General features: G+C 51.6%; 48 protein-coding genes. 47 read left to right on the top strand and 1 reads right to left on the bottom strand.

Features of this window, described 5'->3' with window-relative positions:
• The first annotated feature begins 19 nt into the window (after positions 1-19).
• The 22 genes from arcC to nagE all read left to right on the top strand — a co-directional run bounded on the left by arcC (position 20) and on the right by nagE (position 23,874).
• Entirely contained in the window at positions 20-955 is a 936-nt protein-coding gene (gene arcC, locus CGC65_RS17060; RefSeq protein WP_002564590.1) for a carbamate kinase, read from the top strand.
• Positions 956-969: 14 nt separating this feature from the next.
• The gene (locus tag CGC65_RS17055; RefSeq protein WP_002564589.1) at positions 970-2,583 is read left to right on the top strand and encodes an L-lactate permease; all 1,614 of its coding nucleotides are present in this window, start codon (positions 970-972) and stop codon (positions 2,581-2,583) included.
• A gap of 35 nt (positions 2,584-2,618) precedes the next feature.
• Positions 2,619-2,816: a hypothetical protein gene (locus tag CGC65_RS17050; RefSeq protein ID WP_002564588.1), complete on the top strand. Its 198-nt coding sequence runs from the start codon at positions 2,619-2,621 to the stop codon at positions 2,814-2,816.
• Between the two features lie 47 nt (positions 2,817-2,863).
• Positions 2,864-4,105, top strand: coding sequence for a M20 family metallo-hydrolase (locus CGC65_RS17045; protein ID WP_002564587.1), 1,242 nt, complete (start codon positions 2,864-2,866; stop codon positions 4,103-4,105).
• Positions 4,106-4,199: 94 nt separating this feature from the next.
• Positions 4,200-5,888 (top strand): PucR family transcriptional regulator, encoded by a 1,689-nt coding sequence (locus tag CGC65_RS17040; RefSeq protein ID WP_002564586.1) that lies wholly within the window; start codon positions 4,200-4,202, stop codon positions 5,886-5,888.
• Between the two features lie 214 nt (positions 5,889-6,102).
• Entirely contained in the window at positions 6,103-7,338 is a 1,236-nt protein-coding gene (locus tag CGC65_RS17035) for a Zn-dependent hydrolase (protein WP_002564585.1), read from the top strand.
• Between the two features lie 42 nt (positions 7,339-7,380).
• The gene (locus CGC65_RS17030; protein WP_002564584.1) at positions 7,381-8,541 is read left to right on the top strand and encodes an NAD(P)/FAD-dependent oxidoreductase; all 1,161 of its coding nucleotides are present in this window, start codon (positions 7,381-7,383) and stop codon (positions 8,539-8,541) included.
• 23 nt (positions 8,542-8,564) lie between these two features.
• Entirely contained in the window at positions 8,565-9,359 is a 795-nt protein-coding gene (locus tag CGC65_RS17025; RefSeq protein WP_002564583.1) for an electron transfer flavoprotein subunit beta/FixA family protein, read from the top strand.
• On the top strand, positions 9,360-10,343 hold the full coding sequence (locus CGC65_RS17020) for an electron transfer flavoprotein subunit alpha/FixB family protein (protein ID WP_002564582.1): 984 nt from the start codon (positions 9,360-9,362) through the stop codon (positions 10,341-10,343).
• Between the two features lie 41 nt (positions 10,344-10,384).
• Complete coding sequence (locus tag CGC65_RS17015; protein ID WP_002564581.1) at positions 10,385-10,906, top strand: nitroreductase family protein; 522 nt, start codon at positions 10,385-10,387, stop codon at positions 10,904-10,906.
• Between the two features lie 174 nt (positions 10,907-11,080).
• Positions 11,081-13,222: a glycogen debranching protein gene (locus tag CGC65_RS17010; protein ID WP_002564580.1), complete on the top strand. Its 2,142-nt coding sequence runs from the start codon at positions 11,081-11,083 to the stop codon at positions 13,220-13,222.
• A 126-nt stretch (positions 13,223-13,348) separates the two neighbouring features.
• Positions 13,349-13,783, top strand: a complete 435-nt coding sequence (locus tag CGC65_RS17005; protein WP_002564579.1) for a hypothetical protein — start codon at positions 13,349-13,351, stop codon at positions 13,781-13,783.
• The gene (locus CGC65_RS17000) at positions 13,780-14,739 is read left to right on the top strand and encodes a hypothetical protein (RefSeq protein ID WP_002564578.1); all 960 of its coding nucleotides are present in this window, start codon (positions 13,780-13,782) and stop codon (positions 14,737-14,739) included. Before CGC65_RS17005 ends, CGC65_RS17000 begins: the two co-directional genes overlap by 4 nt.
• 31 nt (positions 14,740-14,770) lie before the next feature.
• Complete coding sequence (gene cdaA, locus CGC65_RS16995; RefSeq protein WP_002564577.1) at positions 14,771-15,640, top strand: diadenylate cyclase CdaA; 870 nt, start codon at positions 14,771-14,773, stop codon at positions 15,638-15,640.
• Entirely contained in the window at positions 15,621-16,964 is a 1,344-nt protein-coding gene (locus CGC65_RS16990; RefSeq protein ID WP_002564576.1) for a CdaR family protein, read from the top strand. The genes cdaA and CGC65_RS16990 overlap by 20 nt, the downstream gene beginning before the upstream one ends.
• A 23-nt stretch (positions 16,965-16,987) precedes the next feature.
• Entirely contained in the window at positions 16,988-17,251 is a 264-nt protein-coding gene (locus tag CGC65_RS16985) for an HPr family phosphocarrier protein (RefSeq protein ID WP_002564575.1), read from the top strand.
• A 59-nt stretch (positions 17,252-17,310) separates the two neighbouring features.
• On the top strand, positions 17,311-19,032 hold the full coding sequence (gene ptsP, locus CGC65_RS16980; RefSeq protein WP_002564574.1) for a phosphoenolpyruvate--protein phosphotransferase: 1,722 nt from the start codon (positions 17,311-17,313) through the stop codon (positions 19,030-19,032).
• Positions 19,032-20,339: an O-antigen polymerase gene (locus tag CGC65_RS16975; protein WP_002564573.1), complete on the top strand. Its 1,308-nt coding sequence runs from the start codon at positions 19,032-19,034 to the stop codon at positions 20,337-20,339. The genes ptsP and CGC65_RS16975 overlap by 1 nt, the downstream gene beginning before the upstream one ends.
• A gap of 262 nt (positions 20,340-20,601) precedes the next feature.
• On the top strand, positions 20,602-21,432 hold the full coding sequence (licT, locus tag CGC65_RS16970) for a BglG family transcription antiterminator LicT (RefSeq protein ID WP_002564572.1): 831 nt from the start codon (positions 20,602-20,604) through the stop codon (positions 21,430-21,432).
• Positions 21,433-21,478: 46 nt separating this feature from the next.
• Positions 21,479-21,973 carry a PTS sugar transporter subunit IIA gene (locus tag CGC65_RS16965; RefSeq protein ID WP_002564571.1) on the top strand — a complete coding sequence of 165 codons (495 nt, stop codon included), beginning with the start codon at positions 21,479-21,481 and terminating at the stop codon, positions 21,971-21,973.
• Positions 21,974-21,993: 20 nt separating this feature from the next.
• On the top strand, positions 21,994-22,251 hold the full coding sequence (locus tag CGC65_RS16960) for an HPr family phosphocarrier protein (protein WP_002564570.1): 258 nt from the start codon (positions 21,994-21,996) through the stop codon (positions 22,249-22,251).
• A gap of 168 nt (positions 22,252-22,419) precedes the next feature.
• A complete protein-coding gene (nagE, locus tag CGC65_RS16955; protein WP_002564569.1) occupies positions 22,420-23,874 on the top strand; it encodes an N-acetylglucosamine-specific PTS transporter subunit IIBC in 1,455 nt (484 codons plus the stop codon).
• A 49-nt stretch (positions 23,875-23,923) separates the two neighbouring features.
• Here nagE and CGC65_RS31015 read toward each other — a convergent pair whose 3' ends face one another.
• On the bottom strand, positions 23,924-24,100 hold the full coding sequence (locus CGC65_RS31015; RefSeq protein WP_154656944.1) for a hypothetical protein: 177 nt from the start codon (positions 24,098-24,100) through the stop codon (positions 23,924-23,926).
• 174 nt (positions 24,101-24,274) lie between these two features.
• Between CGC65_RS31015 and CGC65_RS16945 the strand changes: the two genes are divergently transcribed.
• The 25 genes from CGC65_RS16945 to CGC65_RS16825 all read left to right on the top strand — a co-directional run bounded on the left by CGC65_RS16945 (position 24,275) and on the right by CGC65_RS16825 (position 57,632).
• Positions 24,275-26,227 carry a sensor domain-containing diguanylate cyclase gene (locus tag CGC65_RS16945; RefSeq protein ID WP_002564568.1) on the top strand — a complete coding sequence of 651 codons (1,953 nt, stop codon included), beginning with the start codon at positions 24,275-24,277 and terminating at the stop codon, positions 26,225-26,227.
• Positions 26,224-27,441: a YARHG domain-containing protein gene (locus CGC65_RS16940; protein WP_002564567.1), complete on the top strand. Its 1,218-nt coding sequence runs from the start codon at positions 26,224-26,226 to the stop codon at positions 27,439-27,441. Before CGC65_RS16945 ends, CGC65_RS16940 begins: the two co-directional genes overlap by 4 nt.
• Positions 27,442-27,691: 250 nt before the next feature.
• A complete protein-coding gene (locus CGC65_RS16935) occupies positions 27,692-27,973 on the top strand; it encodes an autorepressor SdpR family transcription factor (protein ID WP_002564566.1) in 282 nt (93 codons plus the stop codon).
• Positions 27,960-28,616 carry an SdpI family protein gene (locus tag CGC65_RS16930; protein ID WP_002564565.1) on the top strand — a complete coding sequence of 219 codons (657 nt, stop codon included), beginning with the start codon at positions 27,960-27,962 and terminating at the stop codon, positions 28,614-28,616. Before CGC65_RS16935 ends, CGC65_RS16930 begins: the two co-directional genes overlap by 14 nt.
• A gap of 229 nt (positions 28,617-28,845) precedes the next feature.
• Positions 28,846-29,949 (top strand): DUF362 domain-containing protein, encoded by a 1,104-nt coding sequence (locus tag CGC65_RS16925; protein WP_002564564.1) that lies wholly within the window; start codon positions 28,846-28,848, stop codon positions 29,947-29,949.
• Positions 29,950-29,978: 29 nt separating this feature from the next.
• Positions 29,979-31,256, top strand: a complete 1,278-nt coding sequence (locus CGC65_RS16920) for an O-acetylhomoserine aminocarboxypropyltransferase/cysteine synthase family protein (RefSeq protein ID WP_002564563.1) — start codon at positions 29,979-29,981, stop codon at positions 31,254-31,256.
• Between the two features lie 278 nt (positions 31,257-31,534).
• Positions 31,535-32,923: an FAD-dependent oxidoreductase gene (locus CGC65_RS16915; protein ID WP_002564562.1), complete on the top strand. Its 1,389-nt coding sequence runs from the start codon at positions 31,535-31,537 to the stop codon at positions 32,921-32,923.
• Between the two features lie 117 nt (positions 32,924-33,040).
• A complete protein-coding gene (locus tag CGC65_RS16910; RefSeq protein WP_002564561.1) occupies positions 33,041-34,501 on the top strand; it encodes a redoxin family protein in 1,461 nt (486 codons plus the stop codon).
• Between the two features lie 4 nt (positions 34,502-34,505).
• Positions 34,506-36,023: a VanW family protein gene (locus CGC65_RS16905; protein ID WP_002564560.1), complete on the top strand. Its 1,518-nt coding sequence runs from the start codon at positions 34,506-34,508 to the stop codon at positions 36,021-36,023.
• 129 nt (positions 36,024-36,152) lie between these two features.
• Positions 36,153-36,590 carry an RrF2 family transcriptional regulator gene (locus tag CGC65_RS16900; protein ID WP_002564559.1) on the top strand — a complete coding sequence of 146 codons (438 nt, stop codon included), beginning with the start codon at positions 36,153-36,155 and terminating at the stop codon, positions 36,588-36,590.
• A gap of 137 nt (positions 36,591-36,727) precedes the next feature.
• Positions 36,728-38,278: a cardiolipin synthase gene (gene cls, locus CGC65_RS16895; protein WP_002564558.1), complete on the top strand. Its 1,551-nt coding sequence runs from the start codon at positions 36,728-36,730 to the stop codon at positions 38,276-38,278.
• A 171-nt stretch (positions 38,279-38,449) separates the two neighbouring features.
• Positions 38,450-39,616, top strand: coding sequence for an S-layer homology domain-containing protein (locus tag CGC65_RS16890; protein WP_007037542.1), 1,167 nt, complete (start codon positions 38,450-38,452; stop codon positions 39,614-39,616).
• A gap of 14 nt (positions 39,617-39,630) precedes the next feature.
• A complete protein-coding gene (locus tag CGC65_RS16885) occupies positions 39,631-41,421 on the top strand; it encodes an efflux RND transporter periplasmic adaptor subunit (protein ID WP_002564556.1) in 1,791 nt (596 codons plus the stop codon).
• 49 nt (positions 41,422-41,470) lie between these two features.
• Positions 41,471-42,193 carry an ABC transporter ATP-binding protein gene (locus CGC65_RS16880; RefSeq protein ID WP_002564555.1) on the top strand — a complete coding sequence of 241 codons (723 nt, stop codon included), beginning with the start codon at positions 41,471-41,473 and terminating at the stop codon, positions 42,191-42,193.
• Positions 42,177-43,355 carry an ABC transporter permease gene (locus tag CGC65_RS16875; protein ID WP_002564554.1) on the top strand — a complete coding sequence of 393 codons (1,179 nt, stop codon included), beginning with the start codon at positions 42,177-42,179 and terminating at the stop codon, positions 43,353-43,355. Before CGC65_RS16880 ends, CGC65_RS16875 begins: the two co-directional genes overlap by 17 nt.
• Before the next feature lie 126 nt (positions 43,356-43,481).
• Entirely contained in the window at positions 43,482-45,146 is a 1,665-nt protein-coding gene (locus CGC65_RS16870) for a SulP family inorganic anion transporter (protein ID WP_002564553.1), read from the top strand.
• A 109-nt stretch (positions 45,147-45,255) separates the two neighbouring features.
• Positions 45,256-46,251, top strand: a complete 996-nt coding sequence (locus CGC65_RS16865; protein WP_002564552.1) for a dipeptidase — start codon at positions 45,256-45,258, stop codon at positions 46,249-46,251.
• 105 nt (positions 46,252-46,356) lie between these two features.
• A complete protein-coding gene (locus CGC65_RS16860; protein WP_002564551.1) occupies positions 46,357-47,034 on the top strand; it encodes a response regulator transcription factor in 678 nt (225 codons plus the stop codon).
• A gap of 26 nt (positions 47,035-47,060) precedes the next feature.
• Positions 47,061-48,458, top strand: coding sequence for a sensor histidine kinase (locus CGC65_RS16855; protein ID WP_002564550.1), 1,398 nt, complete (start codon positions 47,061-47,063; stop codon positions 48,456-48,458).
• A 157-nt stretch (positions 48,459-48,615) separates the two neighbouring features.
• On the top strand, positions 48,616-49,680 hold the full coding sequence (locus tag CGC65_RS16850) for an ABC transporter substrate-binding protein (RefSeq protein WP_002564549.1): 1,065 nt from the start codon (positions 48,616-48,618) through the stop codon (positions 49,678-49,680).
• A 285-nt stretch (positions 49,681-49,965) separates the two neighbouring features.
• Entirely contained in the window at positions 49,966-50,901 is a 936-nt protein-coding gene (locus CGC65_RS16845) for an ABC transporter permease (RefSeq protein WP_002564548.1), read from the top strand.
• A complete protein-coding gene (locus tag CGC65_RS16840; protein ID WP_002564547.1) occupies positions 50,901-51,698 on the top strand; it encodes an ABC transporter ATP-binding protein in 798 nt (265 codons plus the stop codon). The genes CGC65_RS16845 and CGC65_RS16840 overlap by 1 nt, the downstream gene beginning before the upstream one ends.
• 164 nt (positions 51,699-51,862) lie before the next feature.
• Positions 51,863-53,485, top strand: coding sequence for a C40 family peptidase (locus tag CGC65_RS16835; protein WP_002564546.1), 1,623 nt, complete (start codon positions 51,863-51,865; stop codon positions 53,483-53,485).
• A gap of 154 nt (positions 53,486-53,639) precedes the next feature.
• Positions 53,640-54,416 (top strand): ClpP family protease, encoded by a 777-nt coding sequence (locus CGC65_RS16830; RefSeq protein ID WP_002564545.1) that lies wholly within the window; start codon positions 53,640-53,642, stop codon positions 54,414-54,416.
• 147 nt (positions 54,417-54,563) lie between these two features.
• Positions 54,564-57,632: a DNA translocase FtsK gene (locus tag CGC65_RS16825; protein ID WP_002564544.1), complete on the top strand. Its 3,069-nt coding sequence runs from the start codon at positions 54,564-54,566 to the stop codon at positions 57,630-57,632.
• Positions 57,633-57,671: the final 39 nt, after the last annotated feature.

The following is a 57,671-nucleotide window of genomic DNA, read 5'->3' as shown; positions in this document are numbered from 1 at the left end:
ATGTAAGGGAGATGGGGTTATGGATAAAAAAAGAGTAGTAATTGCCCTGGGCGGTAACGCCCTGGGCAAGGATATCGAAGAGCAGAAGCAGGCAGTGGCAAAGACAGCTGAGGTGATTGTTGACCTGGTGCAGCAGGGCATGGACCTGATTATCACCCACGGCAACGGCCCCCAGGTGGGCATGATCCAGAATGCCATGGACCAGCTGGCCTGCAGCTATGAGAATTACAAGGAAACACCGCTGCCGACCTGTGTGGCCATGAGCCAGGGGTATATCGGCATCGACCTGCAAAATGCCATCAAGTATGAGCTGTATAAGAGGAACATGGATGTAAAGGTATCCACGATCCTGTCCCAGGTGGAGGTGGACCCGGAGGACGAGGCATTTAAGAATCCCACAAAACCCATCGGCAGGTTCCTGACCGAGGAAGAAGCAAGGAAAAACATGGAAAACGGGATTCCCTGCATGGAAGACGCGGGAAGGGGTTACCGCATCGTGGTGGCCTCCCCCATGCCCATGAAAATCCGGGAGCTCAAGACCATTGAGACGCTGGTGGACGCCGGCCATATTGTCATTACCTGCGGCGGAGGCGGTATTCCTGTGGTGAATGACAATGGCAGGCTCTCGGGAGTCAACGCCGTCATTGACAAGGACAATGCCAGCAGCCTGCTGGCAGCGGAGCTGGAGGCGGATTACCTGATTATCCTGACCGCTGTGGAAAAGGTAGCCATCAATTTCGGCAGGGAGAACCAGGAATGGCTCAGTGACCTTACAGTAGATAAGGCCAAGGAGTACATTGCCCAGGAGCAGTTTGCCAAGGGGTCCATGCTTCCGAAAATCGAGGCAGCCATCCGTTTCGCACAGTCTGGGGAAGGCAGGCGTACACTTATCACCTTGCTTGACAAGGCGGCGGAAGGAATCGCCGGCAGCACGGGGACAGTAATACATAAGTAATCGGGAGATAAAATATGAACGTACCAACAAATCTGTTTATGTGGATAATGGCATGTCTGCCAATCATTGTCCTGCTGCTGTTAATGATTAAGTTCCAGTGGGGGGCTACGGAAGCAGCCCCCGTGGGGCTGGCCATTACGATTATTACCGGCATTGTATTCTATAAAGCTGATATCAGGTTGCTGGCAGCGGAAAGTGCAAAAGGAATATGGAGCGCTCTTATTATCCTGCTGATTGTATGGACTGCGATTCTTCTGTACCAGGTGGCGGATGAAGCCCGGGCCTTTCTTGTAATCCGCAACGGGATGAGAAAGCTTTTGCCCAATGAACTTTTGATGGTGCTGGCCCTGGGATGGATACTGGAGAGCTTTCTCCAGGGAATTACAGGATTTGGTGTACCGGTGGCAGTGGGAGCTCCCCTGCTCATGGGCATTGGAGTAGTTCCCGTATTCGCGGTCATCATACCTTTATTAGGGCAGGCATGGGGCAATACCTTCGGTACCCTGGCAGCTGCCTGGGATGCCCTGGCCATGTCCACCGGACTTGTGCCCGGTACGCCTGACTATCTGGCGGCTGCCTTTTGGGCAGGTGTGTTCATCTGGATGTGGAATGTGGTGATTGGTCTGGTGATATGCTGGTTCTACGGAAAAGGAAAGGCTGTGAGGAAGGGACTTCCGGCCCTCCTTATCCTGTCCCTGATTCAGGGAGGGGGAGAACTGCTTCTGACCCGGGTCAATACAACCATAGCCTGCTTCCTTCCGGCCTGTCTCTCCCTGGTGGCCCTGATACTGATAGGCAGAATGAAGATGTACAGACAGGAGTGGAGTGTGGAGGACAGCCGGATTATGGACCGTGGTGCCGCGTCAGGCACATCGGAGGAGACGCCGGACGGCATGACGCTGGTACAGGCATTTGTGCCTTATATCCTGCTGACGGTGGTTACCATGGTGGTGTTAGTGGTGCCTCCGGTAAATCGTTTCCTGAACCAGGTGTCCATTGGATTTTCCTTTCCAGAGACTTCCACGGGGTATGGATTCGTCAACCAGGCTACGGAACTGTTTTCGCCGTTGCGGCCCTTTACCCATGCCAGTATGTTCCTGTTTCTGTCATCCATTGCAGGGCTGGTGTATTTCGGCAGGCACGGATGGATTCGTCCGGGAGGCGTAAAGCGTGTGTTTGTCCGTTCCGTAACCATGTCCATGCCGTCGGGAATCGCTATCATCGGTCTGGTCATTATGTCCAAAATCATGGGCGGAACAGGGCAGACCAGTGTGCTGGCGGACGGAATAGCAAGGGTACTTGGTAAGACTTATGTCATATTGGCGCCTCTGGTGGGAATGGTGGGATCGTTCATGACCGGAAGCAATATGTCATCTAATATACTCTTTGGAGAGTTTCAGGTAACCACAGCCAATCTGCTTCATCTGAACCAGGCGCCAATCCTGGGAGCCCAGACAGCGGGAGGCTCTATCGGAAGCGCCATCAGCCCCAGCAATATCATCCTGGGGACTACCACAGCGGGAATCCTGGGAAGCGAGGGACAGGTGCTAAAGAGAATCATACCCTTCACGACCATTATGACGCTGGCAATCGGTATTATCGTATTTTTATCAGTGGCTGTTTCATAACGCGCAGGCAGTGCCGGGGCAGAGGAGGATGACATATGGAGACAGAGAAATTTTTCAAGACAAAAGGGGGCAGGCTCACAGTGGCCTTTGCAGCCATCCTGGCGGCCTTTGCCCTGATACTGACAGGACTTAAGATGCAGGGAGACGGGGCATGCCTGTTGGGATTTATCCTGCTGGTGGCGGCTATGCTGTACTCGCCGTTTAAGGTATATGTATTAGACAGAAAGAAATAAGAGGAAACCCAAGTTGGTTTCTAAAAAAGAATAGAGAGGGTTTACTAATGGTGATTGAGGAGATTACAGGCAGGATTGCCAGGGATTTGGAGCATTTAAAACAGTTTACGGCAACACCGGGAAACGGCTGCACCAGGCTGCCGTTCACAAAAGAGGCCAGGAAGGCCGTAGAGTATTTAAAGGAGCTGATGACGGAGAGCGGACTTGATGTGAGGGAAGACGCTGCCGGCAATGTGATTGGGGTATTAAAGGGTGAGGACTCCGAATTACCCTGTGTCATGATGGGCTCCCACTATGATTCTGTATATAACGGCGGAGACTATGATGGGATAGCAGGCGTCATCTGCGCCATTGAAGTGGCACGTCTCCTTTTAGAAGAAGGAATCAGGCCTAAGAGAGATTTCGTGGTGGTTGGATTCTGTGACGAAGAGGGAACACGGTTTGGAACCGGCTATTTTGGTTCGGGAGCCATCCTTGGCCACAGGGATGTGGACTATATGAAGAAATTCCGTGACAAAGACGGTATATCCATCTATGAGGCCATGAAGGAATACGGCATGGATCCGGAGCGGATCAAAGAAGCTGTCTGGGAAGACGGAAAAATCGGCTGCTTCCTGGAGGCGCATATCGAGCAGGGACCGGTCCTGGATACGGAAGGCACAGAGCTTGGACTGGTAGACTGTATCGTAGGCATTCAGCGCTACATGGTGACGGTGCACGGAAGGGCCGACCATGCAGGAACCACACCCATGGATATGAGGATGGACCCGGTGGACGCGGCGGCAAAGGTTATCTCAAGAATTGCTGACTGGGCCAGGGAAAAAGCGGACGGAACCGTTGCTACGGTGGGATATGTGAACACCATACCGGGCGGGATGAACATTGTGGCGGATACAGCGGAGTTCACAGTGGATATCCGCTCCAGAAATAACGACAATATAAATGATATTACAAACAGGATCAGAAAGGCTCTTGAACGGGCGGTTGGTGAGTATGGCGGCAGTTTTGACATGGAGAACAAACTGACCATAACTCCTGTGGAGCTTTCAGGGGAAATGCTGGATATCATGGAGAAAGAATGCGGGGAGCGGGGCTACAGCTGCAAGAGGATGTTAAGCGGCGCAGGCCATGATGCCCTGGAAATCGGCCAGGTACTTCCCACAGTCATGCTGTTTGTGCCGAGCAAGGACGGACGGAGCCATTGCCCGGTTGAGTTCACCAAGTACAGCGACCTGGCCAAAGCGGCAGTGGTTATGGAGAAGCTGGCAAAAGAAAAGGTCATGAAATAGCATATAAATAGCAAAAGGACACAGACGTGATATTTTATTATACGTCTGTGTCTGTTTGTGCTATAATTAGGAGGTAGTGTTGGCAGGACAAATGATGGCGGTGAGGAAAAAGATGGGATTAACAGTAAGAGAACTTCTTTTGGCAGAGGAAATGAAGGATATCAAGGTACTTGCAGGCGACAGGGGACTGGACAAGGAAATTAAGGGTGTGACAATCATTGAGGCGCCGGACATCGTAAAGTTTATTGACGGCGGGGAGGTACTTCTGACAGGTCTGTACGCTTTCAGATCCTGTACGGTAGATGAATTCCGCACGTATATTAACGAGCTGAGCAGAAAGAGTGTCAGTGCCCTTGTGTTAAAGCGGGGCAGGAAGGTGGAGAATGCGGACACCAAGATTGAACTGCTGTTCGCGTTTGCCCAGGAACATAACATTCCGGTTCTGGAGGTGCCGTTCGAGGTTTCCTTCCGGGATGTCATGAGTCTGATCATGGAACGGCTTTTTAACGAGGAGGTTACCAGGCTTAAGTATTTTAAGACAACCCACGACAATTTCGCAGCCCTTGCCATAGCTCCTGATTCCACAGGAAAAGGTGTGGATGAGATACTGGATGTGCTCTCCAAGCTGATCCGCAACCCGGTAGCCGTATACAACCAGAACCTGACCTGCCTGGCGGCTACGGACCAGGCGCCAAGGGAGTTCGCCGTCAGCAGGGACGCGGTGCCGTTTGATCCGGGCACTTATTCCAATTACACCTATATGAGGCAGAAGGGAGAGGTCCCCCAGTGCCTGATCCAGGTGAAGATGAGTTTCCGGGAGAAGATATACCTGGTGGTGACAGAGTTAAACCAGCCCTTTGGGACCATGGACTGCATAGCTGCAGAGAGCGCCATTACGGCCCTGCGCTTTGAGTTTTCCAGACAGTACGCGGTTACGGAGCTGGAGAAGAAGTTCCAGAATGATATTATACACAATATTCTCAATGGAAAAATCCATTCCATGGGAGAACTCCAGAAGAATACCAGCCTGCTGGGGGTCGACATCAACGGCAGCTACCGTGTGATTGTATTCGGCATGACAAATGAAAGCATGGCCAGGGGAGACTTTAAGGCAAAGGTAAAAGATATTGATGTCTTAAGCGATTTAATCCGAAGCCGTATATCCAAAGCCAAAATACATAACGATCTCGATAAAATCGTGGTGATACAGGAGGTGGAAAGGGAACAGACCCAGGAGGAATACCGCAAAAGCATCAAAAAGATAGCGGAACAGGTTCAGGCGGACGTGGCCAGATATAACAAGTATCTTAAAATCAAAGCGGGAGCAGGCAGAGTGGTGGACGGCATCATCAATCTTCCGGAGAGCTTTAAAGAAGCCAACGAGGCGTTCATGTTCGTGGATGTGGCGGGAGAGACGCCGGAGGACGGAGGCCCCCAGGTTATGCTGTTTGCGGACCTGGGCATATTTAAGCTGCTGTGCCAGTTAAGCGACCCTTCCATGCTGTTGGAGTATGTGCCGGAAGGGCTTCAGAAGCTTTATAACTATAAGAAACCCCAGAGGGATGATCTGATTACGACCCTGAGGGCGTATCTGGACCGGAATCTGAACCTTTCCAAGACGGCCCAGGATCTTTATGTTCACTATAAGACAGCGGTTTACCGCATTGAAAAAATAGAGAAGCTGACCGGGATTGATTTTGACAATGCCAACGAGGTGCTGGCGGTGCGGATTGGGCTGGTAGTGTATAAGATGATAGAGAATTACAACAAGGATTTTATATAGCAGCAGGGGTTTGTGGCTGTGAGAATTCAGCCTATAATATACCATAGAGAGATAGTTTATCCAGACTAGATAAATTATCTCTCCATTTTTATCAGTTTGCTCCGATGCAATCTGTTAAAATATTATCTATAATGTGCAATATAGATAAGAAGTTCAGGAAAGAAATAAACGGTGTGTGCAAGATTGACAACGAATAGAAGCGAGGAGGGGTTAAATGGATATCAATTTAGACAGGGTTCTCGGACGGCTGGAAGAGCTGTACCAATGCGGAGCCCAGGAAGACGGAACATTCACCCGCATGGCATATTCGCCGGAGGACAGGAAGGGACGGGAGATCTTCATGGACTATTTCCGGAAGCTGGGAATAGAACCTGAGATGGATGCTGCCGGAAACCTGATTGCCAGACTGGAGGGAGAGGATAAAACACTGCCTGCCATCATGACAGGCTCCCATCTGGACACGGTGCCGGACGGCGGAAGGTATGACGGGGCGCTGGGCTGCGTAGCCGGCCTGGAGGTCTGCCAGACACTGATTGAGAGCGGCAGAAAGCTGCGCCATCCGCTGGAGATTGTGGTATTCACGGATGAGGAGGGCTTCCGGTTCGGAAGCGGAATGTTGGGAAGCGGAGCCATGTGCGGACAGGACCTTCATGTCAGCGAGGAGGACCAGGATATGTACGGACAGGCCAGAGGGGATGTGCTTAAGGCCTGCGGATTAAAGGTGGCTGACCTGGGCAATGCCAGACGGTCCAAAGACTCGGTGCACTGTTTCCTGGAACTGCATGTGGAACAGGGGGCGTCCCTTCACAAGAAGCAGATTCCCGTAGGTGTGGTGACATCCATTGCAGGAGTGAGCCGGTTTGAAATCAAGATTACGGGAGAGGCCAACCATGCCGGGAGCACGGTGATGGAGGACAGAAAGGACGCGCTGGTGGCTGCGGCCAGATTCGTGGCCCGGGTTCCGGAAATCGTAGCTGCTTACGGTAATCCGTTTACAGTGGCAACCGTGGGAACCATGAAGGTGGTGCCCAACTCAGTGAATGTGATTCCGGGAGAGGCGTTCTTCCACCTGGAGATACGCGACCAGGATGAGAAAGTGATGGAAACCATAGAACAGAAGCTGAGAGAGTGCCTTGGGGAAATCTGTGAGGCGATGGGGGAAGAATACAGCTTTAACCGGTTCTCCTACCATGAGCCGGCGCCCATGACCGAATGGGTGAAGGATGCCATTGAAGCCTCTGTTAAAGAACTGGATATTCCTTACACGAAAGTCCCAAGCGGGGCCTTCCACGATTCGCTGCTCATGACAACGGTCTTTCCCACAGGCATGATATTTGTGCCAAGCGTGGGGGGAATCAGCCATTCCAGATATGAATTTACAGAGGGACGGGATATCGGACAGGGGTGCAGGGTGCTGCTGGAAACAGTCCTTCGTGTAGATGATATATAAAACTTGTGATAAAAAATAAAAATGTGAAAGGCAGGTAAAGTTATGGAAAAGAAAAGAATTGGTATTATTGGCGGAGGTATTTCCGGAACATGTCTCGGATATCATCTGAGTCTTTATGACAATGCAGAGGTTATTGTGTTTGAGAAGGATACCATCGGCGGAGCTTCCACAGCAAAGTCCGCTGGAACCGTATGTCTCTTTGACGATTCCTTAAGAAACAGATATTGGGACGTAAGGCTGTATGGCTTTGAGTCATATTTAAAGATGGAAGCAGAGGAAAAGGGTTCCGCCGGATTTGATAAAACAGGTACTCTGGTGGTCGCAACAGATGAGAAGGTAGAGGCCACCATTAAGACAGGCATCGCCCTGGCAAAGGCAGCCGGTTATACAGGCGAGTACATAACGGACAAGGACAGAATCAAGGAAATCCTTCCTGACATCTCCACAGACAATATACTGGGCGCAGGCTACACACAGGATGACGGATACTTTGACGGAACCATGATCTCCAACACCTATGCAAAGAAGATGCAGAAAAACGGCGGCGTTATCAAGACCGGTGTAAAGGTGACGGAAGTTCTGAAAGAGGGCAATAAAATAAAAGGCCTTAAGACAGACGACGGACAGGATTATGAATTTGACTATGTTGTGGACTGTACCGGCCCATGGAGCAAATTTACCGGCGAGATGGTAGGCATGGACGTGCCGATCTGGCATACAAAGGCAGAAGCCTTCTTCTTATGCCCTCCAGGCAAGAAATTAGGCTATACCTTCCCTGTGCTTAAATACCCGGCCTTCTACGCCCTGCGCGCAGGAGACAACATCTTTATCTGCAAGTCCCATCTTTCCATGGATTTAAGCAATCCTATGCACGCAGGCCAGTGGGATCCGGACAAACTTCCGGCCACAGGCGGAACCGATGATTACTTCATTGACTTCCTGTTAGATCAGTTAGAGTGCAGGGTACCGGGAATCGTGGACAGCGGACTGGTATCATCCTGGCTTTCATACCGTGCGGAGCCAAAGGATTTCCTTCCGATTCTGGGAGAGACACCGGTGGAGGGCTATATCCTGGCAACCGGTTACGGCGGGAACGGCGTTATCGAGGCACCTGCCGCCAGCAGAGACCTTGCAAAATTCATTATGCGCGGAGAAAAGACACCATTATTGGAAGACTGGGCGTTTGAGCGTCTGTTAAAATAAGAAAGCGGCGGAGAGGAGAAAATATGGATATAGCGGTTCTTATAAAACAGGTTCCTGTTTCCAACGATGTTTCCGTTGACCCAGAAACCCATGCCCTGATCCGTTCCAGTTCAGAAGGCATGATCAATCCTGCGGACCTGAACGCCATAGAGGCCGCCATGGTCTTAAAGGAGCAGACCGGCGGTAAGGTGGCCGTGTTCACCATGGGCCCCACTGACGCGGAGAAAGCATTAAGGGACGCTATGGCCCTGGGCTGTGATGAGAGCTGTCTCATCACAGACCGGTGCCTTGCCGGAGGAGATACCATTGCCACAGCCAAGGTGCTGGCAAGAAGCATTGAGAAATACGGGAAATTCGACCTGATTTTAAGCGGCGCATTGTCTGCTGACGGCGCCACCGGACAGGTGGGAGCCATGGTGGCGGAATACATGGGCATCCCCCATGTGGCTGAAATACAGGGACTCTCATATGATGAGGATGACAAGGACTGTATCACGGCTGTGAAAAAGTACCAGGGTATGGAGTGGAAGATTAAGGCGGCCCTGCCCGCGCTGGTGAGCGTGTGCTTCGGAAGCAATGAACCGCGTCTGGCGACCCTGCGTTCCAAGAGGGCTGCCAAAAACAAGCCCTTGGAGGTATATACCAATGCAGACCTTAAGATGGCGGCGGATGAGATTGGACTTCCGGGATCTCCCACAATGGTGACGGATTCATTTCAGCCTGAGAGTACCAGGAGAGCCCAGATGCTTTCCGGTACTCCGGAGGAACTGGCAGCCAAGCTCAAGGAACTGATTGAGATTGAGAAAGGAAAGGAATAGATGGCGAACGGAATTTGTGTTTTTGCAGAGAATTATAATGGGAACTTAGAACCCGTTGTGGCAGAACTGGTCCGCGCAGCTCATTGTATCAAAGAGACCACCGGAGAAAAGATACAGGCCGCTGTCCTGGCTGAGGACTGCAAGGCTTTGGTGGCCCAGCTGGAACAGCTTGGGTTTGACGAGATATATGCCGTTGAGACAGACAGGAACTGCCTGTTCCAGGACGATGCGGTAAGCCAGGCAATGGCGGAAATGCTGAAGCGCATAGACCCGTCCAGTGTTCTGATTCCGGCTACCCCCACGGGCCGCTCCGTTTTTTCCAGAGTGGCTGCCCGCCTTGGCTGCGGAATGACTGCGGACTGTACGGAATTAGCCGTGGATACCAGGGAGGACGGGACCTTTTTCATCAAGCAGAACAAACCTTCTTTTGGGGAAAACGTATTTGTTACCATCGTGACAAAGGAAGGGGTTTATCCCCAGATGATGACGGTAAGGCCGGGTGTGTACACCCCCTGTGAGGCCCAGGAGGGCAGAAGGGCAGATGTCACATATTACAAAGATATCACCCTTCCTGAATCAGGGATTCAGGTGATGTCAAGCGCCCCTGCAATGAATGATACGGACAGTATCCTTGCGGCAGAGGTGGTGGTAGTGGGCGGACGCGGCGCTGAGAGCGAGGAAAACTTTACACTCTTAAAAGCGTTTGCTGAAAAGCTGGAAGCAGCAATCGGAGGCACCAGGCCTCTGGCAGACACTGGATTTATACCGTTTGAGCATCAGATTGGACAGACCGGGTTTACGATACGGCCAAAGGTATGCATTTCCCTGGGTGTATCCGGCGCCATCCAGCACACGGAGGGCATTAAGGATACCAAGCTCTTTGTGGCAATCAACCAGGATGAAAGCGCGCCGATCTTTAATATCGCGGATTACGGTATGACCTGCGATATGAAGGATGTGCTGGAAGCGTATCTGAAACTGTAAGCCGGCATCATATGGATGCAGCAGCAGAAAGGAAGAAGACCATGGATTTATTAGAGATTATGAGAAGAAGGCGCAGCATCAGGAACTACAGCGGTGAGGAGATTCCGGAGGAAAGTCTTACGAAAGTGCTTCAGGCAGGCCTTTTGTCGGCGTCGGGAAAGGCAAAACGCCCGTGGGAGTTTATCGTGGTGCGCCAGAGAAAGACCTTGGATGATCTCTCCGGATGCAGGGCGGGAGGCGTGAAAATGCTGAAGGAAGCACAGTGCGCTATCGTTGTCATTGGCGACGAAAAGGAGCAGGACGTGTGGATTGAGGACTGTTCCGTTGCCATGGCAAACATGCATCTGATGGCATCCAGCCTGGGGATCGGCAGCTGCTGGGTCCAGGGCAGGCTCAGGAACGCGGATGAGATAACCACGGAGGAATATGTAAGGGAACGCCTGGGATTTCCGGAAAATTATAAGCTGGAAGCCATCCTTACCCTTGGAATGCCGGATGCAGAGGCGCCTGCCCATCAATTGGATGAGCTGCCCATGGAAAAGATAAAGTGGGAAAGATATTAGAAATAGAATAAGATGAGCTGTCAGCGTGTAAACAGACAGAAGGAAGAAGCCGCCGGACCAGTTTGGGTCCGGCGGCTTTTTCCAAGTCTTGTAATATACCCTGGGATGTTGTATATTGTTAATACAGTGCCTGAACCTGAAACAGCCTGACAAGGGCGCATATAGGAGGAATGTATGGAGGATAAGGGAAAGAAAGCTGCCGGCCCCGCAGACGGCATAACATGGGACAAAAAAACAAACTGTATCGACCATCTGGCCCTGCCCGGCACCATTCACCTGGTACCCATGGATTACGTGGGAGGATACGCGGTCAGGCCGGGATTCTATGAGATCAACGGAGCCACCGCCATACCCGGGGGAGTCAATTTTACAGTGTATTCCCATGGAGCCACAGATATTGAGCTTTTGCTGTTTCGGCGGACAGAGGAGGAGCCTTATGCGGTCCTGCCCTTTCCAAAGCATTACCGCATCGGCAATGTGTACTCCATGATTGTGTTCCGGCTGGATATCGGTGAATTTGAGTATGCGTACCGGGTGGACGGTCCATATGAACCGGAAAAAGGGCTTATATTTGATAAGACCAGGTATCTGCTGGACCCCTATGCCAAGGCGGTTACCGGACAGAGCCGGTGGGGGGAACCGCTGCCGGGATGCCAGCACTATAAGGCCAGGGTGGTCAGGGATGACTTTGACTGGGCGGATATGGCCCAGCCCCTGACCCCCATGGAGGATTTAATCATTTATGAACTTCATGTAAGGGGATTTACCATGCACGGATCCTCAGCCGTACTTCATCCGGGAACCTTTGAGGGATTGGTGGAAAAGCTTCCCTATCTGCTGGAGCTGGGCGTGAACGTGGTGGAGCTGATGCCCATATTTGAATTCGACGAGATGCAGGATTACCGGGAGGTGGACGGCCGTAAGCTTTATAATTACTGGGGATACAACACCGTAAGCTTTTTTTCGCCCAACACCAGCTACGCGGCCGGTACAGAGTACAACCGGGAGGGCAATGAACTTAAAAACCTGATACAGGTGTTCAACCAGCACGGGATAGAGGTCTATCTGGATGTGGTATTCAACCATACGGCGGAAGGGAATGAAAACGGACCCTTCTTTTCATTTAAAGGATTTGACAATAATATATATTATCTGCTGACTCCTGAGGGATACTACTACAATTTCAGCGGCTGCGGCAATACATTAAACTGCAATCATCCCATTGTCCAGCAGATGATTCTCAACTGCCTGCGCTATTGGGTTACGGCGTACCGGATTGACGGGTTCCGCTTTGATCTGGCCTCCATCATGGGGCGCAACGAGGACGGCACGCCCATGAGCAAGCCGCCCCTGCTTCAGAGCCTTGCCTTTGACCCCATTCTGGGGGATGTCAAGCTCATAGCCGAGGCATGGGATGCGGACGGTCTTTATCAGGTGGGGACCTTCCCGTCCTGGAACCGCTGGGCAGAGTGGAACGGCAGGTACAGGGACGATATGCGCCGCCATATCAAGGGGGACCAGGGCATGGCGCAGGCGGCTGCCCTGCGAATCGCCGGCTCCAGGGATATATATGCGGACCATGACAGGAAGAACGCATCCGTGAATTTCATTACCTGCCATGACGGTTTTACCCTTTACGATCTGTTTTCCTACAATGTAAAGCACAACGAATCAAACGGATGGAACAACACGGACGGTGCCAATGACAACAACAGCTGGAACTGCGGCACAGAGGGGGAAACAGACGATCCTCAGGTGGAAGCCCTGAGGCGGCGCATGGTGCGAAACGCCTGCGCCCTTCTCATGTGCAGCAGGGGAATCCCTATGTTTCTGGCGGGAGATGAGTTCTGCAACACCCAGTTCGGCAATAATAATGCCTATTGCCAGGACAATGAAATTTCATGGCTGGACTGGGGACGGCTGGGGAAGTATAGGGATATATTTAGTTTCTTCCAATATATGATACGGTTCCGTAAGACCCACCGCCTGGTGCGCGCCAATGTGAGCGGCGGGGCCTGCGGTTTCCCGGATGTGAGCTTTCACGGAGTAAAGCCCTGGTGCAGTTCCTTTGCGGAGTACGAGCGCTATGTGGGAGTCATGTTTGCCGGCCGGGAGGCGGGAAAAGGCCCTCAGACCGTGTACATTGCGTCCAATGCATATTGGGAGGAGCTTGATGTGGAGCTGCCTGTACTACCGGACGGAATGAAATGGGAGCTGGCAGCAGACACCTGGGAGGATACGCCTTGTCCGGGTCCCCTGGGGGCAGACGGATTCAGGATTCGTCCCAGAACCGTGGTGGTGCTGGTGGGAAAATAGGGCGGTTTCTTAAGGCAAATTCCAGTTCCTTACAAAATCATAAAAATTGATTTATAGTGTCGCAAATCTGAAAAAGTTGTGGTATACTAAATTGATATGTTATGAAAAAGCCTAAGAGGTACCTGTATGCTGAACGAAGAAAAGGTCAGATATATGACTGGGCTGGCCATATTTGAAAAGAATGAGGGCAGGAAGATATTTCCCATTAACCGTTATTTTAAAAAGGATTATGTCGGCGGACAGATGTTCCGCTCCTTTTTCGGTTATACCTTCTGCTACCTGCTGATGCTGCTTCTGTGGATCCTCTACAAACTGGACGTGCTGTTGGGCGGCATGAGCATAGAAGAACTGCTTGAGTGCGGCAGGAACTGGGGCATCCTTTATGTGGGGGGACTGGCGTTTTACCTGTTTGTGACCTGGATAGTATATTCCAAAAGGTACGACTACGCGTCCCGTTCCCAGACCATGTATGCCTCCAGACTGAGACACCTGGTCAAGAAGTACGACAACAAAGACAGGACCGACAGGACCAAGGACAACAGAGGAGGAAGGGTTCGATGACAAGTCTTCTGCTATGGAAAGAACATCTGAAACGATTTTACAACCGCTACAGTTACGGAATACAGCCGGTAGTGCGCTTCCTGTTTGCGCTCTGCACCATGGTAAGCCTTAACACGAATATCGGATATATGGCAAAGCTTAAAAGTCCTTTGGTTATTCTTCCGGTCTGTCTGGTCAGCGCATTCCTGCCTTACGGCGCCATCGTGTTCCTGGCGGGCTGCCTGATGATTGCCCATGTATATGCGGTTTCACTGGAGATGGCCCTGATTGCCATTGTGCTCATACTGACCATTGCCATTCTTTATTACGGATTCAAGCCCGGGGACAGTTATCTGATGGTTCTGACACCCCTTGCCTTCCTGTTTAAGATTCCCTATGTGGTTCCTTTGCTGGTTGGACTGGGTGGAAGCCTGGCATCTGTGATTCCCGTCGGATGCGGCGTGTTCCTGTATTACCTGCTCATATATGTGAAGCAGAATGCGGGCATCCTGGCTGCCAGCGACGGCTCCGTGGATATTGTACAGAAATACAGCCAGATTCTTAAATCCGTGCTCTTTAACCAGACCATGATGGTTATGATTGCCACCTGCGCGGTGGGAATCATTGTGGTGTATCTCATACGCAGGCTGTCCATGGATTACGCATGGGTGGTTGCCATTGTGGCAGGTGCCGTGGCGGAGCTTCTGGCCATATTTGTGGGAGATTTCGTGTTTGGGGTATCTGTTCCCGTGGGTCAGATGATTCTGGGACTTGTTTTATCGGCAGCCATAGCGGCTGTGTTCAATTTTTTTGTCCTGTCTGTGGATTATACCCGGACCGAATATGTGCAGTTCGAGGACGATGATTATTATTATTATGTGAAGGCGGTGCCCAAGATGACCGTGAGCACCCCGGATGTGAAGGTACAGAAAATCAGTACCCATAAACGCGGCACAAGGGAGAGAAATTCTTATTAATGAAAAAAAGTGAACGTAAGGAGGTGAGAGTATGGCGGAAATACTGGTAAAAGTGACATCCTGGCTGTCGCTGCTGCCAAGGATATCAGTGGGGAATATTCTGGAAATCGTGATTATTTCCTTTCTGGTCTATGAACTTCTGGTGTGGATTAAGAACACCAGGGCCTGGAACCTGTTAAAAGGACTTCTGGTTATCCTGGTGTTTGTGCTGTTTGCCGCCGTGCTTCATCTGACTACCATATTGTGGATTCTGGAGAATACCACTACCATTGCGGTGACGGCCCTTCTGGTTATATTCCAGCCTGAGCTTCGCAAGGCTCTGGAGCAGCTGGGAAGCCGCAATTACATGTCCTATCTCTTTTCTTTTGACGAGGGCAAGGATAACCAGGGCTTTAACGATAAGACTATCAACGAGCTGGTACGGGCCACTTTTGAGATGGCCAAGGTAAAGACAGGCGCCCTGATGGTGATTGAGCGCGGTTCTTCCCTTAAGGAGATAGAGAGGACGGGAATTGAAATCAACGGACTGGTCACCAGCCAGCTGCTGATTAATATTTTTGAACACAACACACCTCTTCACGACGGGGCAGTGGTTATCAGGGGCAACCGCATTACAGCGGCCACCTGTTATCTGCCGCTGACTGATAACATGAGCATCAGCAAGGACCTGGGCACGCGCCACAGGGCCGCTGTGGGTGTAAGTGAATCCACGGACAGTATTACCATCGTGGTGTCGGAGGAAACCGGAAGGGTATCGGTAGCAGAAGGAGGAGTGCTGTCCAGGATACCAGATGCAGAAAGCCTCAAAAAGGTACTTTCCAATGTGAAAGAGGAGACTGTTTCATTGAACCGATTGAAAATATGGAAGGGAAGGCTGAAGAATGGAAAAAAAGCTGTCTAACAATATTGGGCTTAAAGTACTTTCTGTCTTCCTGGCATTTTTTGTTTGGCTGGCAGTGGTGAATATCAATAACCCGGAGGACTCAGATTCAAAGGAGGTGCCGTTAGATATTGTCAACGAAGGAATCCTGACATCCAACGGCAAGACATATGAGCTGCTGACGGATAAGGATACTGTTACCGTCAGCTACCGTGTAAGGACACTGGATAAGGCAGGCATCAGCGCCTCGGATTTCAGGGCCTATATAGATTTGGCCGATATATATGAACCCACGGGCGCAGTGCCGGTGAAGATAGAGGTTAAGAACAACAGACGTCTTTTGGACACTCCGGTGGCAAAGCCGGGAGTTATCCGCGTCAAGACAGAGGATCTGCAGCGCAAGTCCTTTGAGATTAGGGCCAAGGTCATAGGGGAAGCTGCCGAAGGATACGATAAGGGAACACCTTCTGTTTCACCGAATTATATAAATGTCAGCGGTCCCATGTCCGTGGTGGGGCAGATCAGCGCGGTGGGAATTGTGATCAATGTGGACGGCGCTGACTCCAACCTGTCAGACAGCGCTCCTGTGGTGTGCTTTGACGCCAATGAAAATGAGATACCCACTGACGAGCGCATCACATTCAGCCGCTCCAGTGTGGATTATACCATGCCGATTCTCAAGCGCAAGAGCCTGGTGCTGAACTTTGAGCCGGAGGGCAGGGTGGCGGACGGATACCGGTATACGGGGATAGAGAGCAGCCGTCCTTCTGTGGCTGTCAATGGTCTGAAATCCGATTTGGCCAATATTAATTCCATTACCATCCCAAGCTCTGAGCTGAATATGGACGGAGCCACAGGGGATAAGGAAGTTACCCTGGATATCAGCCAGTATCTGCCGGAGGGAGTGTACCTTTCGGACGAATCATCCAAAGAGGTGAAGGTTGTCATCAAGGTGGAGGCTTTGGAGAGCAGGACATTTGAGCTTAAAACAAGCCAGATTAAGCGGGTGGGATACCACAGCGATTATGAATACCAGTATGACAGGGATTCTGTGAATGTGGTCATAAGAGGCCTGAAGGAAGATCTGGACCAGCTTTCGGCTGCCGCTCTGGGCGCTGAGATGGATGTGGAGGATATGGTTCCGGGAGAGAACAGCGGGGAGATTACGTTCCAGCTGGGCGATGCCTATGAACTGGTGAGCTACGACCGTATCCAGGTGACTGTGACAGAAAAAGGGCCGTCGGCTGACAGTACTGCGGCCAGTACAGATGAGAGCCAGGAAGGGACAGAAAGTGAGACATCAGAAGGTCCTGCCAGTACGTCCAAGGCAGAGCCCGGTCAGTAACAAAAAGCAAGGAGAGAGGCATAATGGTAAGCAAAACAACTGTAATCAAGAATCCATCCGGTCTGCACCTGCGTCCGGCGGGAGTCCTCTGCAAGGAGGCGCTGCGTTATAAATCAAAAATATCCTTCAAGGTGCGCACCACCACGGCCAATGCCAAAAGTGTATTAAGCGTCCTTGGGGCTTGCGTGAAATCTGGAGACGAGATTGAATTCGTCTGTGAGGGGCCAGATGAGGAGGAAGCACTGGAAGCCATGGTTGGTATCGTGGAGGCCGGGTTAGGCGAGTAGATTGACGGCAACCAAAGGTTGTGAGTATAAATGAATTTTTAATAAGGAGGTACAAGAGGATGTACAAGGGAACAAGCGCTTCTGCAGGAATTGGAATTGGAAAAGCAGTGATTGTGGAAGAAGTCCAGCTGGTGATTACCAGGCAGGCGGTAAACGATGTGGAAGAGGAGGTGCAGCGTTTTAAGGGAGCGCTGGACGAGACCATCAAGGCCACAGAGAAACTGGCAGAGGACCTGGCAACCAGGGTGGGAGAGAAGGAAGCGGAAATCATGCAGGGACATATGATGCTTCTGGCAGACCCCATGCTGACAGGGGAGATTGAGAACTCTGTCAGGAATGACGGCGTAAACAGTGAATACGCCATTGAGAATGTGTGCAACATGTATGCGGATATGTTTGCCTCCATGGGAGACGAGCTGATGCAGCAGAGAGCCACGGACATGCGCGACATCAAGACCCGTATGCAGCAGATGCTTATGGGAATCCAGTCTGTGGACATCTCCTCCCTGCCCGAAGGCAGCATCATAGTGGCAAAGGATCTGACCCCGTCCATGACCGCGGGAATCAATCCCGCCAATGTAACCGGTATTGTCACGGAGCTGGGCGGCAAGACCTCCCACAGCGCAATCCTGGCTAGGGCTCTGGAGATTCCGGCTGTGGTGGCTGTCACAGGCTTTATGGACGGCGTCAAGGACGGGGACCAGGTGGTGCTGGACGGCAGCACCGGCGAAGTGTATGTGAACCCGGACCAGGCTGTGACGGCTGATTACGAGGAGAAGAGAAAACAGTTCCTGGTGGAAAAGAAGGAGCTGGAGAAGTATATCGGCAAGCCTTCTGTCACAAAGGACGGCGTGCAGGTGGAAATCGTGGCTAACATTGGAAAGCCCGAGGACGTGGACAAGGTGCTCCAGTATGACGGAGAGGGCATCGGATTGTTCCGCACCGAGTTTTTGTTTATGGACAGAAACGCCATGCCTACAGAGGAAGAGCAGTTCGAGGCATATAAGAAGGTGGCAGCCGCCATGAACGGAAAGCCGGTTATCATCCGTACCCTGGATATCGGAGGCGACAAGGAGATTCCATACATGGGCCTGGAGAAGGACGAGAATCCATTTCTGGGCTACCGGGCAATCCGTTTCTGTCTGGACCGCAGGGAGGATGTGTATAAGCCGCAGCTGAGGGCGCTTTTAAGGGCAAGCGCATTCGGCAACATCCGTATTATGGTTCCGTTAGTAACATGCATTGAAGAGTACCGTCAGGCAAAGGCACTGGTGGAGGAAATCAAGAAGGAACTGGATGAAAAGGGCATTGCATACAACAAGGACATCCAGGTGGGCATTATGGTGGAGACAGCAGCAGCTTCCCTGATTGCAGATATCTTTGCAAAGGAAGCGGACTTCTTCAGCATCGGAACCAATGATTTGACCCAGTATACCATGTCTGTTGACAGGGGCAATAAAAAGGTATCCTATCTTTATTCCACCTTTAATCCGGCTGTGCTCAGAAGTATTAAGCATATCATTGCCTGCGGCCGTGAGGCGGGCATTATGGTAGGCATGTGCGGCGAGGCTGCAAGCGACCCCATGATGATTCCGCTGCTTCTGGCATTTGGACTCAATGAATTCAGCATGAGCGCATCCGCCATTCTGAAAGCCAGGAAGATGGTTACCCAGTACAGTGTGGAGGAGCTTCAGGCAGTGGCTGACAAGGCCATGAGCTTTGCCACAGCAGCAGAAACAGAACAATACATGAGAGATTTTGTGGAGAAGGTTACAGATTAATGGCAGTTTATCTGGTTTGTTATATCATAAGCTTCATATTGGCCCGGCAGCATTTTTATATGCTGTCTGGGCTGGTTTTAATTACAGCAGCCTTGTGGCTGTATATAAAGGATTACAGGGAGACGGGCAACCTGATTCACCTGCGGGGGCTTTTCTGCCTCTTTTTTGTGGGCGGGCAGGGAATATCCTGCTTTAAGCTCAGCCGCCTTCAGACGGATTGGGACCTCCGGACATGGGTCTGCCTGGGACTGGCGGTGCTCACCTTCTGGATTGTGTTTGAGGTGCTGCACAGGATATATGATGGATGGAGCGCGGCGGACATGCAGTCCGTATACCGTTTTTATGCCTCGGCTGAATCTCCGCTGCAGGCAAAGCGGCTGCTTCATTCCATGGCGGCGCTGGTGGTCATATCCTTTCTCGCTTTTTTCTTTGAGGCGTGGAAGCTGGGCTTTGTGCCGCTGTTCTCATACGGTGTGCCCCATGCCTATTCCTATTTCCATGTCAGCGGTGTCCATTATTTTACGGTTTCCTGCGTGCTGGTGCCCAGTCTGTTCGTGGTGTACAGCCTTATGATATCCCGCAGGGGAAGAGGGCTGACCAGAGATCAGGGATTCTGGCTGGGACTGCTTATGGTGGTGCTGTCCCTGGCCGTGCCGGTGCTTTGCGTGTCCAGGTTCCAGCTGATTCTGGCCGTGGGCATGGCCGCATTTACCTATATTTCCATGAGCGGCACCTTCAGCCTGGTCTATGTGGGCGTGCTGATGGCCTGTATGATTCCGGCCTATCTGCTCTTAACGGTTATGCGCAGCCACAGCGTGGAATACCTGAACGGCATTTTTGAGATGAAGAACAGCCATATGCCAATATTCATCACACAGCCCTATATGTATATTGCCAATAACTACGATAATTTTAACTGTCTGGTGGAGCAGCTGGAATCCCACAGCCTTGGGCTTCGCATGCTGTTTCCGGTGTGGGCTCTTACGGGACTTAAATTCCTGTTCCCGGTCCTGGTAAGCTTTCCTCTCTTTGTGACAAAGAAGGAGCTGACCACCCTTACCCTGTTCTATGACGCCTACTATGATTTCGGCATTTTCGGAATGGTGCTTTTGGGCGCGCTCCTGGGAGCAGCATGTTACTTTCTGGTAAGGCGCAGGCGGAAGATGTCATGTCCGGCAGGCCATGTAATCTATGCCCAGATTGCCATGTACATGATGCTGTCATTTTTCACCACATGGTTTTCCAATCCTGCCACCTGGTTTTATCTGGCTGTTACAGGTATTATTTACATGTATGTCAAGTCATGACAAGGGCTGTGTTGGGAATTCTGACAACAGGGGTGGGGGCAAATATAAAAATTATATAAAATATTGTTGACTTTTATCTTAAGATTTGCTATGATGCTGTTAGTGAAGTAAATCTTTGGAAGTTATAATTAAATAATTAATAAGGATTGTTACTGTTCGGCAGGCAAAACCAAGTTTGTTAAGGGGATGATGTGTACCCGTGCGTATGCGCACATGGGTCTCTTTAACAAAGTTGGTTTTTTTGTTTTCATCAGGAGCAATTATGAAAATAGCTAAAATAATCAATAATAATGTAGTGAGCACCTGCGATGAAGAGGGCAGGGAGATCATCGTCATGGGAAGAGGCGTCGGCTTCAAAGCAAAGGAAGGCAATACCATTGACGAGGAAAAGGTGGAGAAGATATTCCGCCTGGAGAGTCAGAACACCATGGATAAGTTCAAGGAACTGCTGGAGAACCTTCCCATGGAGCATGTACAGATATCGGCAGAAATCATTGGTTATGCCAAAGAGGTTCTTAACCGGCCTATTAACCCAAATGTGTATATCACCCTTACGGATCATATAAACTTTGCACTGGAGCGGTACAAACAGAAGATGATGTTTTCCAATCCCTTAATCAGGGAGGTACGCAGCTTTTACCACGCGGAATATCTCATTGGCGAATATGCCATAGCCATGATTGAAAGGGACCTGGGAGTAAAGCTCCCGGTGGACGAGGCAGCTTCCATTGCCCTTCACATCGTCAATGCGGAGTATGATGCACCTATGGGTGATACAATTAAGATCACCAATCTGATACAGCAGGTATTGGAGGTGGTCAGGGAGTATTTTAGTATAGAGCTGGATGAGCAGTCCCTCAGCTATGAGAGGTTCATCACTCATCTGCGTTTTCTGGCCCAGCGGGTATTTACAGGGGAGCATATGAATCTGGATAACCTGGAGTTCCAGGAGGTCATTGACCGTCTGTATCCGGAGGAATATGCCTGCAGCCAGAAAATACAGGCGCTCATCAAGCTGCAGTATAGGCACCAGGTAACAGAGGAAGAAGTGGCTTACCTGGCCCTGCACATTAAACGTATCAGGACTAAATAATTATTTTGGCAGGTCCCTTGGGGGACGTGAAAGGAGAGCAGTAAGGATGTTTGGATCACTTAAGAAGTTATTCGGGGGAGAAGAAAAGGAAGAGAAGATAATCGCAGCGCCGGTCAATGGAACAGCCATTCCCATGAGCCAGGTAAGCGACCCCACTTTCAGCCAGGAGATCCTGGGAAAGGGAACAGCAGTCATACCGTCGGACGGCAGGGTAGTTGCGCCGGCAGACGGACTGGTGACCATGGTATTTGACACAAAGCATGCCATCAGCATGCAGACAGACAACGGCGCGGAGCTGATTATCCACATCGGACTTGACACGGTACAGCTTAAGGGGCAGTACTTTGATGCTCATGTGGCAGCAGGGGATAAGGTAAAGCAGGGCGACCTCCTTTTAGACTTTGACATAGATAAGATTAAGGAAGCTGGTTATGATGTGACTACGCCGGTTATTATCTGCAACACGCCTCAGTTTCCAAAGATGGAATGTGTGAACGGAATGGAAGTAAGGGCCGGAGAAACAGCCATCATCAAACTGTAAGGAATAAAGGCGGGGACGAGTTGACAGAGCGGAGCTTTATCTTAAAAGACGAAATGGGGCTTCACGCAAGGCCGGCCGCCATGCTTATGGTCAGGATGCTCCATGTAAGCTCCACCGTGGAAATCATCTGCGGGGACCGCAGGGCGGACGGGAAGGATGTCATGAGCATCATGGCCATGAACACCACGGCAGGAGATGAGGTCATCTTCCGCATCGACGGACCCGATGAGGAAGCTGCCATGAAAGAAGTGGAAGCTGTCCTGGAAACCGGTGCCTGACACATTGGCGGGGGACTGGCGGGCAGGCGCGGAAACTGTCCAAAAAAATGTAACAGTGATTTAAGCCTGGAAACAGGTTTGAATAGAGTATTTATCAAAATGTAATTCAGAGTACTCCTACGGGAAAAGTATAGAAGGAGGCTCTAAAAAAGAAAGGGGATTTATGTTATGATGAAGTATTTGCAGAAACTAGGTAAGGCCATCATGCTTCCTGTTGCCGTTCTGCCGGTTGCAGCTATTATGATGGGTATTGGCTATGCTATGTGTCCTGCCACCATGCAGGGCGGTGACGTAACCGGTATCATCCAGATTATTGGTTTTGCGCTGGTGAAGATTGGCAGTGCCGTAATCGACAAGCTGCCCATGCTGTTTGCAGTAGGTGTGGCAATCGGTTTATCAAAGGACCAGCACGGTGCGGCAGGTCTTGCAGGCTTGGTTGCATTTCTGACTGTCACCACAGTACTTAACAGCGGAGTTGTTGCCACAATGATGGGCGCAGAAGAAGCTCCTCTGGCCTTCTCCAAGATTGACAACGCGTTTATCGGTATCATTTCCGGTATTACAGCGTCCGTTTGTTACAACAAGTTCAGCAGCGCGCAGCTGCCGACCGCACTTGCTTTCTTCTCAGGAAAGCGCTGTGTGCCCATCGTTACATCCTTCGTAATGGTTGCAGAGTCCGCCATCCTGTACTTTGTATGGCCGATGCTGTTCAACGCCCTTGTATGGGTTGGCGAGCATATCATGGGACTTGGTCCTGTAGGCGCAGGTCTCTATGCATTTGCAAACCGTCTCCTGATTCCGACCGGACTGCATCACGCACTGAACGCAGTATTCTGGTTTGACATTGCAGGAATTGCTGATATCAACAAATTCTGGGGCTTCGCAGAAGGCGGAATCAAGGGAGTTACCGGTATGTACCAGGCAGGATTCTTCCCGGTAATGATGTTCGGCCTTCCGGCAGCTGCATTTGCAATGTACCAGACAGCAAAGCCAGAGAAGAAGCAGTATGCGGCAGGTATCCTGATTGCAGGAGCAGTAGCATCCTTCGTATCAGGCGTTACCGAGCCTCTGGAATTCTCCTTCATGTTCCTGGCTCCCGGACTGTACCTTGTACACGCCGTTCTGACCGGTATTTCCGTAGCAGTAGCAGCCGCATTCCACTGGACCGCAGGCTTCTGCTTCAGCGCAGGCGTAACGGACTTCATCTTCAGCTGCAGGCTTCCAATGGCCAACCAGCCATTTATGCTGTTAGTACAGGGTGTTGTATTCGCAGTTATCTACTACGTAGTATTCCGCGCCGTCATCACCAAATTCGACCTTCCAACACCAGGACGTGAGAAAGAAGATTTAGACGCAGAAATGACAGCCGTATTAGCAAACGACGATTTCACCAAGGTAGCAGCCATTATATTAGAAGGATTAGGCGGCAAAGGAAATGTAGTAACATTAGACAACTGCATTACAAGGCTGAGATTAGAGATAAAAGACTACACATTAGTAGACGAGAAAAAGATAAAATCCGCAGGCGTAGCCGGAGTCATGAGGCCCAGCAAGACATCTGTACAGGTAATAGTAGGAACCAAAGTACAGTTTGTAGCAGACGAAATGCAAAAAATGCTATAGCAATGAGCCGGGCAAAAAGCCGGACAAAAAACCAGGGGGGAAGAATGCATTATCTCTTCCCCCCTGGTTTTTTATCCGGCTTTTTATGGGGCGAACGCCCCACAGCCCTGGGAACGCCGAGGCGTTTCCAGGGCTGCCGCCCGGCGGATCCGCTCCCTCCCATACCTAATTCCGCCCCCAAGCGTCCCTGGCCCCCGGCCAGGCAGCCCACCCCATTCCACCCCACCCCTCATCCACCCCCATAAAATAATTATCACCCCACCCAACCCCCGTCCCCTCTTGTCCCCCCACCCAAAATATGCTATCCTATAACTCAGAGCACTATCACCTACCCACCCCACCCACCCCATTCCCCACCCCCAAATCCCAACTATCCAAAGAAACGGAGGGCGCCCCCCAAATGAAGCAGATTATCCGCAAGCGGCTATGCATCGTAATCCTGACAGCCATGCTGACCACCCTCCTCATCAACTATTGCATAGAAATCCACAATGCCCAAAACGAAATGTATACCAGCGCCCGGGAAATGTTCTGGCAGGTAGGCCAGATACTGGACCAAAACGAAAAAGAGGCAGAAAAAGAAAGAGAAAACCTGAAAGAGCAATGTTTCATCCGGGCCAAAGCAATCGCCTACATCCTGCAGGACCGTCCCCAGGTCACGGGAGACCAGCAGGAGATGGAAAAGATAGCCCGCCTGCTGCAGGTAGACGAGTTCCACTTATTTGACACAAAAGGCAATCTATACGCCGGATCCGAGCCCAAATACTTTGGCCTTAACTTTAACTCCGGCCAGCAAATGCAGTTTTTCCTGCCAATGTTAGAGAACTATGATCTTCAGATGTGCCAGGACATAACCCCCAACACAGCAGAGGGAAAGCTGATGCAGTATGCGGCGGTCTGGCGTGAAGACAGAAAGGGTATCATACAGGTAGGTTTAGAGCCGACAACGGTTTTGGATTCCATGAAGCTGACCGAGCTGTCCTACATATTCTCCCTGGTCACATCAGAAAAGGACTCCACCGTATACGCCATAGATCCTGAGAGCGAAACCATACTGGGATCCACAGATGAAACACTGGTGGGAAAACAAATCCAGGAGATAGGACTTCACCCGGACCAGCTGTCCGTCACCAACCGGGCAGTCAGGGCAGTGTTAAACCAGAAGGACAGCTACTGCGTTTTTGGAAAGAGCAATTCCGTTATACTGGGCATGTCCGCTACCAGCGCTTCACTGTACCGGGAAGTGAACAGAAGCACCCTTATGGTGGCAGTATATCTCATAGGACTGTCCCTGCTGATGATCACGTTCATTTCCAAAGACATAGACCGCTATATTCTGGAAGGAATATCCTCCATACACAATAACCTGGTAAAAATAACCAAGGGAAATCTGGACACCAGGGTAGAGGTGGACAGCACGCCGGAATTCAGGGAACTGAGCTTCCAAATCAACAAAATGGTAGAGAGTCTTTTGGATACCACCAACAAGATATCAAAAATTCTGGAGATGGTCAGGGTTCCCATAGGCGTATATGAATATAACCGGGATATGAAGCGCGTCATGGCGACCAGCCGTCTGGCAGGCATCCTCAGGCTTAAGGACCAGGAAGCAGAGGAGCTTTTGGCAGACCATTGCTTATTCGAGCAAAAGATGGATGACCTGAGAAGCCGTCCGGTGGAGCGGGAAGAGAGAATTTACCAGTTGGAGGGCTCTGATTTGCGCTATATCCGACTGGAATCCTTTGAGCGGGAGAACAGTGTTCTCGGCATGATTGCAGATGTGACAGATGATGTTATGGAGAAGAAGCAAATTGAGCGTGAGCGGGACATTGACCTGTTGACAGGCATGTACAACAGAAGGGCATTTTACCGCCATATGGAACAGCTGCTCAGGGAGCCGGAGCAGTTAGACCATGGCATGATGCTCATGGCTGACGCGGATAACCTGAAACAGGTCAATGACAAGTACGGCCATGAAAATGGGGACCGTTACCTGACAGCCATTGCGGGCCTGCTCAAAGGCTGCGGCTGGAGCAACTGTATTGCAGCCCGCCTCAGCGGGGACGAGTTTGCGCTGTTCCTATATAAATGCAGTTCACGAAACCAATTGATGGAATATGAGGCCGGGCTTAGAAAAACCATGGAAACATGTACGGCAGAGCTGGATAACGGAGAACGCATACAAGTGCGTTTTTCGGACGGATACGCCTTTTATCCTGAGGACGGCACCGATACAGCCTGCCTGCTAAAACATGCAGACGAATCCATGTATGAGGCAAAGCGGGCCTATAAGGCAGCGTCGGTCGGGAAAAAAGATGAGAGCAGAGGCAGTAAGGAGGGCAATGTTTCATGAAATGGATTAAAAAGCAGCGTATCATAACCATATGCCTAAAAGGCGTGCTGGCCATGGTTATCCTGTCAGCAATGCTGGGTCTGGCGGCATGCCGCGCAGATACAGGGAGCCATATAAGTAATACCGGGGCAGGCGCGGAAAATCATGGGATGCAGGATAATGCCAGCGCACCGGAGAGCTTGGGCAGCCAGGAAGGTAAGGCGGAGCCGGACAGCTTTGGAAGCCAGGAAGGTAACGGGGAGCCGGACAGTTCCTCTGTCCCGGATCATGACGCAGACCAACCCTGGGCAGATGAACCAAGGCGGGTTCTGACGCAAGAGGAGCTGCGCGGTTTTGAGGAATATCTGAACCGGATCGACAACTACGGATTTCTTATGTCAGACTACAAAAGCCCGGAATATATAAACCTGAATGAAGTGTTTTATTCCGGAGCCGGCCTGGAACAGTCCCCGTTAACAGAGGAAGAAAGGGAAATGTACCTGAAAACCGTTGGACAGCCGGAGCTTTACACAGACCTGGTGAGGCTGGGTACGGAGCAGATGAACGGGTTTCTTACAGAGAAAACCGGACTGACGCTGGAACAGATGAAAACAGGGATTGGGTGGATTTACCTGGCTCCCTATGACCGGTATTATGCGGAACACGGCGATACCAACATAAGAAGTTTCTTCTGCCCCAGCGGCGAGGTGGATGGCGGGATATACAGGATACGGTGTCTTTCCGACGGATACAGCCAGTTTAATCTGGAAAGCATAGTAACCCTGAAGCAGGTGTCCAAAGGATATCAGTTTTTATCCAATGAAATCATATGGGATTATCATGGCTCCTATAAGGAGGATGCAAAAGCCCCTACGGCAGAAGCACTGCATTACGTTATATCGGCTTACAAAATGGAGGCTGAGGAAGGAGGCACAGGCATATACCCTGCGGGGGCAGTGCCTGATGACTATGGTTCACCTGTATTTGATTCCGATGCCAGATATTATTCCATGGAGGAAATGGAGCAGATTAGCTGGAGGCCGGAACTGACAGCGGTATTCCGCAACGAGATTTATGCCCGCCATGGATATATTTTTAAGAGTGATTTCTGGAATGATTTTTTCAGCACATTTACCTGGTATTCAGGGGAATACCCCGCAGATTCCTTTGACACAGGCGTGTTCAATGAATATGAGAAGGCTAATCTGAAGCTGGCGGTTGAAATGGAAAAATAAGACGACAGCAGAGCTGCTGCTGATTATTTGGGAGGAAAGACATATGCCCGGGACTGATGTCCGGCGGGCATTTGTCTTTCCTCCCTCTTGACATATCCCGAAAATTTTGTTATTATACATTTAGATGTTTTGATAAACATCTAAATGTATAAATGGGAAGAAGCCGGATTTGCAGCCGCCCATACAGCCGCTCCCCACCCCACGATAAAAATACATAAAATCAGGCAAAGCGAAAGGAGGAATTTTGTCCATGTCCTTCGGTGACACATTCAAAGCCCTGTCCGACCCCACCCGCCGCGAGATACTTAACCTGTTAAAGCAGGGAAGCATGACCGCGGGACAGATTGTGGAACATTTTGACACAACAGGAGCAACTATTTCCCATCACCTGAATATACTCAGGCAGGCGGGACTTATAGAGGACCGGAAATCGGGCAAATATATTTATTACGAGCTTAATACCACTGTATTTCAGGAAGTTCTTTCCTGGATGCATTCATTAATGGAGGAAGACAAACATGAAAAAAAATAACAGGAAGATCTCCAAGTGGGATATAATGTACTGGCTTACGGCCCTTGTGCCTTTTATCATTTCCGTCTGTTTTTATAACCGCCTGCCGGATCTGGTTCCCACCCACTGGGGGACGGACAATGTGGCAGATGGTTATTCCAGCCGCAATATGGCCGCTTTCGGCATACCGGCCTTTATGTTTCTCATGGCAGTGATGGTAAATGTGATTTACCGGATTGACCCCAAACGTGAAAACATCAGCCGCTCCAGGGAACTGAAGCAGATTACCCGCTGGTTTGTGGTCCTGCTGGCGGTGATGGTCCAGTTTGTGATTGTTCTGTCCGGCATCGGTGTGGATATCAACGTGGGAAGCATGGTAAGCATTCCCATTGCACTGATGTTCGTGGCGGCAGGCAATTACCTGCCCAAATGCAGACAGAACTACACCATGGGAATCAAGCTTCCGTGGACCCTGGCAGATGAGGATAACTGGAACAGGACTCACCGCATGGCCGGCTATGTATGGACGGCAGGGGGAATACTGATGCTGATTATGGGATTTTTTCATCTGGCATCCCTGTTCTTCCTGGTTTTCATGGCAATGGTCCTGATTCCAAGTGTGTATTCCTATCTGATTTACCGGAAAAAGCTGAAAGGAATATAAACGGTTCCATCATCACGGCACGATGAAGCCGTACAGAAGGCCCTGCTTTAACGCAAGGTCTTTTTCTGTTTGTGCCGATGATATTGTGGCGCCGCGGTAAAACATGTACGAAGAATCCCGGGAAAAGATTACCCGAAAAAATTTGGTGCCCTTGCCCCCACATACAGGATTGAATAAATGCAGGGTTTGAAGTATAATAAACGGGATAATGATTTAGAAGGAGGACATCATGGCAGTATCAAATGTATACTACACCAACATGAGGACTACACTTACGGAAAATCTCCTGCAGAAGCTGGAGAGGCTGGTAAAAAAAGCCGGCATGATGGATATTGACTTTAACAACAAATACACTGCAATCAAGATTCACTTTGGCGAGCCCGGAAACCTGGCTTACCTGCGTGCCAACTACTCCAAGGTCCTGGTGGATTTAATCCGGTCCCAAAGCGGCAAAGTTTTCCTAACCGACTGCAATACCCTTTATGTGGGAAGAAGGAAGAATGCATTGGACCACCTGGACGCTGCTTATGAGAATGGCTATAATCCCTTTACCACAGGATGTCATATGATTATTGCCGACGGCCTTAAGGGAACGGATGAAGCCCTGGTTCCCATTGACGGAGAGTACGTGAAGGAGGCAAAGATTGGCCGGGCCATTATGGACGCGGACATCGTTATTTCCCTGACCCACTTTAAGGGGCATGAGGCAACCGGTTTTGGAGGCACACTTAAGAACCTGGGCATGGGAAGCGGCTCCAGAGCCGGCAAGATGGAGATGCACAACGCCGGTAAGCCTTTTGTACATACGGATAAATGTATCGGATGCGGCGCCTGTCAGAGAAACTGCGCCCACAGCGCCATCACGGTCCTTGAACGCAAAGCCTCCATTGATACAAGCAAGTGTGTTGGATGCGGCCGCTGTATCGGAGCCTGTCCCGTGGATGCGGTGGACTCCATGTGCGACGAGGCCAATGATATACTGAACCGGAAGATTGCCGAGTACACCCTGGCAGTGCTGAAGGGACGTCCGAATTTCCATGTGAGTCTTGTGGTGGACGTATCCCCCAACTGTGACTGTCATTCGGAGAATGACGCCCCCATTGTGCCTAACGTGGGTATGTTTGCTTCATTTGACCCGGTGGCCCTGGACATGGCCTGTGTGGACGCGGTAAACAGCCAGCCCGTGCTTGCCGGAAGTTTTCTGGCGGAGCAGGATCATCACAGCCATGACCATTTCATCAATACGCACCCGGATACCAACTGGGAGACCTGTATTGACCATGCTGTGAAGCTGGGACTTGGCAATAAGGAATATAATCTCATCACCATTTAGAACCTGACCATAAGGAGGACACAGGAAACATGAGCAAACAATCATTAGACACAATCTGCATACAGGGAGGCTGGGAGCCAAAGAACGGCGAGCCCAGACAGCTTCCCATATACCAGAGCACTACCTTTAAATATACCACCAGTGAGCAGATGGGACGGCTTTTTGACCTGGAGGAAAACGGCTATTTTTATACCAGGCTGGCCAACCCAACCAATGACGCAGTGGCATCAAAGATCTGCCAGCTGGAGGGCGGGGTGGGGGCCATGCTCACTTCTTCGGGACAGGCAGCTACCTTTTATGCTATATTGAATATCTGCCAGGCGGGAGACCATGTAATCAGCTCCTCCACCATATACGGCGGTTCCACCAACCTGTTTACCGTTACCTTCCCCAAGATGGGAGTGGAGTGCACTCTGGTGAATCCGGATGCGGATGAGGCGGAACTGGCAAAGGCGTTCAGGCCTAACACCAAAGTGGTATTTGCAGAGAGCATTGCCAATCCTGCCCTGACAGTACTTGATTTTGAGAAGTTTGCCCGTCTGGCGCACAGCCATGGTGTACCTCTGATTGTGGACAATACCTTTGCAACCCCTATTAACTGCCGTCCCTTTGAGTGGGGCGCAGACATTGTGACGCACAGCACCACAAAATATATGGACGGCCATGCGGCCACAGTAGGCGGATGCATTGTGGACAGCGGAAATTTTGACTGGGAGGCCCATCATGACAAATTTAAGGGCCTGACAGAGCCGGATGAGTCATATCACGGCATTGTGTATACCCAGAAATTTGGCAGGCTGGCTTATATCCAGAAGGCCACAGCCCAGCTTATGAGGGATTTGGGTTCCATCCAGTCCCCTCAGAATGCATTCCTGATTAATATTGGCCTGGAGACCCTTCATTTAAGGGTGCCGAGACACTGTGAGAGTGCCTTTAAGGTGGCCTCCTACCTTCAGTCCAGGGAAGATGTGGCCTGGGTAAAATATCCGGGACTTCCAGGGGATAAGTACTATGAGCTGGCTCAGAAATACATGCCAAAGGGTACCTGCGGCGTTATCTCCTTTGGTTTAAAGGGTGGGCGTCAGGCAGCTTCCGTGTTCATGGATAAGCTGAAGCTGTGCTCCATCGAAACCCATGTGGCTGATTCCAGGACAGCTGTTCTTCATCCGGCCAGCCATACCCACCGTCAGCTTACGGACGAACAGCTGGTGGAGGCAGGCGTGGACCCGTCCATGATTCGTTTCAGCGTGGGACTGGAGTCCGCCGCCGACGTGATTGAGGATATCCGCCAGGCGTTAGAAGATTAAGAAATTGACAAAAGGAGCCGCCCGCTTACGGTACACATAAATGTGAGGGGGATCGGCTCCTTTTATAGTTACAAATGCATCTTTCATATTGTATTCTGCAAACAGCATATGGACTGTCTCTGTTTTGTGATCTCTTAAAAAATTTGTCAGGATGCGTCCTGCCTGCAAAAGTACCCGGAAAATAGTAAAATAAAATGCTTGACAAAGATAACTGTATCATGTATAGTTACAGTAAGAACTGTAACAAATGATATTACATATAGATAAGGAGAATCGCTATGGCGGAGAATATGATGGAGAACAGGACAAAATATGACGCAGTTATCATTGGGTTTGGTAAAGGCGGAAAGACAATGGCGGGAGCCCTTGGGGCGGCCGGCAAAAAAGTGGCCCTTATTGAAAAGTCTGACAGGATGTACGGCGGCACCTGTATTAATGTGGGATGTATTCCTACCAAATCGCTGGTGTATAGGGCAGGGCTGGCAGCTGCCAAGGGAGGTTCCTTTGAGGAGAAGGCTGCCGCCTATAAAGCCGCTATGGAACAGAAGGAAGACCTGACAGCCAGGCTTCGTGGAAAGAACTACCAGAAGCTGGACAGCAATCCCAATATTACAGTGATTGACGGAACCGCCAGTTTCCAGTCGCCTCATGTGGTGGAGGTGGAGAAGGACGGAAGGACCTTCCAGGTGGAAGGAGAGCAGATATTCATTAACACAGGCTCATCCGCCTTCATCCCGCCCATTGAGGGATTAAAAGGGAATCCTTATGTTTATACCAGTGAAGGCCTGCTGAACCTGACCGAACTTCCTTCCAGGCTGGTTATTATCGGCGGCGGTTACATTGGAGTAGAATTTTCTTCCATCTATGCAAGTTTTGGCTCAAAAGTGACCATACTTCAGGATGGAGATATATTCCTTCCCAGGGAAGATGAGGAGATCGCGGGAGCTGTCAGGGAGTCCCTGGAGTCCAGGGGCATCCGTGTCATGACCGGGGTCAAGGTCAAGGCTCTGGAGCAGGCCGGGGGCAAAGCTCTGGTGGCAGTGGATAACGGAAAGGAAGTTCAAAAGCTGGAAGCCGAGGCTGTTCTGGTAGCCACCGGACGCAGGCCCAACACAGCAGGACTTAATCTGGAAGCAGCCGGTGTGGAGATTGGGCCCAGAGGCGGGATTGTCACAGACGATTCCCTCACCACTACGGCGCCCCATATCTATGCTATGGGCGATGTGAGGGGCGGTCTGCAGTTTACATACATTTCCCTGGATGACTTTAGAATCGTAAAGTCAAAGGTCTTGGGGGATGGAAGCTATACATTGAAGGAGAGAGGGGCAGTGCCTTACAGCGTTTTCCTGATACCGCCTTTCTCCAGAGTGGGCTTAAGTGAAAAAGAGGCAGTGGAAAAGGGGTATAAGGTGAAGGTGGCCAGGCTGGCGGCAGCGGCCATTCCAAAGGCTCAGGTACTGGAACAGCCGGCCGGGCTGTTAAAGGCAGTCATTGATGAGGAGACAGGACTTATCCTGGGAGCCCACCTGTTCTGTCAGGAATCCTATGAGATGATTAATATGATTAAGCTGGCCATGGATGCAAAGGTACCGTATCAGGTGCTGAGGGATACAATCTACACCCATCCCACTATGAGCGAGGCTTTCAATGATTTGTTTGCGGTATGATAACAAGGCATGACAGAAAAGGCATTATAGAAAAAGCATTATAGAAAAAGATACCATGCTGCACATATAAACCACAGGAAAAACATCACACAGAAAACATAAAAAGGAGACACACCTATGGGATTTTCATTAGATATCAGTGTACCGGCTCTGACGGTATTCATACAGGGACTGGTCAGCTTTTTCTCCCCCTGCGTCCTGCCCCTCATACCCTTATACATCGGGTATCTTTCCGGCGGAACCGGCAAGCGCGGTGAGGACGGCCGCATGCACTATGAGCGGAGCAAGGTAATGCTTCACACCCTCTGTTTCGTCATCGGCGTCAGCTTTGCCTTCTTCCTCCTGGGACTGGGGTTCTCCACATTGGGAACCTTCTTTAAGAGCAACCAGCTTCTCTTTGCCAGGGTGGGAGGAATTCTGGTGGTGCTCTTTGGATTTTATCAGCTGGGATTTTTTGGAAAGAGCGGAGCCATGGGAAAGGAGCACAGGCTGCCTTTTAAGCTGGATATGCTGGCCATGTCGCCGATAACAGCCTTAATCATGGGATTTACCTTCAGCTTTGCGTGGACGCCCTGCGTGGGACCGGCTCTGGCCAGCGTCCTGCTGATGGCAGCCTCTGCCAGCACAAAGGCCTTGGCCTTTGGCCTGATTGGGGTCTATACCCTGGGATTCGTGCTGCCGTTCCTGGCAGTGGGACTTTTCACCACCAGCCTGCTGGAATTCTTTAAAACCCATGGCAATGTGGTAAAATACACGGTAAAGGTGGGAGGCATTCTGATGATATTCATGGGCCTTCTGATGTTTACCGGAAGGATGAACGCAGTGACAGGATATCTGTCCAGTTTCCAGACCCAGTCATCCGTCCAGGGCAGCAAAGAGCCGGGAGAGGGTGGAGATAAAACTCCGGCCATGACGGCAGGTACTGAGCCAGAGTCCGCTGACAGCGAATCCGGGGCAGAGACAGAAGCCACGGAAGCTGAAACCGGAAAAACAGATACGGCAGATGCGGCAAATCCGGCAGAAGCCGGGAACACGTCCGCTGCATCGGATGCAGATAAGGCCAATGCACCGGAGGAAACAGCCGGGGACGGGGAAGAAGGGGCAGACCAGGCCGAAGCAGGAGCACAGGAGGTGCTTCCGGCCATTGACTTTACCCTTAAGGACCAGTACGGCAATACACATTCCCTGTCAGATTACAAGGGAAAGACCATATTCTTGAACTTCTGGGCCACCTGGTGTCCGCCCTGCCGGGCAGAGATGCCGGATATACAGAAAATATATGAGACCTATGATACGGAGGGGGATGACGCCCTTATCGTACTGGGAGTGGCAGGACCGGGATATGGAAATGAAAAGTCAGAAGAAGGAATCAAGGAATTCCTGGATGAGAACGGATACACATATCCGGTGCTTATGGATACAACGGGCGAGCTGTTCAGCGCATACGGCATTTATTCCTACCCGACCACATTCATGATTGACAGGGACGGGAATGTATTCGGTTATGCCAGCGGTCAGCTGAACGAGGATATGATGAAGAACATTATAGAACAGACAATGGAAGGAAAACGGAGATAGTAAGATGAACAGAAGCAGAGCCAGAGCGATAAGAAGAAAATACCAAAGAAGGACAAGGGTAACGGTCCAAAAGGCATGGATCCTGTCAGCTCTGGCCGCTGCTGTCATCGTCTACGGGGCAGCGGCCGTAATCAGGGAAAAAGGGCGGGAGGCCAAAGGCACCCAGGTGAGTATAGAGACACCGGACAGCACGCAGATGCCAGAGGCTTTGGAGACGGAATTCCTGAAAGATGTGCGGGTTGGAACCTTAAATCTGTCCGGACTTACCATGGAACAGGCCGTATCCAGGGTCAGGGAAACGTACCGCTGGGATATGAGGATCAGAAACGGGGAAGAGAGTGTTTCCCTGGAAGATTTGGCAGGCCCTCAGCTGGAGGAGATACTTGAAACCATAGAACACGGGGATAAGGATAAGCCACAGAGCTATGAACTGGACTATGGACGGATGGAACAGGCATTTGCGCAGCAGGCAGCAGAGCTGGCCCAGGAATGGGACAGAGGGGCAGTGGATTCCCAGATGGAATCCTTTGACAAGGAGACAAAGACCTACCGCTATACAGAGGAACGGTATGGGCGCAGCCTGAAGCAGGAGCAGCTGGTGGAGGAGCTGATGGAGGCAGTCAGAAAGGGAGAATTTACGACGGAGACAGAGGCGCCCTTTGATTCCATCGCGCCCAAACGGACCGCTGCCCAGGCCAGGGACCAGTACAAAGTGATTGGGACTTTTTCCACCACCACCACGGATAATAAGAACAGAAACCAGAATATCCGGCTGGCGGCAGACGCCATAGACGGCGTAGTGTTAAAGCCGGGAGAGGAATTTTCCTTTAACCTGGCCACAGGCAACCGCACCAGCGAAAAGGGATACCAGCCCGCAGGCGCCTACAGGAACGGAGTCCTCATAGAGGAACCGGGCGGCGGTGTGTGCCAGGTTTCCACCACGCTGTACCATGCCATTATCAACTCAGGATACAAGACAACGGAGCGGAATTTCCACAGTTTTGCGCCCGGTTATATTGATAAGGGCCAGGACGCCATGGTGAGCTTTGACGGCTATGCGGGCCCGGACCTTAAATTTGTCAACACCCAGAACACTTCCATCGGCCTCAGGGCTTCCTTTGACGGAAAACAGCTGAAGCTTTCTATTGTAGGCCTTCCCCTGCTGGAAGAGAATGAACGTATTTCCATGCGCTCGGAAAAGATCAGGGAGCTGGAACCGCCGGCGCCTGTTTACGAGGAAAACCCTGAGCTGGCTTATGGGGAAGAAAAGATAGTGGAGCAGGCCCAGCCGGGCTCGGTCTGGAAGTCCTACCGCATCCGTACAAAAAATGGACAGGTGGAGGAAGAGACCTTCCTTTACACCAGTACCTATAAAGCAAAACCCGCTAAGATACAGCGCAATTCAGCCGCCCTGCCGCCATCACAGGAGCTTCCCCAGCCGGACGGGGGAGAAAACCTCCAGGAAGGGCAGACAGAAGAAGCTGCCGCAGAAGGGGAGGTCATAATGCCCTTTGGCTCATGAGCCGGCTTGGAGGCTGGCTTATGAATTGGTTTATGAAATAAAAAATAAGTGCATTTTTCTGAAAAGAATGGTATGATTTAATGAAAGACAGCAGCAGGCTGTTGCAGATAGGAAAGGGGAATTGGAAAAGTGACAAGTGAATTTACCATTGCGGTGCATGCGCTGGTTTTTTTGAATCACAAGGGAACTGTGTTTTCCAGCGAAGGTCTTGCCGCAAATGTCTGTACCAATGCTGCCAGGATACGTAAGGTCATGGCAAAGCTTAAAAAGGCGGATCTTGTGAAAACAAAGGAAGGTGTGGACGGCGGTTATCTGTTCCACCGTGACAGCAGGGACGTGAACCTGTCCATGGTGGCTGAGGCTCTGGATACCCCCTTTGTGGCTGCCTCCTGGAAAAGCGGCAATCCGCATATGGCCTGCCTCATTTCGTCAGGCATGGCGGGAATCATGGATGAGCTCTATGGTGAGCTGAACCAGTGCTGCCAGGCATATTTAGAGAAAGTCACCATTGCGGATTTGGACAGCAGAATCTTCACGGGCGCCCCGAAGGCTGTAACAGCCATATAAAGACAGAGAATAAACCCTGGTGAATCAGGTCGGCGGATGCCGGTTTTTCACCAGGGATTTTTGGGCTGTATAAACCCGTATGATAAGCTGTACGATAAAGTACATCATTTGTTACATGAGAGGAGACAAGGGACAGGATGAAGAAATTGAGGGGATTATTCCGGATTATATTTGGAAGGACGGCCTTTGTGGTGCTGTTTATGGCCATACAGGTGGGAATCCTGTTTGGCGCCTTCCGGTGGCTGGAAGAGTACATGCACATTGTATACGCCATATCCATCCTTTTGAGCGCGGCAGTCATCATTTATATTTTCAATGAACCTATTAATTCCAGCTTTAAGATGGCCTGGATTGTACCGGTTCTGGTGATTCCGGTGTTCGGAGTCCTGCTGTATATATTTGTGCAGATGCAGTTCCAGACAAAGCTTATGGCCCGGCGCCTGAAAAAAAACATAGGCGACACGGCTGCTTACCTGAAGCAGGACCGGGAAGTACAGGAGCGAATCAGGGAAGCCAGCAGGAGAAGCAGCCATCTGATTGATTATATGAAGGATCACGCGGGGTATCCTGCCTACGGCAACACCCATGTGGAATATTTTCCGCTGGGGGAGGACAAGTTTGAGGCTCTCATGAGGGAGCTTAAGGCGGCCCGGCATTTTATTTTCATGGAATATTTTATTGTAGAGCGGGGATACATGTGGGACAGTATCCTGAAGGTGCTGGAGGAGAAGGTAAAGGAGGGCGTGGAGGTCAGGGTCATGTATGACGGCATGTGCTGCCTTATGCTTCTTCCGTATCATTATCCCAGGGTGCTGGAGAAAAAGGGAATCCGCTGCAAAATGTTTTCGCCTATAAAGCCAACCCTGTCCACCTATCAGAATAACAGGGATCACAGGAAGATTGTGGTTATAGACGGCCATACGGCCTTTACCGGCGGTGTAAATCTGGCGGACGAGTACATCAACCGCAAGGTGCGCTTTGGCCACTGGAAGGATACGGCTATCATGCTGAAGGGAGACGCGGTACAGAGCTTTACCATGATGTTCCTGCAGATGTGGAATGTGACGGAGAGACAGCCGGAGGATTACGGGAAGTACGCGGTCCCAAAAGACTATGAACATCCCCAGTCCTCAGATCATTCCGGCTTCGTCCTGCCCTATGGGGACAGCCCTATGGACAGGGAGCAGGTGGGAGAGCGTGTTTATCTGGATATACTGAACCAGGCCAGGAGCTACGTCCATATTATGACGCCCTATCTGATTCTGGACGACGAGATGGTCAATGCCCTGAGCTATGCCGCCAAACGCGGGATTGACGTAAAGCTTATTATGCCGCATATTCCGGATAAAAAGTATGCCTACATGCTGGCCAGAACCTTTTATCCGGAGCTCACAAGAGCCGGCGTGAAAATTTACGAATACACGCCGGGCTTTGTCCACGCCAAGGTTTTTGTCAGCGACGACGAAAAGGCTGTGGTGGGCACCATTAACCTGGATTTCCGCAGCCTTTACCTGCATTTTGAATGCGCGGCCTATATTTACCGCAATCCGGTGGTCTTTGACGTGGAGCGTGATTTTGAGGAGACCCTTAAGAAATGCAGTCTTATCACGATGGAGGACTGTAAAAATTACAGCTGGATGGGAAAGAAGCTGGGACGTCTCATGCGCCTCGTTGCCCCTTTGATGTAATAGAGGAGAAAGAAAAACCGAAAAAAATGCCTGTGGAAAAACGGAATTCATCCGTGTATTCACAGGCTGTTTTTGCGTTTTTTTGCGCGCTTATCACAAAATGAACACATTACTGTGATAGAGTATAAAAAATAAAAGATAATACCGATTGATTTGAGAGGAGCAAAAGCAATGAAAAGACCACTTGCAGCCTGCCGTTATGTGTGCGGTTCCCTGGCAGCCATTACTGCAGTGACCTCGGCTCTGCCTGTGACTGCCGCAGCCAATACATCGTCTGCAAACTTTGACATGAGGAGACAGGTGGTGAACCTGACCGGAATCCTGAATGTGACGGATTACACAGGACAGGTGACCAGAGGGGATTTTGCCAGAATGCTGGTGAATGCCTCCAGCTACCGGGAAAACCTGCCTTCTTCCAGCGTGTCCGTGTTCGCGGATGTGCCGGGTACCCATCCGGATGCTGTTTATATCCGTATCGCGGCTTCCCAGGGATGGATGACCGGTTTCCTGGGAGGGCTCTTTAAGCCTGAGGAGTATATTACATATAAGGACGCTGTGAAGGCAGCGCTGACCATGCTGGGGTATTCGGACGAGGACTTTACCGGGGACCTGGCGTCCTCGCGCATTTCCAAGTTCAACTATCTGGAGCTGAACGAGGAGATGAACCGCCAGCCGGAGGAAGTGCTGAACCAGACAGACTGCATGAACCTGTTTTACAACCTGTTAAAGACAAAGAAAAAGGACAGCAGCGAAATATACGGGGCTGTTCTGGACTGCGAGCTTAACTCAGACGGGGAAATCAATCCCATCACCATCCTGGACGACGAGCGCAAAGGCCCCATACTGGTGCGCAAGGGCTTCAGCGTAATCCAGTCCGTGCCCTTTGGATCGGAAAATGCCAATGTATTTTTAAACGGAACAGCCAGCACACTGGAGGCAGTGAAGGCATCCCAGCAGGATGCGGGCTTTGCCGTTGTCTACTATAATGTGAAGTCCAAAACCATCTGGGCCTACACCACCAGGGGATGGGACGATGATGATCTGGAGGGAAACAACGCCTATGTGCTGTTAAAGGGCGAGGTCAAGAACATTTATTATAAATCCACAGACGTGATGACGCCCACCTCCATCCGTCTGGAGATTGATGACGACAATTCGGACGGGGACTTTGGGGAGGATGGAATTGACGAGGACGTATATCTCACCATCAATCTGAATTCTTCGGAGCTTCAGTACCTTTTTTCCATCTACGGCGGCATAGAGGTAGGGGATGAGGTGGTAATGGTATGCAATAAGAGCGGCAGCAGCTATACGGCAGTTGACGCCATAGAATATTAAGGGTGAGGTGCGGTATGGAAGAAAAGAAGAAAGGCGTCCAGCGCTTTTTTAAGCTCTCCGCGGGCAGACATAAGAGGGAAGCAGCACCCGGCACCCCGGCACAGGCAGTAAAAGGCAGAAAGGGAAGAAAAAAATGGGTAAAGCCCCTGGTAATCCTGCTGATAATAGGAGCAGCCGCAGCCGCGGCCATGACCTTTAGGGGCATGAAGGCAAAGGCAGCCACTGCCCAGGCACAGTCCCACAATACGGCATCGGCGGAGCGCAGGGACATTTCCTCAGAACTGTCTTCCTCAGGAACCCTTAAGGCCAAGGACACCTACAGCATCACTTCCATGGTGGAGGGCGAGGTGTTATCTGCCGGCTTTGAGGAGGGGGACCAGGTGGAAAAGGACCAGGTGCTCTATGAAATTGATAAGTCCAGCATGGAGTCCCAGCTGACCAGCTCGGTGAATTCCCTGAGCAGATCCCAGTCCTCCTATGAAGACGCCCTGGAAGATTATAATGACGCCCTGGGCGATTACAGCGGAAACACCTACAAAGCCACCGACACAGGATATATCAAGGAACTGTATATCAGCGCGGGGGACAAGGTGAGCGGAAACACCAAGCTGGCCGATGTTTACAGCGACGATGTGATGGAAATAAGAATTCCTTTTTTGTCCGGGGAGGCAGCCATGATAGGAGCCGGGATGCCGGCAGCCGTTACCCTGACGGATACAGGAGAGCAGGTGGCAGGAACAGTCAAGGCAGTGGCTAACCAGGAAACCGTCCTCACAGGCGGACGGCTGGTACGTGTGGTTACCATACAGGTGCAAAATCCCGGCGGCCTGACCACATCCTTAAGAGCCACGGCCCAGATCGGGGAATTCATAGGCAGTGAGGACGGAGCATTCGAGGCATCGGTGGACACCACCATGAATGCGGACCTGTCCACCAGTGTGGAGGTGGAGTCCCTGCTGGTAAATGTAGGGGACTACGTTACAAAAGGAACCCCTGTTTTTAAGATGACAGACAAGTCGGCGGATAAGCTGATTCAGAGCTACAAGGACGCCCTGGACAAGGCGGAGGAAAGCGTGGAATCAGCCCAGAACAAGCTGGACAGCACCCAGGACAGCTATGATAATTACACCATAAAGGCGCCAATCTCCGGCCAGGTCATCACCAAGAATTTCAAGGTGGGAGACAATATCACCAAAAACAGCTCCAGCACCACGGTGCTGGCCACCATCTACGATTTGTCCAGCCTGACATTTGAGATGTCCATAGACGAGCTGGATATCAAGAAAGTAAAGGTAGGCCAGAAGGTAGAGGTTTCAGCAGACGCCTTTGAGGGACAGACATTCTCAGGCACAGTGACCAACGTCAGCCTGGAGAGCACATATTCCAACGGTGTCAGCACCTACCCGGTGACTGTTACCCTGGATGATATGGGGGATTTGCTGCCCGGCATGAATGTGGACGGAGTTATTACTCTTGAGGAGGCCAATGATGTGCTGGCCATCCCCGTGGATGCCCTGATGAGGGGAAACCAGGTCTATGTGAAGGATGACACAGTGACGGAGCAGCAGGGGCCGGTGCCTGCCGGTTTCCGGTCTGTGAAGGTGGAAACAGGACTGGCAAGCGACACATACGTGGAAATCACAAGCGGCCTGTCAGAAGGAGACGTGGTCTATGTGGCTGAATCCAGCAAAAACAGCAGCAGCTTTATGATGATGATGGACGGAGGCATGGGCGGCCCTCCGGGCGGAGGCGGAAACATGGGCGGACAAAACCGGGGCGGCTCCGGAGGCCGCCAGAACCGTTAAAGTATGCCCGGAAGGAACCGGAAGTAAGACAGAGAGGAACCAGGAACACATGGACAATACCAGTCAGAGGGAAACACTTATTGAGCTGAGACATATCCATAAGATATACTATCTGGGAGGGGAAGAGGTGCGGGCCAACGACGACATCAGCCTGAAGATAGACAGGGGAGAGTTTGTGGCCATCGTAGGCAAGTCGGGAAGCGGAAAATCCACCCTCATGAACATTATTGGGGCCCTGGATGTGCCCACGGACGGCGAATATCTCCTGGGAGGCGAGGATGTGGGCATCATGGATGACAAACAGCTGGCCCGCATCCGCAATAAGATGATTGGCTTCATTTTCCAGCAGTATAACCTGCTGCCCAAGCTTAACATACTGGAAAATGTGGAGCTGCCTCTCCTGTACGCCGGTGTGGGAAATGCAGAGCGCCGGGAGCGGGCCATGGCTTCCCTGGAAAAGGTGGGCCTGTCGGAAAAATGGAAGAACATGCCGAACCAGCTTTCCGGCGGACAGCAGCAGAGGGTATCCATTGCCAGGGCCCTGGCCGGAAGCCCCTCACTGATACTGGCGGACGAACCTACAGGAGCCCTGGATTCCAAGACCAGCCGCGATGTGCTGGGATTTCTCAAACAGCTCAACGACGAGGGAAACACCATCGTGATGATTACCCATGACAACGCCATTGCCATGGAAGCCAGGCGCGTGGTCCGGATAAAGGATGGGCAGATTAATTTTGACGGAGATGTAAAAGACTATGCTGCAATCATTTAAGCTGGCCCTTAAAAGCATTTGGGGCAACAAGATGCGTTCATTCCTGACCATGCTGGGAATTATTATCGGAGTGGCCGCGGTCATCATACTGGTAAGTCTGGTCAACGGTTACATGGGCAGCGTGGTGGAGAGCTTCGCCAGCATGGGTGTGAACCAGATCAATGTAAATGTGACCAATCTGGCTTCCCGTTCCCTGGATGTGGACCAGATGTATGCATTTTATGAGGAACATACAGACCTGTTCGGGGAACTGAGCCCCAATGTGACATTGTCCTCCACCATCAAATATGGGGATGACTCCATGACATCCACGTCAGTGGCAGGGCGCAGTGAACAATATCTGGAAATCAAGTCCTATGAACTGGAAACAGGCAGGAACATAGCGTATTCGGATATTGTCTCACGCCAGAAGGTGTGCGTGATAGGCGCTTACGTGGCCAATGAGCTTTACGGAAGCTCCCAGAACGCCGTAGGGCGGACCCTTAAGATAGACGGCTACGCTTTTAAAATTATAGGTGTAGCGGAGGCCCAGGACGCGGATAACATGGAGGACGGGGGAACCGATGACTTTGTATGGATTCCATACAGCGTAGCCGTGAAGATGTCCAGAAACGCCAATATCACCAACTATACCTTTACGGCACTGGATACCAGCAAGGCGGACGAGTGCACCGCAGTCATCAAGAATTTCCTGTACGAAACCTTTAAGGATGAGGATTTATACCGCGTGACGGCCATGAGCGAGATGCTGGATTCCCTGAACGAGCAGATTGCCATGATGAGCGGTATGCTGGGAGGAATAGCGGGAATCTCCCTGCTGGTGGCCGGTGTGGGCGTTATGAACATCATGCTGGTATCCGTTACAGAGAGAACAAGGGAAATCGGAATCCGCAAATCCCTGGGAGCGGATAAGGGAACCATCATGCGGCAGTTTGTCATTGAGGCCGCTGTGACCAGCTCCCTGGGCGGCATCATCGGAATCCTGGTGGGCTGCGTCGCCACCACTGTGGTGGGAGCAGCGGTGGGCGTGTCCGCCACCCCCACCCTGTCGGCTGTTGTCATATCCTTCAGCGTATCCGTTGGAATCGGACTGCTGTTCGGATACATGCCTGCCAGCCGGGCGGCTAACCTAAATCCCATAGACGCCCTGAGAAGTGAGTAATCCGTGCCGGCGGCTGCTTTTTGTATTATATTGGAAACATGACGGAAAACAATTGATATGGGGCCATCCTTTCGCTATAGTAAAAAAGTATTAACATTTTATAAACACGAAAAGGATAAAGATGAGATGAAAACGCTTACACCCCAGCTGTTTCTGTCCATGAAACAGTACACAAAGGAACAATTCACAAAGGACGTGATATCGGGAATCATTGTGGCTATCATAGCCCTGCCCCTGTCCATAGCCCTGGCGCTGGCCTCCGGTGTGACACCGGAACAGGGACTTTACACGGCCATCATAGCCGGGTTTGTTATTTCCTTCTTAGGCGGCAGCAAGGTGCAGATAGCAGGCCCTACGGCAGCCTTTGCCACCATTGTGGCAGGAATCGTCATGAAAAACGGAATGGAGGGACTGGCCACAGCTACGATACTGGCCGGTCTTATTCTCGTTATTATGGGCTTTCTGCGCCTGGGCAGCCTCATCCGGTTTATTCCATATACCATTACAACCGGCTTTACAACCGGTATCGCAGTGACCATTTTTATCGGCCAGATCAAGGATTTCCTGGGACTTACCTTCAGGGAATCACCGGTGGAGACCATGGAGAAGCTGGGCCAGGTTATCTCCTGCATGGATACCCTGAACCTTCAGGCCCTGGCAGTGGGAGCTGTGTCACTGGCCATTCTCATTCTGTGGCCCAGGTTCTTTAAGAAGGTGCCGCCTTCATTGATTGCCGTTGCGGCTGCCGCGGTGCTGGTTAAGGGAATGGGCCTGAGGGTCAATACTATAGGGGATTTGTATACCATTTCCTCCGGCCTTCCCGCGTTCCATCTGCCGAATATCAGCTTCAGCCTGGTACAGAAGGTGATGCCGGACGCCATTACCATAGCCGTGCTGGCTGCCATTGAATCCCTGCTTTCCTGTGTGGTGGCAGACGGAATGATAGGCGGAAAGCACAACTCCAACGCAGAGCTGGTGGCCCAGGGAGTGGGCAACGCGGCCTCAGCGCTTTTCGGAGGCATTCCGGCCACAGGCGCCATCGCAAGGACAGCTGCCAACATAAAGAACGGAGGGCGCAGCCCGGTGGCCGGCATGGTCCACGCGGCGGTGCTTCTGCTGATTCTGGTATTCCTTATGCCCTATGCGGCTCTGATTCCCATGCCTGCCATAGCGGCCATCCTGTTTATGGTGGCTTACAATATGAGTGAGTGGCGGTCCTTTGCAGATGTGGTGAAGACAGCGCCCAAAAGTGACACGGCCGTGCTGGTGCTGACCTTTTTTCTCACAGTGGTGTTCGATCTGGTTATGGCCATCGGTGTGGGACTGGCCCTGGCCTGTCTGCTGTTCATGAAGCGCATGGCGGATGTGTCTGATATTTACGGATGGAAGTACGCAGAGGATTACGAGGAGAGCACGGACAGGGAGCGCATTGACTTAAAACCAGTGCCCAGGCAGGTTATGGTGTTTGAGGTGAACGGTCCCATGTTCTTTGGCGCGGCGGACAAGATTGGACAGATTCCCCTGGATTCAGACAAGAAGGTGCTGATTCTGCGGATGAGAAGCGTTCCCGCCATGGATGCAACCGCCCTGAACAGTCTTAAGAAGCTGAACGCCAGGTGCCGCAAGGCCCGTATCACCATGATTCTTTCCCATGTAAACGAACAGCCCCTGTCTGTGATGGAGAAGGCAGGATTTGATAAGGAGATAGGAAGGGAAAACATAGCGCCCCGCATCGACGATGCAATCTGCCGGGCAGGGGAAATCCTCTCAGAGGCCAATGCAGCCGATTGACAGAAACAGGCAGTCAGTATAAACTGGAACATAGTAACGGGTGACAGAATATTTCCGGTTATACAGGAATAAATTGGGAATACCAAAGAACAGGAAAGAGGACAGGGATATGAAGGTTGTGGATATGCACTGCGATACCATTGCGGAAATCTATAAGGACCATAAGAAGGGAGGCAGGCAGTCCATCCTGGAGAACCAGATGATGCTGGATTTGAAAAAGATGCAGGCAGGGGATTACGGGCTGCAGAATTTTGCCCTGTATGTCAATCTGGAACAGGCCAAGGGAAGGCCCTTTGAATTCTGCATGGAACTTCTCGATACCTTCTACCAGGAAATGGAAGCCCATGAGGATATCATAGGAATCGTCAGATCCTACGAGGATATCAGCAGAAACTGGGAGCAGGGCAGGATGTCGGCCCTTCTCACAGTGGAGGAAGGCGGGACCTGCCAGGGTAAAACGGCGTTTCTGCGGGATTTCTACCGGCTGGGTGTGCGCATGATGACCCTGACCTGGAATTTTCCCAATGAGCTGGCATTTCCCAATGCCCGGATTGCAGAGGAGGACGGCACCTTCAGGATGGCGCCGGATACAGAGCATGGACTTACGGATACCGGGATTGCATTTGTGGAGGAGATGGAGCGCCTGGGAATGATCATTGATATTTCCCACCTGAATGACGCAGGCATATGGGATGTGTTCCGGCATACCAGAAACCCTTTTGTGGCCAGCCATTCCAACGCAAGGGCCATGGCTTCCCATCCAAGGAACCTGACCGATGATATGATACGCGCCCTGGCGGAACGCGGCGGCGTCATGGGCATCAATTACTGCACTGCCTTTCTGCGGGACTTCGGACCGGGGGAAGAGCAGTTAAGCCGCATATCCGACATGGTGGAGCATATGAAGCATATTCGGAAAATTGGCGGCATCGGCTGTATCGGGCTGGGTTCCGACTTTGACGGAATCAGCGGGAATCTGGAGATGGGGGATGCGGGAAAGCTCCCCATGCTGGCGCATGCCATGGAAAGGGAAGGCTTTACCTCTTCGGAAATAGAAGCTGTATTCTGTAAAAATGTGCTCCGGGTGTATAAGGAGGTCCTGTAGCGGGAAAAACTTTACACAAGTTTTACATTCCCATGAGGTGGATTTTACTTCAGTCTGGTATGCTGTTTACATAGGCTGTATGCCGGGAAAGGCGGTAGTTGGAAAATGGAACGGATTTATATTATTGAGGATGATGAAAACATCATGAATCTGTTGAAAATTGCCCTGGAGGGCTTTGGATATGCGGCTGAAGGGTTTGAAACCGCGGAGGAAGGCCTGGCCAGGATGAGGGAGGAAAAGCCGGACCTGGTAATCTTTGACTGGATGCTTCCGGGGATGGACGGCACAGAGGCCATCAAGGAGGTAAGAAATACGGAGCAGTTAAAATATGTGCCCATCATGCTCCTGACGGCCAAGGAAAAGGAGCTTGACAAGGTGGTTGGGCTGGACTGCGGGGCAGACGATTACATGGTAAAACCCTTTGGGGTTCTGGAGCTGTCGGCCCGCATCCGCAGCCTGCTGCGCAGGACCAAACGGGAGGAGGACAGGGATGTGCTGTTCTACCAGGACATCCAGGTCAACCGCAAGACCAGGGAGGTGTCAAGCGGCGGCCGGCTGGTAGAGCTTACACTGAAGGAATTTGAGCTGTTGGTTTATCTGCTGGAGAACCAGTCCAGGGTGGTGACCAGGGATGAACTGCTCAACCGCATCTGGGGTTATGAGTACGATGGAGAGACCAGAACCCTTGACATGCACATCCGCACCCTTCGCCAGAAGCTGGGAGAAGAGGGCGGTGCCTGCATTAAGACGGTCCGGGGCGTGGGCTACCGTATGGTGAGATAACATGACAGGAAACCAAGGAGGAAGACATGCGTAAAGCATTATTGGAACGTTTTATCCTGGTACTTTTGGCGGCGCTGTGTATTAACAGCGTCATCTTTTATATTGCCAGCAGCAAAATGATGTTAAAAAACTCCAAAAATGATATGACCTACACCATCAAGGCCGTGGACAGCATCCTGGATTATGACAGGGACTTAATGGAGCAGATGGAGCGCCTGGAGGCGTTTACGGACCAGGATTCCAGCAGGGTGACCCTTATAAAGTCGGATGGAACCGTTGTAACAGATTCTGACGCGGATGCCGAGTACCTGGACAACCACCAGGGACGTGAGGAGATACAGGCAGCCATGGAGCACGGGGAGGGGTATGCCAGACGCTATTCCAAAACACTGGGAAAAACCATGCTCTATGTGGCCTGCCGCTCTGAGTATTCAGACATGGTGCTCCGCCTGGCCGTGCCCTATTCCGGCATACAGGAATACCTTCCCATGCTGTTTCCGGCAGCCATTTTAAGCTTCCTTATGGCCATGGTCTGCTCCGTGGTGACCACCAGGCGCTTTGTGTCATCGGTCACCAGACCCCTGCGCGATATCTCGAAAGCCGTGATGAAGGTAAAGGGGGATTACACGGAGCTGCAGTTTGAAAGCTGCCAATACCCTGAAATCAACGTCATAGCCGGGACCATCATGAATATGTCAAAGGACGTAAAGGAATATTTAAGCCAGATTGAAAAGGAAAAACAGATTCGCCAGGAATTTTTCAGCAACGCGTCCCATGAGCTTAAGACTCCTATCACCTCCATCCAGGGCTACGCGGAGTTACTGGAGAGCGGCATGATTCAGGATGACGGCCTGAAGCTGGATTTCGCAAAGAGAATCAAGAAGGAGGCCGCTGGAATGACAGGGCTTATCAACGACATTCTGATGATATCCCGCCTGGAATCCATGGATGCCGAGGTAATGTTTTCCGATGTGAGAATCAGCGTGCTTCTCCAGGAGATCATGGACAGCCTAAAGCCGCTGGCCGCCTCCTGCCAGGTGTTTCTCCATGTGGACTGCAAGCCCCTGTGTATCCGTGCTAACCTGCAGCAGATGAAGGAGCTGTTTACCAACCTGGCCACCAATGCCATCAAGTACAACCGGCCCGGAGGCCAGGTGTGGATTACGGTGGGGGAACAGGGAGATGACATGCTGGTAAGGGTAAAGGATAACGGCGTGGGAATTCCAAAGGAAAGCCTGGACCGCATATTCGAGCGGTTCTACAGGGTGGATAAGGGCCGCAGCCGCAAACAGGGCGGTACGGGGCTGGGGCTGTCCATTGTGAAACACATCGTGAATTTTTACCATGGAACCATCCATGTGACCTCTGAGTTAGACAAGGGCACAGAGTTTACTGTCACCATTCCTCTCGATATGCATAAATAATAATGGAAATATCTGCAAAAAACACCAGTTTTTCACTTTATTACTTTAAAATCACAGAAATTTAAAGTAATAAAATTGACGGCGCAATTTTTTTGTAGTATGATAGGAAAAGTCCTGACAGAGGACGAATTCTTATGTGGAAAGAGGAGATAGTATTATGAAAAAGACATCAAAAATCATGTCCCTGGTTTTAGCCGGCGCCATGGTTCTGTCCATGACGGCCTGCGCAGGCAATACGGCTGAAACCACGTCAGCTGCCGCCAAGACCCAGGAGACAGCAGCTGATACGGCTTCAAAGGCGGAGGAGACAACCGGGGCAGAGGCCTCAGAGAGTGAGACTGCTGCAAAGGCAGAGGGAACCACCTATAAGATTGGCGTACTCCAGCTGGTGCAGCACACCGCCCTGGACGCTGCCAATGACGGTTTCATCGCTGCTTTAGACGACGCTGGAATCGCTTACGAGGTTGACCAGCAGAATGCTTCCGGCGACCAGTCAGCCTGCCAGACAGTGGCGTCCAAGTTCGCCAATGAGAAGAAGGATTTGATTCTGGCCATCGCCACACCGGCTGCCCAGGCCATGGTGGGCGCAGTGGAAGATACCCCTGTCCTGATTACCGCAGTGACAGACCCGGCTGAATCTGGTCTGGTTGACACCAATGAAAAGCCGGGAGCAAATGTTACAGGAACCTCTGACCTGACTCCTGTGAAGGAGCAGATTGACCTGCTTAAGCAGCTGGTTCCGGAAGCCAAGACCGTGGGCGTGCTGTACTGCTCCGCAGAGTCCAACTCCAAGATCCAGGCTGACATGGCAAAGGAAGCCATTGCGGCGGCAGGCATGGAGAGCAAGGAATACACGGTATCCAGTTCCAATGAGATTCAGACCGTGGTACAGTCCATGGTAGGTGCCGTGGATGCGGTTTACGCCCCAACGGACAACGTAATCGCAGCAGGTATGGCCACAGTTGGAATGGTGGCAGGAGACAACAATCTGCCGGTTATCTGCGGCGAGGCAGGCATGGTGCAGAACGGCGGACTGGCTACATACGGCATTGATTATTACCAGCTGGGATACATGACCGGCCAGCAGGCTGTGAAAATCCTCACCGAGGGAGCGTCACCGGCTGATATGCCGATTGAGTACCTGCCGGCTGAGAAGTGCGAGCTGACAGTGAACGAGGAAACAGCCCAGACACTTGGGATTGATGTATCCGGATTAAAATAGACAGTCAGGCAGCTCAGGATGATACAGGCGGTGCTGCGGGGCAGAGACGGTGAAAACCGCTTTGGCCTGCAGCACCCTCTTTTCGGTCATCGGGCAAAATGGCGTCATCGGGCAAAATAGCGGCCATCGGGCAAAATGGCGGTCATCGGATAAAATGGCGTCCGGCAAAGAAGGTAGATGGTTTGCTCAAGCTGTAAGGCTTCCGGGAACAGCGGTTTGGGCAAGCTATTTACATTATCAAATGATACAAAGGAATAGAGACGGAAAGGGAGGTAAATATAAGATATGAATTTTGCGAATCTGATGCAGGGCATGGGCCCCAATCTGTTAGATGCAGTGGGACAGGGCGTGCTCTGGGGAATCATGGTGCTGGGGGTATACATCACCTTCAAGCTTCTGGACATTGCGGATTTGACCGTAGACGGAAGCTTTGCACTGGGAGGCTGCGTCTGTGCCACGCTGATTGTGGGCAGGGGAATGAATCCGGTTGCAGCCCTGTTTATAGCCACCCTGGCAGGAATGGCGGCGGGTTTTGTGACAGGCATCCTTCACACGGTATTTGAGATACCTTCCATACTGGCCGGAATTCTGACCCAGATATCCCTGTGGTCCATCAACCTGTGGATTATGGGAGGAAGCAGCAACATTCCCCTTCTCAAGTCCAAGTCCATTGTGACCATGGTTTCTTCCGCCACGGGCTTTAACCAGGCCCAGGCGTCCCAGGTCATCGGCATTGCGGCAGCCATACTTATGGTTGTCGTGATGTACTGGTTTTTCGGCACGGAGATAGGCAGCGCCCTGAGGGCAACAGGAAATAACGAGGACATGATCCGCGCCCTGGGAGTCAATACCAAGTGGACCAAGCTGCTGGCACTGATGCTCAGCAACGGTCTGGTGGGCATGTCCGGCGCCCTGGTGTGCCAGGGGCAGAAGTACGCGGATATCCAGATGGGTACCGGAGCCATTGTTATTGGACTGGCAGCCATTGTCATCGGGGAGGTGCTCTTTGGCTGGTTCCGTAACTTTGCCCTTAAGCTGTCAGCGGCAGTCATCGGCTCCGTGATCTATTTTGTCATCCGGGCCTTTGTCATTAAGATGGGCATGAATCCGAATTATATGAAGCTTTTATCCGCCATTGTGGTTACCCTGGCTCTCTGTATCCCGGTAGCTGCCAATAAATGGAGGACCTACAAGGAATATTCGGAAGGGGGGAATGTATAATGCTGATCATGACCAATGTGCGCAAAACATTCAACAAAGGCACCATCAATGAGAAGAAGGCATTAAACGGCATTGACCTGACCCTGAACGACGGGGATTTTGTGACAGTCATCGGGGGAAACGGAGCGGGCAAGTCCACCATGCTCAACATGATAGCCGGCGTGTACCCCATTGATTCCGGAAAGATCGAGATTGACGGTGTGAATATATCCAGGCAGCCCGAATACAAGCGGGCCAAATACATTGGCCGGGTGTTCCAGGACCCTATGAAGGGTACGGCGGCCGGCATGGAAATACAGGAAAATATGGCCCTGGCTTTCAGAAGGGGCCAGAAAAGAGGGCTGGGATGGGGAATCAGGGCCAATGAGAAAGACTATTACCACGACCTGCTGACCAGGCTGGGACTTGGCCTTCAGAACCGCATGAGCAGTAAGGTGGGACTGCTCTCAGGCGGCCAGAGACAGGCCCTTACCCTTCTCATGGCAACACTGCAAAAGCCCAAGCTTCTCCTGCTGGATGAGCATACGGCAGCCCTGGACCCGCAGACGGCCAGGAAGGTGCTGGACCTGACTAATGAGATGGTGACGGAGCAGAACCTGACAGCTCTTATGGTGACCCATAATATGAAGGACGCTATCCAGATAGGAAACCGGCTTATCATGATGAATGACGGGCGGATTATCTATGACGTATCCGGCAGGGAAAAGCAGAACCTGACCGTAGAGGACCTTCTTGCCAAGTTTGCAGAGGCCAGCGGAGGACAGTTTGCCAATGACCGCATGCTGCTCTCAAAGTAATCCCTATCAGGTGGTAAAATTGCCGGTTTCCGGGGCATTTCATGTAAATACTTCGGGGACCGGCAAAATTTAAGAAATTTTTCACATTTTCGAGTCTGTTTTTATGATATACTTAACGTCATATGAGCTTTTATGGCGAATAATGAGTTGGAGATTATAGAATCATGCTTGAACATAAGGATTATCTATCGAGCCTGAACAAGGCCAGAAAAAAACGGAATCAACGTCTGGACCCCAGATACCTGGTGCTTCTGCTGGCTGCCATCGCAGCAGTGGGAATCATTGTGCTGGGAGTAAAGTCAGTCAAGAAGCCGGTATCCGGCAAAGCAGCGGGACCGGCCCCCACGGGACAGGTGGGAAACGCCACCCCGGCCCAGGCGGATCCGGCCGGTGTTTCCCCTGAGGAGGAAGCAGCTCAGAAGGAAGCCCAGGAGATTGACAATGTAATCAGCTCCTACAGCAATCTGGGTATCGTGCAGGTGTCCGGCTACCTCAACATAAGGGAGACTCCAAGCACTGACGGCAAGATCATAGGTAAGCTGTCAGGAGACGGAGCCTGCGAGATTCTGGCGACGGAAGGGGACTGGTCCCACATCACCTCCGGCGGGGTGGAGGGCTACATCAGCAACCAGTACCTTCTGACCGGAGACGAAGCCAGGGAAAAGGCAAAGGAGCTTGTCAAGCTGCGTGCCACGGTGACGGCGGACAACCTGAACATCCGTCAGGCCCCTGCCCTGGATCCGGGAAATGTTATCGGACAGGCATTAAAGGGAGAGCGCTACGTGGTCAAGGGGCTGGAGGACGGCTGGATTCAGATAGAGGAGGGATATATTTCCTCTGAATATGCTGAGGTGGCCTATTCCCTGAACGAAGGACGTAAAATGGATATGAAGGCCATGGCCATCAACCAGTATGACAATCTGGTGATTTCCAAGGTGAACAACTACCTGAACGTGCGCCAGGAGCCAAAGTCAGACGGCAAGATTATAGGTAAGATGACCAGCAAGGCGGCAGGCGAGATCCTGGAGACCCTGGACGGCTGGTATAAGATTAAGTCAGGCCCCATCATCGGTTATATCTCGGCAGACCCCCAGTACACGGCCACAGGCCAGGAGGCAAAGGATATAGCCATGCAGAACGCCACCCTTAAGGCGGTTATCAACACAGACGTGCTGAATGTGCGCACGGAGCCCAATACGGAGGCCAAAATCTGGACCCAGATTGTAAAGGACGAGCGTTATCCGGTTGTGGCCCAGTTAGACGGCTGGGTGGAGATTGATCTGGATTCCGTGGATGAAGAGGACGGAAGCAAGGTGGATAAGGCGTTTATTTCCACCAGGGACAACAACGTGGAGGTGCGCTACGCGCTGAACGAGGCCATCAAGTTCTCACCTGCTGAGGTGGCGGCCAACAACGCGGCGTCCAGGCGTTCCAAAGTGGTGAATTACGCCCTTCAGTTTGTGGGCAACCCCTATGTATGGGGCGGAACCAGCCTGACTAAGGGTGTGGACTGTTCCGGATTCACCATGCAGGTCATGAAACAGTTCGGTGTGTCCCTTCCACATTATTCCGGCTCCCAGGCCAAGATGGGCAAGGCGGTTACCTCCGGCAACATGCGTCCCGGCGATTTGATATTCTACGCGGGCAGCGGCGGACAGGTAAACCATGTAGCCATCTACATCGGCAACGGCCAGGTAGTCCATGCGGCCAGCCGTAAGAGCGGTATCAAGATTTCCACCTGGAATTACAGGTCGCCGGTTGCTATCAGGAATGTGTTGGGCGACTAGATTAAAAAAATGGTATTTTATTCAGAAAGCCGGTCAGCAGTCTCTGCTGGCCGGTTATTTTTGCGCGAAACTCTGTAAAAGACAGCGCATATTTTATGGTTCACGGTGCAGACTATCCTTAATTGATGAATGTTCACGAAAGGGTGGTCTGATTATGGGACAAGGAAAAAACAACAGGAAAAAAAGAGACAGTCAGGCGGAAAACGGAAACGGACAGGTACGCCAGCAGGACGATGAAGCCAAAAAGCTTGAAAAGGAAATAGAAGAAAAGGAAGACAATAAGCTGGAGGAGTATGGCCAGGTCATTCTGGAGGACAACCGCAGGCAGAGGAAAATCCATCTCATCACGATCATTGGGGAGGTGGAGGGACATGAGAATTCCTCCGGGAGCAGCAAAACCACAAAATACGACCATATACTGCCGAAGCTGGCTGAAATAGAGGATGACGACAGTGTGGACGGACTTCTGGTGCTGCTCAACACTTCGGGAGGGGATGTGGACGCGGGTCTTGCCATCGCGGAAATGATTGCGTCTCTCAGTCTTCCCACCGTATCGCTTGTGTTAGGCGGAAGCCACTCCATCGGGGTTCCCCTGGCCGTGTCCACAAATTATTCCTTCATCGTGCCGTCCGGCACCATGATGATCCATCCGGTGCGGATGACGGGGATGGTTATAGGCACATCCCAGACCTACGAGTATTTTGAAATGATACAGGACCGCATACTCACGTTTGTATCAAACCATGCCGATATCGCCTATGACCAGCTGAGGGAGCTGATGCATAATACAAAGATGCTGACCAGGGACCTGGGCACTGTTCTGGTGGGAACCCAGGCCGTGGAGGCGGGACTTATCAACCAGGTGGGAGGCATCAAGGAAGCCCTTGGAAAGCTTTATGCCATGATTGATGATCGGGAACGCAGGCGGTAGATTCCGTCTTTTGAAACAATCCACTTGAATTTTAACCTCAAATATAGCATAATATAAGTTAACTGTATAAATGAGACAGCCTGCTGTGGGAATGGGAGGCTGATACGGTATGACAACTTGTAAGAGAATGACAGGAGGCTGTATCAAGTGGCTGAAACAACAAAACGACAGCAGAGTGGGAACAGAAAACCGGGAAGGCCAAAGGGAAGCACGTCCAAAAAGACAGGCACTTCCTCCAAAAGCCGCGGGACATCCGGAAAAAAGGCCTATGAACAGGATAATACGGAATTCATGAGAGCAGAAGTGGTCATCATCTGCTCTTTTGCTGTTGCCATTCTTTTATTTCTGAGCAATTTCAGGCTGTGCGGCGTGGTGGGCGATGTGCTGCGCGGAGTACAGCTGGGAATATTTGGAATGGTGGGATATCTATTCCCCATACTGATATTTGTGGGCACCTGTTTCCATCTGTCCAATCAGGGAAACATCCATGCTGCCATGAAGCTGGCAGCCGTGGCAGGGGCTGTTATTACGGTCTGCGGGCTGCTGCAGCTGGCCTTCGGTACGGTTCCGGCCGGCGCGAAGTGGATGGAATATTATAAGCAGTCCACCCTGACCGGTACGGGCGGCGGATGGCTGGGAGGCGTCCTTACCTCCTTCCTTACCATCGGACTGGGGAAGCCGGGAACCTTTCTGGTTCTGGTGGTCCTGTTCATCATCTGCATGGTATGCATCACGGAGCGCTCTTTTGTGTCTGCTGTGAAGCGGGGAGGGGACAAGGCTTACCAGTATGCCAGAGAGGATATGGACCGGCGCAGGGAGCTTCACGCCATACGGGAGGAGGAGCGCAGGCGCATCCGCGAGGAACAGAGGGTGAGGGGCGTTAATCTGAATGCCACCAGGCTGATGACACCTGAGGAAGAGGATTATGACGAGGAGGCATTTGACCGTGAGTTTGGAGCGGATCTGGAGGAAATGCCGGAAATGCCTGAAATGCCCGATACATACGAGAAGGACTGGGGGCCGGCCCAGACAGCCGGCGCAAAGGACAGCCTGCCGCCGGATGAGTTTGTGGGCAGGTTTGACCCGCCTTTGGAGCCGGGGACCGATGCCGGGGATTCCTACGACACGGATGAACTGGGGGCCCTGGCCAGGTCTATAGAGGGCCACAGCCGTTTGGGACGCCGGGAAGAAGCGCCGGTGGTCACCGGCATTCTTGTGGAGGACGAGTATGGGACACATGATGGGGAGGACTATGACACCATCCATGTGAAGAAGGATTTAAAGACCCTGGAGGAGATGGAGTTTCATGTCAGGTCCTCTGCGGACAGGGACGAGAATCCTGTAAACGGTTATGGCCATGACCGGGGCCGTGAGGATACGGTTCCCTGGGAAGAAGAATATGGGACATCTGGGGATATGGCAGAAGGAGCTGCCTTGTCTGCTGAAAGCGCGGGTACGGCCGGCCTTCACGGGACAGGACTGCACGGAGCCGCAGACCATGAGGCGGGAATTCCTGAAACGGATGTTCCGGAAACAGGTATCTATGAGACAGACCCGTCGGAACAGGGTATCAATTATGACAGCATATTTGTGCCGGAGGAGCCCAAGCGGGTGGTTACGGCATCAGGCAAGGTTATAGAGACTGAGACAGAACTTCTCCAGAAAAAGATTGAGAAGAAGCGGGAGGAGGCCGGACAGACCGATTCCAATATGGCGGTGGCCCAGGAAATCAAGGAAAAGGAAGAGGCAGTAAAGAAGGAATATGTGTTCCCGCCTACTACCCTGCTTAAGAAGGGGGCTAAGAATGCCGGTTCCTTTTCTGGGGATGAGTATAAGGCCACGGCCATTAAGCTGCAGCAGACTCTCCATAACTTCGGTGTTGGGGTGACGGTTACAAATATCAGCTGCGGTCCTGCTGTGACCCGGTATGAGCTTTTGCCGGAGCAGGGCGTGAAGGTCAGCAAGATAGTGGGGCTGACCGACGATATCAAGCTGAGTCTGGCTGCGGCGGATATCCGTATTGAGGCGCCCATTCCCGGCAAGTCGGCGGTGGGAATCGAGGTGCCCAACAAAGAGAACAACATGGTATACCTGAGGGATTTGCTGGAGGCGGAATCGTTTAAGAACCACAAGTCACGTCTGGCCTTTGCCGTGGGCAAGGATATCGGCGGACAGGTGGTGGTGACGGATATCGGAAAGATGCCCCATCTGCTTATTGCAGGCGCCACTGGTTCCGGTAAGTCGGTGTGTATCAATACCCTGATTATGAGCATCATTTTCAAGTCCAAACCAGAGGATGTGAAGATGATTATGGTGGATCCCAAGGTGGTGGAGCTCAGTGTCTATAACGGAATCCCCCATCTGCTTATCCCGGTGGTAACAGACCCCAAAAAGGCCTCAGGGGCACTGAACTGGGCTGTGGCCGAGATGACGGACCGCTATAAGAAGTTTGCGGAGTGCAATGTCAGGGATTTAAAGGGCTACAATGAAAGAGTTGAAAAGATAAAGGATATAGAGGATGACAAAAAGCCGGTGAAGATGCCCCAGATTGTCATTATCATCGACGAGCTGGCAGACCTTATGATGGTGGCTCCGGGAGAAGTGGAGGATGCTATCTGCCGTCTGGCCCAGCTGGCCCGTGCTGCGGGAATTCATCTGGTCATTGCAACCCAGAGGCCGTCGGTCAATGTCATCACCGGACTGATTAAGGCCAATGTGCCGTCCAGAATTGCTTTTGCCGTGTCTTCAGGCGTGGACTCCAGGACCATTATTGATATGAACGGGGCCGAGAAGCTGCTGGGAAAGGGCGACATGCTCTTTTATCCGGCTGGATTCCCCAAACCCCAGCGTGTACAGGGCGCCTTTGTGTCCGATGAGGAAGTGGGCCGGGTGGTGGAATTCCTGACAGAACAGGGCATGGTGGCGGAATATAATCCGGAAGTGGAGAGCCGTGTCTCTTCCCCGTCCATGGACGGAGGAAGCGGGGCTTCTGAACGGGATGAGTACTTTGTCCAGGCTGGCAGGTTTATCATTGAAAAAGAAAAGGCATCCATCGGCATGCTCCAGAGGATGTTTAAGATTGGCTTCAACCGGGCTGCCCGGATTATGGACCAGCTGGCGGAAGCAGGGGTAGTGGGCGAGGAAGAGGGTACCAAGCCCAGGAAAGTGCTTATGAGCATGGAAGAATTTGAGGAACTGCTGGAGCAGGGGTATTAGAAACTGTTCCCTGAAAGCGCGGCGCATGCGGGCCGGAGC

Origin of the sequence: Enterocloster bolteae, from assembly GCF_002234575.2 — a bacterium.
GTDB lineage: Bacteria > Bacillota > Clostridia > Lachnospirales > Lachnospiraceae > Enterocloster > Enterocloster bolteae.
Note: the sequence above shows the minus strand (reverse complement) of the source record. Positions and strands in the feature narration are given on the sequence as shown.

Excerpts from the sequence above, each read along its gene's own strand:
- arcC (WP_002564590.1), top strand. The coding sequence starts at position 20 with ATGGATAAAAAAAGAGTAGTAATTGCCCTGGGCGGTAACGCCCTGGGC.
- CGC65_RS17055 (WP_002564589.1), top strand. The coding sequence starts at position 970 with ATGAACGTACCAACAAATCTGTTTATGTGGATAATGGCATGTCTGCCA.
- CGC65_RS17050 (WP_002564588.1), top strand. The coding sequence starts at position 2,619 with ATGGAGACAGAGAAATTTTTCAAGACAAAAGGGGGCAGGCTCACAGTG.
- CGC65_RS17045 (WP_002564587.1), top strand. The coding sequence starts at position 2,864 with ATGGTGATTGAGGAGATTACAGGCAGGATTGCCAGGGATTTGGAGCAT.
- CGC65_RS17040 (WP_002564586.1), top strand. The coding sequence starts at position 4,200 with ATGGCGGTGAGGAAAAAGATGGGATTAACAGTAAGAGAACTTCTTTTG.
- CGC65_RS17035 (WP_002564585.1), top strand. The coding sequence starts at position 6,103 with ATGGATATCAATTTAGACAGGGTTCTCGGACGGCTGGAAGAGCTGTAC.
- CGC65_RS17030 (WP_002564584.1), top strand. The coding sequence starts at position 7,381 with ATGGAAAAGAAAAGAATTGGTATTATTGGCGGAGGTATTTCCGGAACA.
- CGC65_RS17025 (WP_002564583.1), top strand. The coding sequence starts at position 8,565 with ATGGATATAGCGGTTCTTATAAAACAGGTTCCTGTTTCCAACGATGTT.
- CGC65_RS17020 (WP_002564582.1), top strand. The coding sequence starts at position 9,360 with ATGGCGAACGGAATTTGTGTTTTTGCAGAGAATTATAATGGGAACTTA.
- CGC65_RS17015 (WP_002564581.1), top strand. The coding sequence starts at position 10,385 with ATGGATTTATTAGAGATTATGAGAAGAAGGCGCAGCATCAGGAACTAC.
- CGC65_RS17010 (WP_002564580.1), top strand. The coding sequence starts at position 11,081 with ATGGAGGATAAGGGAAAGAAAGCTGCCGGCCCCGCAGACGGCATAACA.
- CGC65_RS17005 (WP_002564579.1), top strand. The coding sequence starts at position 13,349 with ATGCTGAACGAAGAAAAGGTCAGATATATGACTGGGCTGGCCATATTT.
- CGC65_RS17000 (WP_002564578.1), top strand. The coding sequence starts at position 13,780 with ATGACAAGTCTTCTGCTATGGAAAGAACATCTGAAACGATTTTACAAC.
- cdaA (WP_002564577.1), top strand. The coding sequence starts at position 14,771 with ATGGCGGAAATACTGGTAAAAGTGACATCCTGGCTGTCGCTGCTGCCA.
- CGC65_RS16990 (WP_002564576.1), top strand. The coding sequence starts at position 15,621 with ATGGAAAAAAAGCTGTCTAACAATATTGGGCTTAAAGTACTTTCTGTC.
- CGC65_RS16985 (WP_002564575.1), top strand. The coding sequence starts at position 16,988 with ATGGTAAGCAAAACAACTGTAATCAAGAATCCATCCGGTCTGCACCTG.
- ptsP (WP_002564574.1), top strand. The coding sequence starts at position 17,311 with ATGTACAAGGGAACAAGCGCTTCTGCAGGAATTGGAATTGGAAAAGCA.
- CGC65_RS16975 (WP_002564573.1), top strand. The coding sequence starts at position 19,032 with ATGGCAGTTTATCTGGTTTGTTATATCATAAGCTTCATATTGGCCCGG.
- licT (WP_002564572.1), top strand. The coding sequence starts at position 20,602 with ATGAAAATAGCTAAAATAATCAATAATAATGTAGTGAGCACCTGCGAT.
- CGC65_RS16965 (WP_002564571.1), top strand. The coding sequence starts at position 21,479 with ATGTTTGGATCACTTAAGAAGTTATTCGGGGGAGAAGAAAAGGAAGAG.
- nagE (WP_002564569.1), top strand. The coding sequence starts at position 22,420 with ATGATGAAGTATTTGCAGAAACTAGGTAAGGCCATCATGCTTCCTGTT.
- CGC65_RS16945 (WP_002564568.1), top strand. The coding sequence starts at position 24,275 with ATGAAGCAGATTATCCGCAAGCGGCTATGCATCGTAATCCTGACAGCC.
- CGC65_RS16940 (WP_002564567.1), top strand. The coding sequence starts at position 26,224 with ATGAAATGGATTAAAAAGCAGCGTATCATAACCATATGCCTAAAAGGC.
- CGC65_RS16935 (WP_002564566.1), top strand. The coding sequence starts at position 27,692 with ATGTCCTTCGGTGACACATTCAAAGCCCTGTCCGACCCCACCCGCCGC.
- CGC65_RS16930 (WP_002564565.1), top strand. The coding sequence starts at position 27,960 with ATGAAAAAAAATAACAGGAAGATCTCCAAGTGGGATATAATGTACTGG.
- CGC65_RS16925 (WP_002564564.1), top strand. The coding sequence starts at position 28,846 with ATGGCAGTATCAAATGTATACTACACCAACATGAGGACTACACTTACG.
- CGC65_RS16920 (WP_002564563.1), top strand. The coding sequence starts at position 29,979 with ATGAGCAAACAATCATTAGACACAATCTGCATACAGGGAGGCTGGGAG.
- CGC65_RS16915 (WP_002564562.1), top strand. The coding sequence starts at position 31,535 with ATGGCGGAGAATATGATGGAGAACAGGACAAAATATGACGCAGTTATC.
- CGC65_RS16910 (WP_002564561.1), top strand. The coding sequence starts at position 33,041 with ATGGGATTTTCATTAGATATCAGTGTACCGGCTCTGACGGTATTCATA.
- CGC65_RS16905 (WP_002564560.1), top strand. The coding sequence starts at position 34,506 with ATGAACAGAAGCAGAGCCAGAGCGATAAGAAGAAAATACCAAAGAAGG.
- cls (WP_002564558.1), top strand. The coding sequence starts at position 36,728 with ATGAAGAAATTGAGGGGATTATTCCGGATTATATTTGGAAGGACGGCC.
- CGC65_RS16890 (WP_007037542.1), top strand. The coding sequence starts at position 38,450 with ATGAAAAGACCACTTGCAGCCTGCCGTTATGTGTGCGGTTCCCTGGCA.
- CGC65_RS16885 (WP_002564556.1), top strand. The coding sequence starts at position 39,631 with ATGGAAGAAAAGAAGAAAGGCGTCCAGCGCTTTTTTAAGCTCTCCGCG.
- CGC65_RS16880 (WP_002564555.1), top strand. The coding sequence starts at position 41,471 with ATGGACAATACCAGTCAGAGGGAAACACTTATTGAGCTGAGACATATC.
- CGC65_RS16875 (WP_002564554.1), top strand. The coding sequence starts at position 42,177 with ATGCTGCAATCATTTAAGCTGGCCCTTAAAAGCATTTGGGGCAACAAG.
- CGC65_RS16870 (WP_002564553.1), top strand. The coding sequence starts at position 43,482 with ATGAAAACGCTTACACCCCAGCTGTTTCTGTCCATGAAACAGTACACA.
- CGC65_RS16865 (WP_002564552.1), top strand. The coding sequence starts at position 45,256 with ATGAAGGTTGTGGATATGCACTGCGATACCATTGCGGAAATCTATAAG.
- CGC65_RS16860 (WP_002564551.1), top strand. The coding sequence starts at position 46,357 with ATGGAACGGATTTATATTATTGAGGATGATGAAAACATCATGAATCTG.
- CGC65_RS16855 (WP_002564550.1), top strand. The coding sequence starts at position 47,061 with ATGCGTAAAGCATTATTGGAACGTTTTATCCTGGTACTTTTGGCGGCG.
- CGC65_RS16850 (WP_002564549.1), top strand. The coding sequence starts at position 48,616 with ATGAAAAAGACATCAAAAATCATGTCCCTGGTTTTAGCCGGCGCCATG.
- CGC65_RS16845 (WP_002564548.1), top strand. The coding sequence starts at position 49,966 with ATGAATTTTGCGAATCTGATGCAGGGCATGGGCCCCAATCTGTTAGAT.
- CGC65_RS16840 (WP_002564547.1), top strand. The coding sequence starts at position 50,901 with ATGCTGATCATGACCAATGTGCGCAAAACATTCAACAAAGGCACCATC.
- CGC65_RS16835 (WP_002564546.1), top strand. The coding sequence starts at position 51,863 with ATGCTTGAACATAAGGATTATCTATCGAGCCTGAACAAGGCCAGAAAA.
- CGC65_RS16830 (WP_002564545.1), top strand. The coding sequence starts at position 53,640 with ATGGGACAAGGAAAAAACAACAGGAAAAAAAGAGACAGTCAGGCGGAA.